Here is a 44,704-nt window from a genome sequence, read left to right as displayed (position 1 = left end):
ACACTAAAAGTAAAATGGCGGGTTGATTTTGATATGGATTTAATGGGGTATGCCATTAAGCCCTTCTTTGTAAATTCCCCATAAAGTATTTAGGAATATATTAATGAGCCACACCTTATACACAGCGTCAGTACAACGCGTGCAACGCTGTGAATTGGCGGTCCCAGGATCGAGCCCCGAGATGTTCGAGAAAGCGCTTAAAAGCGGCACGGATTTCATCTTCCTCGACCTGGAAGACGCCGTTGCCCCGGACGACAAACTCCAAGCTAGAAAAAATGTCATCCAGGCAATCAATGACATCGACTGGAAACGCCACGGCATTACGGTTTCCGTCCGTATCAATGGGCTGGATACGCAGTATATGGTGCGTGATGTCGTCGATTTGGTCGAACAGGCAGGTTCAAAAATAGACACTATACTTATCCCCAAAGTGGGGGTTTATGCCGATGTGTATATGGTGGAAGCCATGCTTAACCAATTGGAAATGCAGCAGGGCTTGAAGAATAAGATCGGTATCGAAGCCCTGATTGAAACTGCGCTGGGCATGGCGAATGTCGAGGACATCGCCCGCTTTGGCGCAGGTGGACGGTTGGAAGCATTGCACTTTGGGGTTGCCGATTACGCCGCGAGTAACCGTGCCAGGACGACCAACATTGGCGGGTTGAATCCCGATTATCCGGGCGACCAATGGCATTCGGCCATTAGCCGGATGACGGTCGCTTGCCGCGCATTCGGGTTGCGTCCTATCGATGGGCCATTTGGTGATTTCAAAGATCCCGAAGGTTTCAAGCAAGCTGCTCGACGGGCGGCGGCACTGGGCTGTGAAGGCAAGTGGGCGATCCATCCTTCGCAAATCGAATTGGCCAATGAAGTGTTTACGCCGCCGCCTGCCGAAATTGAAAAAGCCAAGCGTATCCTGAAAGCATTGCAAGAAGCTGCAGCCCAAGGCAAAGGTGCGGCAGCCTTGGATGGTCGATTGATTGATGCCGCATCCGAAAAAATGGCGAACAACGTCGTAAGGGCAGCCGAAGCCATCGCTGCAAAAACCCAATAACCCTAGAAACAAGGAGATGCCGTGGATATTCACGAGTATCAAGCAAAAGAAATATTAAGTGGCTACGGCGTTAAGATTGCCGAAGGCGGTTTGGCTTATAGCCCGGAAGATGCTGTGCAACGGGCGCGGGACATTGGAGGTCACCTCTGGGCGGTGAAAGCGCAAATCCACTCGGGTGCGCGCGGCAAGGCGGGTGGTATCAAAATCTGCAAAACCCATGACGAAGTGGCGGCGGCGGCGGAATATTTATTGGGCAAGCGCCTCGTGACCCACCAGACGGGTTCAGCAGGTAAAATTTGTTCAAGGTTGTATGTCGAAGCCGGGACGGAAATCGCAAAAGAATTGTACTTCTGCTTTTTGGTTGATCGCGCCTCAGAACGTATCGTCATGATTGGCTCCGCTCAAGGGGGTACGGAAATTGAAGAGTTGGCGGTAACAAATCCCGAAGCCATCACCCGAATCTATATTGAMCCCGCCGTTGGATTGCAAGACTATCAAGCGCGCCAAATGGCATTTGCCTTGGGCTTGGATGCAGAAATCATGAGCCATGCGGTCAAAACCATCCGAGGCTGCTACCGTGCCTTAAGGGAACTCGACGTCAGTATGCTGGAAATCAACCCGTTAGTGGTCACCAGCAACAACGATTTGATCGCCTTGGATGCAAAAATGGGTTTCGACGACAACGCGCTGTTCCGTCAACCCAAGATAGCCGAATTACGAGACAAAACCCAGGAAGACCCGCGTGAAATGGCGGCTGCCGATCGTGGGTTGAGCTATGTCGGCTTGGACGGCGACATCGGCTGCATGATTAACGGCGCAGGCTTGGCAATGGCGACGATGGACATGATTAAACTGGCAGGCGGTGAACCTGCCAACTTCCTGGATGTGGGCGGCGGCGCTTCGCCTGAACGTACCGAAAAAGCATTCCGTTTAGTCTTGGCCGATGACAATATCAAAGCCATGTTGGTCAACATTTTCGCGGGCATTAACCGGTGCGACTGGATAGCCGAAGGCGTTGTGCACGCCGTTCGTAAGATCGATATGAAAATCCCTCTCGTTGTCCGTTTGTCCGGTACTAATGTGGAAGAAGGGCGACGCATAATTGCCGAGAGCGGCTTGCCGATCATCACCGCAGATACCTTGGCAGAAGCGGCAGAAAAAGCCGTCCAAGCCAGAAATGCCGCTGTCTCAAGGGGAGGTTGCTGATGGCCATTCTAATTAACGAAAGCACCCGTATCCTCGTCCAAGGTTTTACCGGAAAAATCGGCACTTTCCATGCCGAAGACATGATTAAGTACGGCTCGAAAGTCGTCGGCGGCGTAACGCCGGGCAAGGGCGGCCAAAAGCATTTGGGGCTACCCGTATTCAATACGGTAAAAGAGGCCGTACAAGAAACGCAGGCTGATGCCAGCATCATCTTCGTACCGCCCGCGTTTGCGGCAGATTCCATCATGGAAGCCGCTGACGCCGGGATCAAATACTGCGTGGCGATTACCGACGGTATCCCAACGCAAGACATGATGAAGGTCAAAAACTTCCTGCGCCGTTTTTCTGACGACAAACGCATGATCCTGACCGGGCCCAATTGTGCAGGCACCATCAGTCCTGGAAAATCTATGTTGGGCATCATGCCTGGGCATATCTATATGCCAGGGAATGTCGGCATCGTAGGCCGTTCCGGAACATTGGGTTACGAAGCCGCTTCGCAAATGAAAGCCTTGGGCATTGGCGTCAGCACGTCCGTTGGCATCGGTGGTGACCCCATCAACGGCAGTGCGCACCAAGTCATCCTGGCAAAATTCGAGAAAGATCCCGACACCAAAGTCATCATGATGATCGGCGAAATCGGTGGGCCGCAAGAAGTTGAAGCAGGGATTTATGCGAAAGCCAATATGACCAAGCCCGTTGTCGCTTATATTGCCGGCTTGACTGCACCCGAAGGCCGCCGCATGGGCCATGCCGGAGCGATCATTTCATCCGCCAGTGAAGGAGCAGCCGAAAAAGTTTCCAGGTTGAAAGACTTAGGCATCACCATCTGCCCTACGCCTGCGGCGATGGGGGAAACTGTCGCCAAAGTGTTGGCAGGGTTGTGAGGCAGGGCTATTAGACTTTTGGAGCTTAAGGGGCTGATCGTTAATGTTGCATAACGATCAGCATTTTGAGCGGATAGGCTGGGTCGGATTTGTCCTCATTGTCGCCGCTTATTTATGTGTGACAATCAAACTTGTGGAAGTCAGCTCTGCCGCTTATCACCTGATGAATTTCGTAGGCGCGTTGTGCATGGTCGTTAACGCCAGGTATAAAGGGGCGAGGCCGTTGTTTTGGCTTAATATTGTTTGGGCTTTAGTGGCAACTGTAGGTTTATTTCAGCTTGGGATGAATTGAATGTCGACAGTATTTCTAGCCAAGTACAATTACGTTATTTTCCTTAAGGATGCCCACGATGATCCGTTATTTCATTGACGATGATCAGAAACTCCGGCTGGAACAAGTAGAGAAGATGCCAACCGTGTACCTTGACCACTGGGCGTTACGACACATTTCCACGACAGAGGAGATTCGAACCCAGTTTATCAAACGTATGTTTGATTCGGGTGGAACACTAATGCTTTCGTGGCTTAACCTTGTTGAATTCACGAAAGTGACTGATCGCAGCCAAACAAAAGCTGCTGAGCAATTGGTCGATGAGCTTCTCCCGAATGTCTTCTTCATGGAGATAGAACCGTTTAAGGTGATTAAACGTGAAGACGAACTCTTAGCAGGTGGAGTGCCGAAGCCACCTCATGCAGATATAGATTTTTTGAAAACTTTTGACGAACTTAATCACAATTCGTTATATCCGTCATTTACCGCGCAATCTCTCTTTTCTGCTTTTCACGGGAGCAATATATTTAGCGAATTTGATAACCTTGCCGACATGATAATAGGTAGAATTGAGGCCATGCGAACAGAATTTGACACCGACCCTGGCCTTCAAAGCATTATTCGGCGAGCACCAAAAGGGCAATTTATACAACAGGGAACGCGTTACATACTTCGTGAGCTCACTCGTACTTTCCTGGTTGACCGTCCGCTAAAGATCAGCAGGAACAACGCCATAGACTTGCTTCACTCAGTCGTACCCGTAGCGTACTGCGACTTCGTACTTCTCGATGCACATTGGACTGGGCAAGTTGATAAGATGCGAACTCGACTTGCAAAAGCCAATTTAAACATTCCTGTGGCAAGAGTATTTTCGAAAAAGTCAAACGGCCTAAATGACCTTCTTTATGCCCTGAAGGAAAATCATAACTAATGGCCTTTAAGTTGGCAAAAAATATTTTATTCGGATTAATTCACATTGTCTGCAGTAAAAAAACCAGAAGACAATGTGATTAATCTTAAGCTAGCAACTAATTACAAACTTTCTTACGATTGGCGGCGTAACCTTTAGCCTGGGCATCGGCCTCGCTCATGTATTCGCCTTCTTTAGTCTTGCCATAAAACTTACTGCCTTCACAGTGATATATTTTGGAGTGGGTGTTTACCCAAACTTTGCCTGAACCTGCGGCTGGTGCGACTTGGGCAGGTGTTTCGACGGCGGGTTTGGCTTCTTTGGCGGGGGTGGTCGTTGGTGTTGTCGCTGCGGGTACTGCCGCAGCAGGTGTCGCCGTTGGGGCAGCGCTTTCGGCGGCGGGTTCTTTTTTGTCCGCATACCATTCTTTTACGCCTTTATGGCCACGGCAAGCGCCCCTCTTTGAAGCGCCGGTGTATTCGGTGCCATCTTTACATAAGCCAGTGGCTACGCCGTTAGTTGCCGCCGCCGCTGCAACGGGTGCCGCCGTAGCAGCGGGTGTTGCAGCGACAGGTGCGGCCTCACTTGCGGCTGGTGCTTTTTTGTCGGCATACCATTCTTTAATGCCTTTATGCCCCCTGCAAGCGCCTTTCTTGGATGCGCCCGTATAAGGTGTGCCATCCTTGCATAAGCCAGTTGCAGCGCCATCGGCGCTTGCTGCTGGCGCTGCTTTTTCAGCGGCCGGTGCGGCGGTGGGGGTGCTTGGCGCAGTGGCGGCTTTATCGCCGTACCATTCCTTTACGCCTTTATGTCCACGGCATGCGCCTTTCTTTGATGCGCCTGTGTAAGAAGAACCATCCTTGCACAAACCCGTGACGGCGGCACTTGGCTCGGCAGTTGCAGCCTGTTCTGCAAAAGCGCCAGTACAGAAAAAACAGATTATACTAACCATTAACAGCGATTGAATTTTCATAGTGTTTTCCTTCGTAGTGGGTAACGGTTTGGTGTTTCAATACTTGCAGGATGAAAAGGCCCATCGCGCAAAGAAGAATGTTTTAATTGTATTTTTTGCCGACTCGATTATAACCTGCATGTACAATTTTAATCCAATCCAAACAAAAATGCCTCGTAGCGGGATAAAAACTGTACATTAGCGCCTAAATATTAAGGGATTATTTTGTTTGAACCTGTTTTTCTGCTTCTTTTTGTGGGGAGCAAGCCTTCCTAAATGACCCTTACAGCTAATTCCTTATATGGTATCCCTTTGTTTAACCTGAATATTGCTTATGTTTTTTTATTCCTTGTCCATTTTGTTTAATGATATCCAATTAGTTAGCCCAATTGAATGCTTATTTATGGCTGCTGCAATCTTGGCGGTACTTTATTTGAGTGCACCGATGCCCGAACAAAATTGGCAACAACAACCGTTTGATAGTTTCCTTCTGACATCATGGCTGGGTGGCATGTCGCTGCACTGGGTATTTTGGCCTTATTTTCTGTTTTTAAATGCCAGTTTGCTGATGGTTGACGGGCTCGCTAAGTCTGGAAAGTTAACCGTTTCCAGTTGGGATGAAATACACTTTGCCCTCCTCTTGACCGTTATTTGGTGGACAACCAGCATATGGCGTTGTTCGGGCAATAGCAAAGCGCGGATTTGGGCGGCTTTAGCCCGTTTCACCACACTTGCAGTATTTATTGAATACGCCCTTAAAATGTTAATACGCATAGATTATCCGCGCATATTTTTTAATTGCGAGGATATACTGTTGGATTATGGCAGTTGTTTTTGACTTTGCCGCTTAACGCTGGAATCATAAAAATTCTACTTTCCCGGTTTCAATATCATACATGCCGCCAATGATGGCAATGTCTCCAGCCGCTTCCAGGCCTGCGAGCACTGCACTTTGTTTCCTGATATTTTCCACGGACAACTGAACATTTTTGTCCGCTACTTTTTGCACTAACTCCTCGTTATCAAGCGTTTTATTTCCGCCGACTTCCGATTGAACGCAATCAATAGCAGGTTTGATCTTTGCCAGCAACCCTGTCAAATGATCCAGATGTGCATCTGTGCAAGCCCCATTTATCGCTCCGCAATGGCTATGCCCAAGCACCACAATGAGCTTTGACCCCGCCAATTTACATGCATATTCCATGCTGCCCAAAATATCGTCATTAATGATATTGCCCGCTATCCTGGCACTGAAGACATCGCCTAAACCCAAGTCAAAAATAAGCTCAACGGAAGTCCGTGAGTCCATGCAGCTTAAAATAATCGCAATGGGAAATTGCCCGTCGCGGGTATCGTTCACTTGTTCCAGCAAATTACGGTTGGATTTCAAGTTGTAAACAAACCGTTCGTTACCTTCCTTCAATAAAGCCAACACTTTATCCGGTGTCAACAATTGCTGCGATTTATAAGTTTGAGCGCGGGCGTTTTCAATCGGCGGTAATGAGCCATATCCGCGCATGTTCTCAAGAATGAGTTTGATGTGCTTATGATGGGCATCGCTTTTAAAATTTTGGATAATTTCATAGACATCGTAATCGATATATTTCGAACGCGTCGCATCGATTACCACCTCGCTGTGTGCAGGGAGTGATTCCAAGGTCGTTTGGACGTTCGCCCTGTTCAGGAACGAGACATGCTCGGATAAGCGAAAAATTATTTTATTGCCAATATGCGTTTCCTTAAAATACGCTGCGCTTTTGTGGTTTTCCAACAGGACCGAAAACAACGCGGTTACCAATCCTATTAAAATGCCGAACAAGATGTTGGTGAACACCAAACCTAACACTGTCGCGCAAAACGGGATAAAACGATACCAACCCGATTGGTAAATAGTCTTGATCGTATCCGGTTTAATCAGTTTAACGCCGACCACAATCAAAATTGCCGCCAAACTTGCTAGTGGTATTTTGTTAAGGACTGTTGGCATCATTAAAACGGTCAGTAATAAGAGCAGGCCGTTTACTACGGCTGCAAAGTGAGTTTTTGCTCCCGATAAGGCGTTAATTGAACTTCGAACGACTACCTGCGTTAACGGCAAGCCACCGATTAAACCGCAACTAATATTGCCGATGCCTTGGGCAATTAATTCCCGGTTTGATGCCGTGATCCTTTTGTAAGTATCCAGTTTATCAACCGCATCCAAGGTCAATAAGGTTTCCAAGCTGGCAACAACGGCTAGCATTAGCCCAAAATAATAGATATCGGGATTGGTCAATTGGTTAAAATCAGGAAAATGTAATTGCAGCAATAAACTTGAAAAATTCTGCACTTCAGGAATCGTGACCAAATGGGCTTCGGATAATGCTATCCTCGGATATAAATTCTGTAAAAGTGTATTGAGTAATATTCCTGCTATCACTGCCATTAACGGGGCCGGTATGAGACGAAAAAGCGGCAGCTTTTTTATGATCGGCGATTCCCAAAGCAAGATAACGCCCAGTGAAACGATAGCTATTAACAACGCGCCTGGTTGGGCTTCGCCCAGCATGCGAAATAACTCCGTGAATGATGAGTAATGGTCGGGTTGCGTGTAGGTAAAATTGCCTTCATAGTCCAGGTCGTCTCCAATGGCATGTGGGATTTGTTTTAAAAGGATAATCAACCCTATGCCCATCAACATGCCGTTGACGATAGATGAAGGAAAATAATAGGCAATAACACCCGCTTTTAATAGGCCCATTAAAATCTGCACCGATCCGGCAAAAATAACGGCGAGCAAATATCCGTTGAATCCGAATTTTGCTATCGCGGGTGCGACGATAAGCGCCAGGCCCGCCGCTGTTCCGCTGATGCCTAACGCTGAGTTACTGATCGGAGCGACCACCAATCCGCCGACTATACCGGTAATTAAGCCGGCAAATAGGGGGGCTCCGGAAGTCAATGCAATCCCCAAGGACAATGGGATAGACACCAGGAATACCGCAATGCCTGCGGGTATGTCGGACTTTAGGTGCGCAAAAAGCGCAAAGTCATTTTTGGGTTGATTGGGGTTTACGGTTCCGCTCATTGGCTGCCTTATTGGATTATTTGTTGCGAATCAGTTTTGGGATATTCCTATAAAACATTAGGCTTACAAAAAAGTTCAAGCGCATTGTGGGTATAACTTTTTTTAAAAAAATGTAGAATGTATCCCGCTAAGGCGATTTATTTGCCATTAGTTTTAAGCATAACCATTTCAACCATTGGCAGGGCATTATGGAATTCGGATTAATATTCAAAGTCGTTTTTTTTATGCTCTGGCCGATCCTGTTGATGCTGATTTTTTATGTGTTCAACAAAAAAAAGTTTCTGGACTTATGGGAAAAGTTTAAGCAAGACGGTTTTTTTGAGAAAAAAGATTAACCGGTTCAGGGACATTTTAATGCTAAGTAACGCCTTAAATCGTCCTCCGTATCCAAATCCCATTGTGTTGGTAATTCCTTGTGGTTGAGATTTAGCGAGTGCAGCCGTTTTCTGGTCATTTCTAAGACTTTATCCGTACCCCAAGGCATCTTATCAAACAAGGCGGGTTGAGGGTGCCTTAACCCGACCAAGACATAACCGCCGTCTTCCGCAGGTGCCAAAACACATTCTTCACCTCGCCCTAATTGGCTTAAGGCTTGGTCGAGATCGTCATTCGTTATGGACGGGCAATCGCAACCGATAATGATGGCGCTGCCAAAGCGGGCTAAGGCCTGACCGAAAGCATGGTGCATCCGTTCGCCCAAATCCGCGCCGTGTTGCGCGAACAAGTCGACGGAATATTTTTGCAATAACGCGGTAAAAAACGGATGCCCGATAGTCGGCGCACACCAGACCCAGACTTTACAAAGGTGGTTTTGTGTGGCTGTTTGCAGTGTCTTTTCGGTCAGTTCGCAATGGAGTTGCGCTGCTTCCTCTCCCGTTAATGGCGGAATCAAGCGGGTTTTGACCAGGCCAGGTATCGGTGCTTTGGAGAACACCATAATGACTGCCCCAGGGTATTTGTACATTATCCTTAGCGTTTGGCTGGCGCTTTAAAGGGGATAAGCATGCATTGTATAAAGTCCAATTCATCCTGCTTTCGATAAGCATTTAAACCAATGACCATCGTGGTTTGGGGTTGCTTCGGTTCCGCCGTGTAAGTTTTGCATAGCCTGTCCCAGCAAGAAACTGAAAAGCCGTAATTGCTGTCCGTTTCGGCAGGGTCTGCGGAGTGGTGGATACGGTGCATATCGGGCGTAATAATCAGCCAACGCACTATCTTGTCGATCTTTCCGGGAATCCTGACATTGCTGTGGTTAAACGTTGCCGCGCCGTTAAGGATAATTTCAAAGGCAATAATAGCGTCTGGATTGCCGCCGATCAGTACGATGCACATCGCCTTATAGAGCATCGAGATAACGATTTCGATGGGGTGGAAACGCACGGCCGTGGTCGCGTCGAATTCCAGGTCGGTATGGTGTACTTTATGCAGTCGCCACAACAGCGGCCATTTATGCATGAGAATGTGTTGGGCGTAAATGGCAAAGTCAAGGATCACCAAAGTCGCCATTATCGACACATAATTGGGTAGCTGCACTATATTAAGTACGCCGTACCCGTGTTCCATCGCCATGCCCGCGCTTACGTAAGCCAAGCCGCCAATGGTAAGGCGCATCAAAACCATGTTTGACAGCGCAAGCCCCAGGTTTACGGGCCAGCGTTGCTTACGGTTAACAGGCTGGATGCGCCTGGGTTTGGCGATTTCCCAGCACACCATGATGCTAAAAATCGAACAGGCTATCGCCAACCGGATCAGGTTTTCCAAAATTTCCCCCTGCCATATAACTCTGTGAGCGTTTGCGGATCTTCCCCCAGGAAATAACGCAACCGCAAACTCCACATGAGCAAAATAGTCTTAAACACACCGTAATCCTCCCAACGTCGGCCTGAAGTCGTAACCTTGGCTTTCAGGCAGGCGGGTGGGGCAATTTTCTTTAGTTTCTTACTGAGGGCAATATCTTCCATCAATGCAATCGTTGGGTAGCGGCCTACAGAGTCAAACAACTGTTTATAGATAAAAATGACTTGATCGCCCGTAGCAATCCCCGTAAGGCGGGAGCGCCAATTCATAAAGAAGGCAATCACCTTTAGCATGGGATGGCTGCCTCCCAATACCACATCAAACCGTCCCCACTGCTGCTGGCTATGGATTGCCTGGGCTATATCGCTCAGTGCATTTTGCGGCAAAAAAGTATCTGCGTGCAGAAATATCAACATCTCTCCCTTTGCGCTTTCAGCTCCGGCATTCATTTGGATTGCACGGCCTTTTCCTGTTGAAATGAGCTTATCGACCAAAGGCTGGGCGAGTTTTTGGGTATCGTCCGTGCTGCCGCCGTCAACCAAGATAATCTCGCAATTTGACCGTAGCGGCTGCAATGCGTTGAGGCAGTTTACGATGGTTCGTCCTTCGTTTAGCGTGGGTATGATGATGGAATAATTCATCGTAGCAATGCTAAACCAACCTCGTCCAGCTTTATAGGTAGCACATTATTTCTGTTTGAGGGCACCCCTTTTGGGATGGATAATGTCAACCGTCATATCGCCATTTCTTACGCAGTTAGCATAAGCATCATTGGCATTCTCCTCACCCTTAGCTTGGTCGAGACAACGCCTGGAAATCTCTAAGTAGGCTGTCGGGTCGGCATCGACTTTAGCCTCTTTGTGACCGGCATAAATCATGCAATTCTTAAAAGCCCCCGCATCATAAGTAATGGGGATGTCAATCGTAATGGGGAAAGCAAAACTATGCTGGGTATTGCCCGACATCATGACGTTTACCTTCTCTTTCCTTTGTGCCGTTTGATAGCATTCCGTCGCATCTGCAAAATAATGGTTGTTATCTTTGTCCTTGTCGGCCTCGGACAAAAAACGATCCGAACAAGCCTGGAGGGTTAATAGGGACAGCAAAAAAACGCTAAACTTGACCACATTCATCTCCTCGCATAACTGGATCGTTTGGTTGTTTGGTTGCATGATACGGTCAGACAAATCGAGGGCCGAACTAATTCCATGCCAGCAAAAATTGCCCAGGCACCAGGAGTGTTTGGTCGCTTACAGAACATATCGAATGTGTATGATAGCATCAGGACAGTCCTAAATAACCCAATTCTCCAGCTTTAACCCTTTCACCCGTGCAAATTCGCGGGTGTTATTTGTCAATAAGCTCATATTTGATCAGTGATTTGGTTTTCCCTCTACCGTCATGAGCTAACATATAAGTTGAAGTTGAAATTCTCTTTGCTTCCCAAAGTTTGCCGAAGTCGTATCCATCTACAGAAGCCATTAACGCTTGTCGCTGCTCTTCAAGCGCCTCCAAAAGGCTAATAAGCCCTATCCGAAATTATACGTCTAATTTTTCAATTTAACCCATGCTAAACGCACTAGATCAAGTCTTACAATGCAATAAAGACCTCTGCAAATATCACGAATTCAGCCCACACGTGCGTGCAGACTTTCAATTTGGAATATTAGTTGGTTACAACGGCTCAAACAAAGCCGTCAGGTCGTCCGCTGTCAGTTGTAGGGCTTCCTCTTTCGCACCCTCGGTATAAATGCTTTCCGCCAGGGCGCGTTTGCGGTCTTGCATGGCAATCATTTTTTCTTCGACGGTGTTTTCTGTGATGAGCTTGTAGACGAAGACGGGTTTGTCTTGGCCTATGCGGTGGGCGCGGTCGGCGGCTTGGGTTTCTACGGCGGGATTCCACCAGGGATCATAGAGGATGACGGTGTCTGCTTCGGTCAGGTTCAGGCCGATACCGCCTGCTTTCAGGCTAATCAGGAACACATCGACCTCGCCGCTTTTGAATAGTTGGATGGCGGCATCGCGGTCTTTGGTTTGTCCGGTCAGCTTGCTGTAAGCGATCATCCGCTTGTTAAGCTCATCCTCGATTAAGGCAATCATGCGGGTAAATTGGGAAAATACGAGGATGCGGCGACCTTCCTCCAATTGCTCAGGCAATAGTTCCATAAGCAAGTCGAGTTTGGCGGATTGGTTGATCTTTTGCGCTTCCTGGATAGGCAATGTCCGTGGATCGCAGCAGGTTTGGCGCAGCTTTAACAGCGCATCCAGGATGGTGATATGGCTGCGCGAAAGCCCGCGTTCGGCAATGGCATCGCGGACTTTCTTTTCCATCGTCAGGCGGATGCTTTCGTACAGTGCGGCCTGCTTTTCATAAAGCGGGACGGAGCGGATGATCTCGGTTTTGGGTGGTAGCTCGGATGCCACTTCCAGTTTGGTACGCCGTAACATGAAAGGCGCAATGCGGCGCGAAAGCCGCGTTTTTTGTTCGGCATTACCGAAGGTTTCGATGGGCGTACGGTAGAGTTTTTTAAATGCCGCGTTATCGCCCAGAAAGCCCGGCATGAGGAAATCGAATTGCGCCCATAATTCACCTAAATGATTTTCCATCGGCGTACCCGTCAGGCAAAGTCGATGGCTGGACTTGATCTGGCGTACAATTTGCGCACCTTTAGATAAGGGGTTTTTGATGATTTGGGCTTCGTCCAGGATCAAGTAATGGTACTGGTGTTCGAGCAAAGTTTCTTCGTCCCTGGGCAACAAGGGATAAGTGGTCATAATCAGGTCGTAATCGCGGATTTTATAGAACAGTTGCTTCCGTTCCGTACCTTGTAAAATCAGCATATTCAGGTCGGGCGTGAAACGTTCTGCTTCCCGTCGCCAATTGCTGAGCAGGCTGGTTGGGGCAATAATCAAACTGGGATTTTTCATCCGACCATTTTGTTTTTCCAGTAACAAGTGCGCGAGGGTTTGCACGGTTTTCCCCAGCCCCATGTCGTCGGCGAGTATCCCGGCGAATGCATATTCCCGGAGGAATTGCAGCCAGTTCAGTCCGATCTTTTGGTAGGGTCGCAGTTCGGTTTGTAGGTTTGGCGGCACTGGCACATCGGTAATCCCCTTAAAATCGCTTAATTTTTGCGCGAGTTTCCTTAATTCGTCGCCGCCCTTGATGGAAAACAGGCCATAGCTGTGCGCGTCCATTTCGGCAAGGCTGGCGGCGTTAAATCGGGATATTTTTAGCGAGCCGTTTTTGTCTAGCCTGCTGCCGCTAAATAACTCCAATAAAACCGCCAGAAACGGCTTGATTTTTTCGCTGGGGATAGTGAGATAGCGGTAATCGCTAACCGGAATATTGAGCGTTTCCGGTAAGTTGTGCAGGTCATAATTTTCCAGCACGGGCATAATAAGGGGCAGTAAAGGGATAGATTGCCCTGCAACTTCAATATTAAAGCGCATCTCAAACCAGTCGTTCTGGCTGTCGCTGATTTCCGCATCCCAGTTGTCTACGGCTTGAAAGTCCAGCAAAAAACTGTCGCGGAATTCAATAGACCAGCCTTCCTGTTCCAGCTCCGGCAAAACGGTCTCCAAAAAATGTCCCCAGCGTGTCGCGCTTTCTACGGACGACTTTGCGTAACTACCCAGGATGAGCTCTTTCTCTGAAGGTTGCGTCGTGGGTGCTGGTGCAAAACCCAGTTGCGTCAGCCGTGAAATAGCCGCTTTCTCAACTTTCTGGTCGCGTTTGATCCGTAACAAACCCTGCCCGGTTTTAATGACGCTGTAATCCTTCGACTCATGGCCTGGTAAAATCGAATTCCCGTACTTGAAATTCAACGCCATAAAATGGGCGTATTGCTTGGGATTGGACTGTTCCCCGTATAAGGTAAGTAGGGGAATAGGGGTGACATCCAGCAATTCAGCCAGGGCGACTTTTTTCGGTGGCGGCAAGGGCAGTTCGGGATGCTCGACCATCAGACGATAGCTGAATTCATCGGCAATTTTTTCCGGTACGGGCGGCGCGTCAAGAATCGTCCTGAGTTGCCGATGGTTAAGGGTGGTCGTTGTCAACCCACCTACTGTACATTCTTCAGCATCGAGATAATGGGGTGGGTCAACCAGTATTGGCATTGCCGCGGGTTCGATAGCGGTGTGCAACTGATAATCACCCTGATCGGTAAGCAGCCAGTCATATCGCAAATCACGAGCAGCACCTGATTTGAGTGCGGGGGTGCCTACGTCTTGCCAAAACAAGCGACCGGTTTGCAATAGCTTTGACAAGGCGATAGCTCCCATAGAACCCGACAATAAAGGTTCGCCGCCAATAGAATTATCTAACGCGGCGATAATATTGGCGAGTTCGCTGTCTTCTGGTGTTACGTAAGAGTAATAGGAGAAACTGTAGCGCAGGTTATGCAAGTTGGTCTTGCGGCCTTTGCTGAGGCCGCCGAATTTTTTTTCCTTGGTGATGATCAGGTCAACGGTCAATTCATTATTGGCACGGGCCGGCTTGAGAATATATGCAATGAATTCTTGGGTATCGTCATTTTTCGGCGCGTGTGCCGGCTGGCTTAAGCTGTCCAACCATTGAAGGCAGCCGGATTCTGATCTTTTGCGTTCCCCGGCAAGGTTATTATCCTGGTAGGCCAAGCAAGCTGCGACGATATGCTTACAGTTATAGCCAATCGGACAAGAGCAACTGCCTTCGATTTCGGCAGACCGATAATCGGGTCGCCAGACGATACGGATATTCTGTTTGTAAGGACTGTTGGCACTGCCTTCGACGGTTGCATTCAATTGGGTGAATAGCGCGCCTTCACTGGTGACTTTACACCGCTCCACCAATCCCGATTCGTAATACGCTTTGCCGCGTTCATAAAAACTTGCGCCACATTCCTTAACGATGTCGGAGCGGAGAAGTTTTTTTTCGTTGGCCATAGGGGAGAATAAATTTGTAATAACCGATTATTGTACAATAGATGGCGTTGTGATACTTGCATGAAAACTATTGTTTGCTGGACTTTATGTGGGGGTAAGGGATTGTTGAAAGCTTATATGTTTCTTTTGATGGCATTCGCCGTCCCTGTAGCCAATGCAGAGATTAAGCAAGCCGTGCAACCGCAACCGCTTGCGCCAGGCTATAGCGACCTTAAATTTGCCGCGCCTATCCCCGGCGCTTATAAGTTACCTGCCTTAGGGCAAGCCGGTGACGGGAATGTGTTGGATAGCGAAGGCCGTAGCACAACCTTACACAAGTTGATGGGCGATACAGGAACGCCGGCCAAGGTCGTATTGCTTAGTTTTATATATACCACATGCAGCGATGTTAACGGTTGCCCGTTGGCAACGGCAGTTTTTCATAAAATAAAAAACAGGCTGGAAAAAGAACCTGAATTGGCAAGTCGGTTACGGTTAATCACCTTGAGTTTTAACCCTGAACACGATACGCCGCAACGAATGAAAGAATACGGCGCAACCTTGCAAGGCAAGGGTGTGGAATGGCATTTCCTAACGACCCGATCGGAAAAAGAATTGCAGCCGATACTGAAAAACTACAAACAAAACACCGAAAAAGTCTATGATTCCAGGGGAAAGTTCACTAACACGTTCAGCCATAACTTGCGCGTTTTCTTGATCGACCCACATAAACAGCTACGCAATATCTACAATACGGAATTGCTGCATCCCGATACGCTCATTAGCGATATCAAGACCTTGCTGCAACCGGTAAAGCAGCCCCTTACAGAACCCAGTCTACATGACCGGGATAAAGCCGCCTTGTTTAGCGCAGGCGACAATAAACAACGTTACGAAACCAAGAATTACCAAACCCATTCCGTTGCGCTTACCCAACGCTCAGGTCGACCCGCCGACTTGATCCTTACCATAAAACGACCGCCGCTAGGATTGCCTTCCGTCCCCGTTCCTGAAAATAATCCAATTACCACAGAAAAAATCAACTTGGGACGCAAGTTGTTTTACGACCGCCGCCTGTCGCTCAACAACACTTTTTCCTGTGCCATGTGCCACATCCCGGAACAAGGCTTCACCAGCAACGAGATGGCAACTGCAGTTGGCGTTGAAGGCCGCACGGTAAGGCGTAACAGCCCGACTTTGTATAACGTCGCTTATATGAAATCTTTATTCCATGACGGCCGTGAAAACACCTTGGAGCAGCAAGTCTGGGCACCCTTCTTGGCGCATAATGAAATGGCGAACCCTTCTATCGGTTACGTCATTGATAAAATAAAAAGCGACACCGATTACGCGGGCTTGTTTGAAAAATCTTTCGACAAACCGCCCGGCATGGAAATTATCGGCATGGCGATAGCCAGTTACGAACGCACGTTAAATTCGGCGAATTCACCGTTTGACAGATGGTATTACGGTAAAGACAGCAAAGCCTTGACTGCCAAAGCCCAGCGCGGCTTTCAGCTATTTGTCGGCAAAGCACAATGCAGCCAATGCCACACGATCGACAAGGAATATGCCTTATTTACCGATAACAGCCTGCACAACACGGGTATCGGCTATGCGGATGCGATGGCCGACAAAACAACCAGTCCCTCGCGACGCGTACAGGTTTCTCCAGGAGTCTATGTCGATGTTGCGCCTGAAATAATAAATTCGGTTGCCGAGCCCAAAGCCAACGATTTAGGGCGCTACGAAGTCACCCAAAATCCGCAGGACAGGTGGCGTTACAAAACGCCGTCTTTGCGAAACGTACAATTGACCGCACCCTACATGCACAACGGCAGTATTGCCAACTTGCGCGAAGTCGTGGAATTTTACAATCGCGGAGGAATTGCCAATGAAAACCTTGATCCTTTAATTAAACCCTTACGCTTTTCGGATGCCGAAATAGACGACCTCACTACATTTTTGGAATCGTTAACGGGTGACAATACCGAAGAATTGGTTTCAGATGCTTTTGCTGCGCCAGTTGGGGATAGCGAATAATAGGAAGGCCTCCTCCCAGGCCCGGTTAGCGATTCCGATATGTTTGCTTGATGAATCATTCGCTAACCATGGCTTTTAGGCTTAGTCATGCCTTCTTCATTCAATTATTGAAGGATTTCCTTATCCAGATCAATCGGTAATTGGATGTCTTATGGAGGAGACTTAATACTGACTTTGTCGGCATCGGAAAAAATCGTATGGGTCAGTATTGGCAACTCAAAGTCCGGGCCCTCAAATTTTTGCTCGATAACCGCCTGGACATTGCATTGCCTATATTTAGGCGGTGAGCTTAAACGGCCCAAGCGTTCACTTTTTTGAATTCAAGTGGTCCAAATACTTTGGAATACCTTGCTTCACATTCAGAAAGTCTTTGCTATAGCCTGCTTGTCTTAACCCAGAAATATCGGCCTGCGTATAACTTTGGTAGGCACCCTGCAAATGTTCTGGGAAGGGAATATATTCGATGCTTCCTTCCTGATGCCAAGCGATGACTGCTTGGGCCATCGTATTAAAAGTTTCAGCCTTACCCGTCCCTACGTTATAAATACCGCGTTGTCCCGGATTATCCATAAACCACAAATTGACATCAACTACGTCATCAACGTAAACGAAATCGCGCTTTTGTTCGCCATCGGCGTAGCCGTCACAACCTGCAAACAACTTGGCTTTTTTGTGCTCGATTATTTGTCGGTTAAAATGAAATGCGGTGCTGCTCATGCTGCCTTTATGCTGTTCGTTTGGGCCGTAGACATTAAAATAACGCAGTCCGACAATCGTACTTTTTATTTCCGGTAAGACTTGTCTGACGTATTGGTCAAACTGGAATTTTGAATAGGCGTACATATTGATGGGGTGTTCGCAGCTTCGGTCTACGCGAAAACCGTGTTCACCAGTCCCGTACACGGAAGCGGATGAGGCGTAGATAAAGGGTATATTTTTTTCGGCGCAGCACTGCAACAGGCGTTTTGAGTAATCATAATTGTTCATCATGACATATTGCCCATCCCATTCGGTGGTTGCAGAACAGGCGCCTTGGTGAAATACCGCTTGTATGCCATTTAGAAAATTCGGCGATGCTGTTTTCTCTAAAAAATGGGCTTTATCCATATAGTCGGCAATATCGAGGTCGGCGATATTGTGCATTTTTCGGCCATTTGCCAGATGGTCAACCAGCAGTATATTTTTTTCGCCACGCCCGTTTAATGTACGGATTAAATTACTGCCAATAAAGCCGGCACCGCCTGTAACGATAATCATTCCATTCTCCTTGCCTTGTTTATCATTGCCGTTGTCGATTGCCCTTCGACAAACTCTAATATTTTTACCTCGCCACCCGCTTTGGTGACACAATCGCCACCAGCGACTTCTCCGGCAGTGTAATCCCCCCCTTTGACGATGACATCCGGCAACAGCCTGCAATATAATCGCTCAGGCGTCTCTTCCTTGAACGAAATCACCCAATCTACACAAGCCAAGGCAGCCAGGACTTCCATGCGCTCTTGCAGGCCGTTGATAGGGCGTGTGTCGCCTTTGAGTTGCCTAACGGAAGCATCTGAATTGACCGCCACAATCAAGCGGTTGCCCAAGGCTTTCGCTTGCTGCAAATAAGTGACGTGCCCGGCATGCAATAGGTCAAAGCAACCATTGGTCATGATGATGCGTTCGCCATTGGCTTTTGCGCTGTCAATTAATTGTGCCAGTTCATTTTCCGAAACTATGCCGTATTGCGAACCGCGTTCCCCGTGCATGGCACGGGACAATTCCACAATAGAAAGGGTCGATGTGCCCAATTTACCCACCACAATACCGCCTGCTAAATTTGCCAAAAACATAGACTCCGATAAGGGCATATCGAGAGCGACGCCTAAAGCCATGACGGCAATCACGGTATCTCCTGCACCGGTCACATCGAAGACATCCTTGGCTTGGGCAGGCAGCGAATGTGTTTGGTTCTCTTGAATTAATGTCATGCCCGCTTCGCCACGGGTCAATAAAAGTGTGGGGATGTTATGATGACTTAAAAAACCCCGTCCTTTTTCAAGCAAGTCTTGTTCGTTTATGCAAACGCCAACCACGGCTTGCAATTCTGCCAAATTGGGCGTGATAACATCAGCGCCTGCGTAACGCTGGTAATCCACGCCTTTTGGGTCAACCAAAACCTTGAGCCCGGCCAGCTTTGCTTCCTGGATATGTGCCGAAACATTAGCCAATGTCCCTTTGCCGTAATCCGAAAACACCAGCACTTTATTTTCAGGCAAATGACGGCGCAACTGTGTTGAAAACGCATCCTCATTAAACTTAAGCGGCGATTCTTCAAAATCAATCCGTATAAGTTGCTGATGTTGGGCCATAACACGCAATTTGCAGATACTGCGGGCGGATTTTTCAACGACAAACTCGCAGTCTACGCCTTCTGCTTCCAATAATCGTTTGATCGCCCGGCCTTCGTCATCATCGCCGATAACACCCAATAAAGTTACTTTAGCGCCTAGCTTGGCGATATTGAGTGCAACGTTGCCGGCACCGCCGATACGGTCTTCAATGTTCTTGACATGCACGACCGGCACGGGCGCTTCGGGTGAAATCCGAGCTGCCTTGCCTGACCAATAGCGGTCAAGCATCACGTCGCCAACGACGAGGACGCGGGCTTTGGTAAAATCAGGGATTGTCGACAGCATTAACCGCCTCCTCGCTGAATGCATCTTCAACGATAGCACACCACCAATGGCCGATTAATATGTGCGCCTCTTGAATCCGCGCAGTGACAGTTGAAGGGATTTTAACCGTTATGGATGCTAAACGGCTAAGTTCGCTCTCGTTGTGGCCAGTCAGGGCGATGACATTCATTCCCTTAGCTTTTGCAGCTTTTACGGCGGCAATGACATTGCCGCTACGTCCGGATGTGGAGATGGCTATCAAACAATCATGGGCATTGCCCAATGCCTCAACCTGCCTGGAAAAAACGGAATTGAAATCGAAATCGTTGGCAGAGGCGGTTAGAATTGAAGTGTCCGTGGTTAATGCGATAGCGGGTAATGCCTTGCGGTCCTTTTCGTATCGAACGACAAATTCCGCCGCAATATGCTGGCAATCTGCGGCACTGCCGCCATTACCGCATAGCAACACTTTCCCCTCTTGTTTTAAAGTGTCAATCAATAACGCGCCTGCCGCTTCTATGGTATCGTTATTATTTGCAAGCTGTTCGAACACGGCTTGATGCTGGGCAAGTATAGACAAAAATGTCCTCACATTAAATTCCTTGGCTTCATAGAGTGTTTATATCATTACCTGGGCGGCATCAAAGGTTTTTGGGGTATTTTCGGTATCTTTTTCAAATTGTATATGATGCAACCGCGCATAAGCGCCATTTTTTTCTATCAACTCTTTATGGGTACCCCTTTCCACAATACGGCCAAGTTCCATCACCAAAATAAGGTCGGCTTTTTCGATGGTCGACAATCGGTGGGCAATGACCAGGGTTGTCCGGTTGCTCATCACTTTTTGCAAGGCTTTCTGGATATAACGCTCCGACGCAGTATCCAATGCCGATGTTGCCTCGTCCAATATAAGGACAGGCGCATCCTTAAGCAAGGCTCTAGCCAATGCTAGGCGTTGTCGTTGCCCGCCCGACAATTTGACGCCATTTTCACCAATTTCCGTGTCCAGCCCGTGCTCCAGTTTAGTGATGAATTCCATGGCGTAGGCATCGGTTGCTGCAGCTATGATCTGCTCTCTGCTCGCGCTGGCTAATGCCCCATAAGCGATATTGTTGGCAATCGTGTCGTTGAACAAGGTGACATTCTGGGTAACCAGCGCTAACTGCTTCCGTAAATTCACCAATTGGTAGGTATTGACTTCAACGCCATCCAGCAATATTTCACCTGCTTTGTGTTGGTAAAAACGCGGCACCAAATTCACCAACGTACTTTTACCTCCCCCTGAAGCGCCGACCAAGGCGATAGTTTGTCCCGGTTCAACTTTGAAGCTGATATCTATGAGCGCAGGCTCTTTTGTGCCTTCATAGTAGAAAGAAAGGCTTTTAAATTCTAATGCACCCTTTGCTTTATCAACGGTATAACTTCCTTCATCGTGCTCACCGGGCTCATCCAAAATATCAAACAATGACTGCGCAGCGGCTATGCCCTTTTGGATGTCGCTGTTAGCATCGCTTAATTGCCTAATGGGACGTTGTATGAGAATTGCCGCCATCAAATAGGCAATAAATTCACCGACACTGGCTTGTTTCATGAAAATCAGCGCCATATACATCAGAAATGATAAGGCAATGGCAATAATAAATTGCATGATGGGATTGTGTATGGCCGTTGTGGTGGCCAGTTTTAATGATTGGCCTCGGTTGTAATAACTGCTTTCCAAAAACCGCTGACGTTCGTAATCTTCGCCGCCATAACCGCGCACGATCCGGTGTCCCGTAACCAATTCCGAGGTGATATGGGTAATATCGCCAATGGATTCCTGTATTTTTTTGCTGATCATCCTGAGCCGTTTACTGACGTATTTGACCAGCAATACGATAACGGGAGTGATGCCAACAAAAACGAGCGATAACATCCAGTTAGAATAAAACAGGTAAAATAACAGACCTAAGACAGTCAAGCCTTCCCGCGCAAATGTTCGCACGGCATCCGTGCTTGCCTTAGTGACTTCCCCGACATTGTTGGTAATCCTGGAAATTAGATGGCCGCTGTTATTGGAGTCGAAGAACGCTGTCGGCAATTCCGTATATTTGTTGAAGATTTCGCACCGTAAGGCATGGACGACGCTGGTTGAGACTTTCGCCAGATAATAATTCCCTAAATAAGTGCCAAACCCTTGCACGACAAATAAGCCGCTAAAAAATAAGGGTAAGTAAAACATGCCTTCGCGCGTCTCAGTCTGCAAGGTATTGACGATTTGTTTGGTTAATACCACCAATAGGAACTGGCCTGCGGAATACAATAAGAAACCAATGATGCTGATCAGAAAAAGGCCACGATAGGGCTTTACGTAGATCAATAACCGCTTATAGATTTGAATGCTAGATTTGGGTGATTTTTGCATAGGTGTGAAGAGTACATGAAGCGCGGCCAGCTATCCAGTTTTTGGCGTAAGAAATTATTCCAAATACTGGGAAATCCCTTGTTTTGCGGAAATAAAATCGGGTTGATCCAGTCGTTCCTGTAAGCGTTGGAAATTTTTGTCGTGCTGTTGCCGGTCATTCTGTGGATGCCACAGATGCAATACAGGCACAGCAAATCGGCCTTCTTTACGTTTAACGCCGGCATGTATCAGGCGGATAACCAGATCAGAATCTTCATAACCCCAGCCTTCAAACAGTTCGTCAAAACCATTGACCGCAAGGAAGTCATTTTTCCATACGCCTAGGTTGCAAGTCATGGCTTTTTGCCATTTTTTAGGCTGTAGTTGTCTTAAAAAACCTAAAGGCAATTGCAAAAATGCGGATACACGATTAATTTTGTTTTGTAACCGTAGGAATAGGAAGTAGTAAAAAGGTTGGTAATGTAATGATAGCTGCTGCCCAATGACTTCCTGCGTAAATTTTGGGCTTAATAAAACACGATTTCCTGGGACAAAATAACCCATTGCGGCAAGGCGGCGGTGCTTGGCGATAAAATCAGGCAATAACACACAATCCCCATCGATGAACAATAGATACTCACCTCTGCTCAAGGCAACCGCTTTATTCCTGATGGTACCCGCCCTAAAGCCTGAATCTTCATGATAGGCGTAGTGGATATCGACAGGGCTGTTTTCGCAACACGCTTTGTTCAATGCCAAGTTGTTTGCATTGGAGCCGTCGTCGGCAATAATAATTTCAAAACGGGAATCTTGTTGGACATATAAACTGCCTAAACAAAGCGTCAGTGCTTCTGGCCAGTTGTACGTCGTTACTATGACGGAAATCACAATCTCGCCATTAGGCATGGCGCGACGAATTATTTGGTGACGCAGCAAAGCACAAGGCGATCATGGTCGCAAACCAGTGCCCTTCGGTGTGGTCCAGAAAAGGCGTGTTAAAAAAGCTGGTAATGAGCAAAGACAGTAAAAGGCCTTGCGCCAGCCATTTTTCAGGGTTGGGTAATGTCCTTGCATAGTAATACTGACTGCCAAGAAACCCTAAGTAGACCAGTAAACCTAATAACCCCAATTGTATTGTTATCATGAGAAATTCATTGTGCGGGTTACGGGTCAGGATTCTTTCGCCGTTAGCAATGCGTTGATATTCTTTATTAAAACTGCCTGTACCATAACCCAATAAAGGTTTTTCGGCGATTAATTTTACTGAATTTTCCCAAAAAGAATATCGCTGCCCCATCGATGACCCGCCCTGATCAGTCTCAGAATCTAAATAGCTTTGTGTATCATTGACGGCTTCAAAAATTCGACTGGCCTTGTCGGAGAAGTTAACAAAAAGTGTCAATAACAGTGCAACCACGAGGACGATAAATAAACGCTTTTTTTTGCTTAACCGTTGCAAGGCAAACAACAAAATCAATGCAATGGTGATCATTTGCCCTGTACGGCCTTGCACGATAAAAAAAAGATCAACCACACATAAACTAAACAAAACGAGATAAAGTTTGTTGGGTCGCATAGCATCGTAAAATTTGTGCAGGCAGAAAAAGGCAAAAAAAGCGATGAAAATACTGTGTGTGATGCGGCTTTTGAAGGAAGGGTCAAGCTGGTTGTCGGCGCCAAGCAAGCCCATACCCATTAAAAATGAACCTAATAACGTCAATACTGATGCCAGTATAAAAACCTTCCAGGTCCAATCGCGATACTGACCAATTTGTAAAAACGCGATTAACACGGGGATAAAAAACAGTTCCCTATATTTTTTTATGAGCGAAAACGCTTCGTTTGGGGCAGCGGAGCCGTAACTGGCGCCAATAATAAAACAGACAAATAACGCTAGCGACCATGCCGATACGGGATAGTGTTTTAATGTGTTGGGCAAGCCCTTAAATTGAGCCGAAAGCAACCACGACACGGCTAGGATAACGGACACAATAACGGACACGCTGGTGGAAAAATAAATGGCGAAGATAAATAACGCAGAAAAGGCGCCACCCGCTTTAATCGCCGCCTGTTGTATTTTTCCGAAAGTTTCAATAGCCATCTAATGCAAAAAGCTAAAATGATTCATATAACTCGATAGTTCTTTTCATCATGGTATCAAACGATAAAGAGCGTTCCGCCAATTCAAAGGCATTATTTTCGAGCTTTTGTCTTAGTTGTTTATCCTCCAGTATCCTTGAAATAGCTGTTGCCATGGCAGCCGCATTTCTAGGAGGGATAACAAGGCCGGTAAGCCCATCTTTAACAAGTTCAGTTAATCCGCCTATGTCGGTCGATACGACCGTCCTGCGTGTGGCAAAGGCTTGGGGTACAACTCTCGACTGCGCTTCAGTACTGATTGAAGCAACGACGATGACATTCGCCAAATGAGTAAAAGCGGCTATATCTTCCCTATAACCTGTGATGAAAACATTTTTTTCGATGCCGTATTGTTTAATCAATGCGCGAAGTTGTTGTTCTAGCTTTTTATTGCCCGTGCCTTCGCCAACTATAAAAAATTTAATGGATTTCTTATGCGCCAAAATAATCCGGGCGGCTTCTAAAAAATAGATTTGTCCTTTATCTTCCCGAATCATGCCGATGTTTACAACAACGCCGTCATCATCCGCAATGCCAAATTCTGCCTTTAAATAAGTCGAATCGACAGCGGGGTTAAACTGATTTAAATCGACACCTTCCCCGATGACAGTGATTTTATTTTCATTGATCCCCGCCTTTAACAGGCTGTTTTTGATCGCGTGAGCGGCCACCATGATATGTGTACAGCCATGCATGTATGAGAAGAATTTCCTTATGGGATTGGTAATCTGTCGGCTTCTTATTAGCGGTATCCCCAGAAAATAGCTCATTAGGCAAAGGGAGGAATCTTTCGAACCGTGCGAGTTAATAAGGCTGATGCTATTTTTTTTGCAAAAAAAGAATATTCTCATTGCTGTGTCGATCCGCCATGAACAGGTTAAGTCCATAGCCACAACATTCGCTCCCAGTAATTTTCCTTTTTTGTATATTTGGCTATCCGAATGGCATAATAGCCACGATTGGTATCCATGTTGATTGAGATAAAGGTTTTCTAAAACCGTCCTGAATTCTTGCCCTCCCCAATTCATGCTGGACTCTGTATGAAGGATATTCATGCTTGGGCTTCGCTTTGTAATATCGACAGGGCAATAGCTTTTATTTTTTCAGGCAATAAGTCATCTAGGCATTCGCTACGACTCAGGCGATTCCTATCACAGCCTTCTTGATGGCAAGGAACGCAATCACCCTCACCTTGCACCAAAAATACATTATTGACTTGCTGGGTGCCTACCCTTTCAAAAGGATTTTTGTTGTGCTGGTAACCGTTAGGCCAGGGAGACCATTTTACCGGGTTGGTCGGCCCAAAGAGTGCAATAACCGGGATTCCAGTCGCAGCGGCCAAGTGGGTTATCCCCGTATCAGGACCTATGAATAATCTTGCTTGTGCAATAATGTGGGTAAGCTCTGCGATTGTAACTTGACCTGCCAAATTGACTACGCCGTCCGGTAGCTTACTTGCCAAATTGGCGACGTAATCTATTTCTTCCTGAATGGGCCCGCCGGAAAGCACCAACTTGAATCCTAGGTTGTTAAGGTATTCGGCTGTTTCTTGCCAAGCGTCCAGCGTCCAGCGTTTGTAAGTCCATTGGGGCAGGGGGTGGATAACTACATAAGGTGCAGTATCCAATAGGAAAGCAAAGCGATTCTGCAGTTGTTGGATGTTGTTGGATCGTGGCGGAATGACCAAAAAATAAGGCGGGATATTTAGCAAATCCAGTAATTTTAAATTTTGTAAGACGGTATGGGTATTATCGTTATCAAACTCAGTCCAGCGATATGCGAAAAAGCGCTTCCACCATCCGGTGGATTTTTTTGGCGGTACGACATTTACGCGTATCGGCGAGGCGAATAGAGTGTAAAAAAATGGTCGGTCGCCGGTTTGGATTGCCATCGCCAAGTCGTATCGCCTAAATATTTGTTTGAACAATAGCCATTTTTCAGTGTGTGTGGGGCGATTGGGCGTAGTAATTACTCGATTAATGTCGGGATTGCCTTCGAGCATGACTGCACAATTGCGAAACACCAAAACATCCAATTGGGCATTTGGGAAAGCCCGTTTTAAGGAATGAAATAAAGGCGTGGCAAGAAGCACATCGCCCAAATAAGGCATGGCGATAACCAAGATTTTATTGGGCACTTTTATAGGTAACATGCAGTCAGCGTTAATCAATGAGGCCGTTTGCCAAATTATTCTGTTGACTCTGCCCGAAGATCTCGACGATTGCTTGAATTGACAACGCGTTTTTCATCATTATGGTTGACGCATTAAACTAAATGCATACAGTCGTATTCGGGTGATAGCCGCTTATTTTGTCGTTATGGCTAACAAGAGAAACCCCAACCCATGCGATCCGTATCATACGTTTGCCGAATTCAGCCACAAGTCATGCTTATTGCACATACTCAGCGCATAGACCGGGCCGTTATAATTGTCTAGCGTAAAGGTTGATACGGCTGCCTTGTCTTTGTCCGGATTAAACAGGTGTTCGTCGATGAACTTGTAGTTTTGGTCCAATAAGACATGCTTGACGATGTAATGCTCGAAACCTCTCATTTCGTGTGATGTGACGACCCTAATGGAGATTTTAGAGCCTGACTTCTCTATGCCGATACTGGGCAAATGTCCGGCAACCTTGTCTTTCCATCGTCCAGGAGACTCTTTGGTGTAATAAATATCGCTCACTGGAGAAGTCGATTGTACGCTTTTCGCGAGGACTAATTCCGGTGCAAGGATGGATGAACCTAAGCCGGCCATCCCCAATCTGATAAAATCACGACGTTCCATAGGTTTTCCTCATGCTTGATGGTTTCATCTCGGTTATGGCAGAGACGGGTTGCCGTATAAAGGGCCTATCTTAAAGCACTTAGCTTCATAGTGCCTAGGTGCGTTAAATTGGACGAATGTGTCCAATTTTAAACCAGATACAAATTTTATTCAGGGTTTGGTCGAATGTTTTTGCTTCGATTATCCCTGTTTTTACGATAACAGCTTGATTTCTTATTGGCTGGGATTATTAAAGGAAACCCCGATGATGTCCCTACAAACCCAATAGGAAAGGTAAGCGGTTGGTTCCGTTTGTCTTGAACTTGCCGATTCATGAACGAAACCGTCTTATTCAGGGCCAGCACCTTGATAAGCACTTTTCCTTAGTAGCCCTAGCTTTGTCCACATATTGGCGTTTTTCATTAAATTCAAGACGGTAGCGGAGCCGCCTAGGGCGACTGCATCGACCAGGCAATACCATGCCGCCACTCCGCTGGGTGGATTGCCTTGAGCCCAACCCAAGACGGGGTCAATGGCCGCCCATTTCCAAGTGCCAACGGCAGTCCCGATGAGCTCTAACCAAGTGGTAATGAAGAAGGCGGCGAGATAAACCATGGGTGAACGGCCTTTGAACAAATAAGCCAAAAAAACGCAAAACAGCATGGCACCAACGGCATCGCCTTGGTCGGGTATGCCACTAATTCCCCATAGCGACCATACGCCGCACACAGCTATCACTAATTTAGCAATTTCCCTTGCGTAGCGTTGAAACAGTCCAGACCGCGCCAAGGCAACTGCCGTCAGGTAAACCATGCCATGACCAGGCGGCACATAAGCCGGCACATTATGAAACCGATAGGTATAGCCGCCCATATAGGGCGAAGCAAAATGCTCGCCAATCGTGGCAAAAATCACGGCTATGGCGACCTGTACCCTGATCTCTAGGGATTCCCCTAAAAGCAAGCCAATTAAGAATACCCATCCACATACGCCCAGGGCGTTTTGTTTTTCAATCGCAGCATCCGCATCGCTTATCAAGCACACGGCGACGCAAAAAAAAGTGAACGCGGCGATGAAATAATCCCGTTTTTTATGGGGATAAGCTACATTAAGTTGTGGAAAATGGCGCAACATTATGAACTTAAACCACAGGCTGGAAAGCCTTCCACACTATTTTGTGGGCTGTTGAATTTTATATAAATAACCATGCAATGACTAAATACCGGCAAAGCTTACCGAACATAATAATTAAAAAAGCCGAAAATAAAGGCAACCTTAGCCAGCCTCCGGCAAAACACAGGGCATCACCGACGACAGGCAACCATGAAAAAAACAGCGTCCAAAGCCCTCTTGTTTTAACGGTTACCAGTGCTTTTTGTTTCTCTGCCGATAACAACGTCGCAACCGGATATTTTCTTGCCGCTAACATCCCTAATCCCCAAGTGGTCATTGCGCCTAGGGTATTGCCCACAGTTGCGGCAACAATCAGGTTCTCGATACGATAACTCCCCGTCGATGCCATATAAGCTAACACCGCTTCAGAACCGCCTGGAGCAATGGTCGAAGAGATAAAAGCGCTCAAAAACAGTTCCCAAAGATCAACGGTAGCCTGTTGCACTTACTCATTCCCGCAAAAAAACATTATCCAAAAAAAAGCCCCGCAATGGTTTGCAGGGCCTTTTTTATGTAGATTAACTCTATTTACTAGGCAAGACTTTGTTTTTAGAAGAAAAAACGAGTCCAATTAACCTTAAAACCAAACCTTTGATAAAACCCAAAAATACGCCCAATAAATTGAAACACTCTACTGTGGCTTCAGCAATTGTTTTGCCTTTAAATCGTCTGCCCATTACGGCAGACAGTATCAAACCCAGTGCCAAACCGATAACCGTAATGCCTGAAACAAAAGAGTCAGGTTGTGCTGCAGCGATTTTGCTGGCCTTTTTTGCGGCTTCATCTTGTACCAATTTTTCGTTTGCGGCAGCAATATCCGCTTCTGTTACTTTTGCCGCAGCGAAGATTTCCGTAGGTCCGGCATTGTAGTCATCAGGTACCACAAAAGCGGTAACCCCAGGAATGCTGGGTAAGTCGCCGTCACCGTCACCGACTTTCAATTGCGCCTTCATGCCTTTCTCCATGTGCTGGGCAATGTCGCAATGAACCAGATAGGTTTTGTCGCCGGGCGGGAGGATCAGCGTACCCGAAATCTTTGCCGGACCGGACACTTCCAAATGGAACATGCCTTTGGGGTACAGGTATTTCGGCAAACCGTGCATCATCCACTGATGGCGGATCTTATCTTCGTTGATGAAATGGATCGTCAACTTAGTGCAAGGCTTGAAATTGAATTCCTGGGTATCAAAGGCAAACATCCTGCCAGGAAATTTCTCCGCATATTTATGTCCGGCATGTACGGTTACTTCCTTGGTTTCAGAAATACTGTCGCAACCGCCAGGCAACTTATCCGTATTTTGCCCCATCACCATACCGCCAGACATTTCCATCAAATGTCCGTCGCCGTGATCCATCAACATCTTGGTATGATCTTCTATTTCTTCTGCTACGATAGATGCAGAGAAGAAAACGGCTATCAGACCAAGCGATAAAAACTTCACCATTACCTTGTAACCTCTAGTGCATCTTGTTTGGATTGGCGCAATCCATCCGTATCAAATAACAAATTCAAGACAGATTAAGCCAACCCTTGAAAAAATTACGCCTTAGCCTTTCCTATTATGCCATCCACTATGCCCTTAAATGTGGCGTTGTACAAATACAACACATACAATGCGGCAAAACCGAGCAGCAGGTAGATAAACTTTGTGCTGTTTGAAGCGGATGGGCCACCACCGGCCTTGAATGCCATGTGGACATCCTTGCGTTCGCCTTGATCGGGAACTAAGGTGATATGAATGAGGTATTTGCCTGGTTCAGGCACACCGTTGGGCAGCTTTAGCTCAACAGTCCCCTTTTTATGTTTGGCACCTTGGAGAAAAAATACCCGTGTGCCTTCAGGTTCTTTTGTCACTTCAAACTCAACGGTATCGTCTTTGTATTTTTGGTCTTGGTAATCGAACACGAGTATCAGGGCTTCTTTATCCCTGGGAATATCGGCGCAAAACTCTTCGGCAGGGAAAGCATTCGGTTGGTAAGCGGTGTAATGAATCCAATGGTCAGGCTCTAGCTCAAACTTACATTGGTCAGTGTCGGTTCCCTTGGCACCGCCATGCGCCCATACCGACGCGGAAAAAAGCACTGCAACGGCCCCAAGTAAAATCTTTTTAAATAATTGTGACGTGTTCATAATCCTCGCACCTTCCAGTCTTATTATAATGAGTATGTTTTTTTCAAAAAACATCATCCTGTGTGAAAACATAAAGTTTACAAACATAAAATAACTGACATTTTTTGTTCGTCAATAGCGAGGTTGCACTCTAGCACATCGACCCTGACAAATAAAGAACCCCCGATAAAGATTAACTCCCCGCTTGATCTAAATCAATAAGCCATACACCATCTTGCTATCCTTCTTTCCTTCTCGTAGACTTAACGCCAAGACCATCAAACGGAGCTGCAAAAACATGTCATCCCTGACAACTGCAAAGGCCTGGATTGCGCTACAAGAACATTACCGCCAAATCCAAAACTATTCGATGCGAGAAGCTTTCGAGCAAGATCCAGATCGTTTCAATAAGTATTCGCTGCATTTGAATGACATCTTGTTCGATTACTCTAAAAACAGGATAAACGAAAAAACGCTGCCATTGCTCGTAGAACTGGGGAAGCATTGCCAGTTAGAAACAAAAATTCAGGCCATGTTTTCAGGTGCAAAGATCAACACCACCGAACACCGTGCCGTTTTGCACACCGCTTTAAGGAACCGAAGTAACCGTCCCGTTTTTGTGGACGGGCAAGACGTTATGCCCGGAATCAATAAGGTTTTGGCTAAAATGCGTTCGTTTTGCCAGCGAGTCCGATCTGGCGAATGGAAAGGTTATACCGATAAGGCCATCACGGATGTCGTCAATATAGGCATAGGAGGCTCTAGCCTTGGCCCCAAGATGGTCTCTGCTGCGCTTGCTCCTTATAGTTTGCCAACTTTAAATGTCCATTACGTGTCAAACATCGACGAGGCTGACCTGGTTAGTACACTAAAGGCCTTGTCTCCTGAAACTACGCTGTTTGTCATTGCCTCGAAATCTTTCGGTACGCAAGAGGCCATGGTCAACGCAAAGTCAGCAAGAAAGTGGTTTCTTGATCTTGTCAACAATGACAGGTTAGCGATTGCCAAACATTTTGTGGCTATTTCAACTAACACTGAACTCGTGCAGGAATTCGGCATTGATACGGACAATATGTTCGAACTATGGGATTGGGTCGGTGGCCGATACTCGCTTTGGTCAGCGGTTGGCCTATCGATAGCCTTGCATGTGGGCATGGATCATTTTGAAGAACTGTTGCAAGGCGCTTACGATGCCGACGAACATTTCAGAAGCCAGCCTTTTGAGCAAAACATCCCGGTTATCATGGGCTTGCTGGGCATCTGGTACAATAATTTTTTCGGTGCGCAATCGTACGCGCTGCTGCCTTATGACTATTCCATGCGTTATTTTGCCGATTACCTGCAACAAGGCGATATGGAAAGTAACGGCAAAAGTGTCGATATGGAGGGCGAAAAAATCGATTACGACACCGGACAGATCATCTGGGGACAGCAAGGCACCAACGGCCAACACGCTTTTTACCAACTGATACACCAAGGCACTAAGCTGATCCCTTGCGACTTTCATGCGGCAGCGAATAGTTTTTACGACCTGCGCGAACACCATGAAATCCTTGTTTCCAACTTTCTTGCCCAGCCTGAAGCATTGATGCGTGGCAAAACTGTCGAAGAAGTGCTGCGCGAACTGCCACCTGAACAACGGACCGATTCCGTGTTGGTCGCCGCTAAAGTATTTGATGGCAATAAGCCTTCCAACTCTTTTTTATATAAGCAGTTAACGCCGGAGACATTAGGTTCATTGCTGGCTTTTTATGAACATAAAATATTCGTACAAGGCGTAATTTGGAACATCAATTCCTTCGACCAAATGGGCGTGGAATTAGGAAAAGTGTTAGCCAAAGTTATCCAACCTGAACTAAGCAGCAATGAAGTTATCAAGAGCCACGACTGCTCCACCAATGGACTTATCAACGCCTATAAGAAATTACGGCAAACTTGACCGGAAAACGCCGGCTGATAATCGGGTGTATCGCTTTTTCATCGCTATTTGCTTGTTCTCACCCGTGTTGATCCCATCGCCTGTTTCAAGCCCGATAGGCTTTCCGGGCTTGAATACGATCTGGTCGAACTGTGAGCCGGTCAGGTCGGCGTTGAAGCCAAGTTTGAAGAGCGCGGTACTTTTGGCAAAATCTTAGGCGACATAAAGGCGGGCAAGGCCGATATTGCAGCCGCAGGGCTTACCATTGTGCAGCAACGCAAGCAACAAATGCGGTTTGCTCCGGCTTATCACGAAATCCGCGAGCAACTTGTTTACCATTCCGATCATCGTCGTCCTAAGTCTTCAATGATCTAGATAAGAACAGCCGATCCTCGCGTTTCAACATAATATTCCAGTTATAACTTAATTTTCTGTATCATAAACACGAGACACATCCAAACTCCGGACACTAAACAACCAAAATATTACTATCCATTTGTTTCGTAGCCCATTGTATTTATTTAATAATCCCGTCCTAATATAGTAAGGCCAAATGAATCTGCCCAAATGTTTCCGCTAGTCCCTATTGAAAAGCACACTAAAAAACAAAAAACCTTGAAGCAATTTATTTGGCTAGTCCCCCTTATCGCGAGCTTTTTGTCAGGGTGTTTTGCTAAACTTGATGAGAGTTATCCCCTAACGAAAAGGGCTGAGTTTATGCTCAGTTTTGATGACGGTCCACTGCCTGTATCAACAGAGCGTGTACTGGACATCTTGACAACGCTTAAGGCCATTGATGGCACACCGGTAAAAGCCGGATTTTTCCTACTGGCCGATGCTCCGGATGAGTTTTGGCAGCGTCGTGTATATTACGCTCCATACGAACTCTGGATCAGCAAAGGCAGCATTGCCAAATACCCCAATGTCGCCAGACGAATCAAGCGGGCTGGACACACTATTGGGAATCATACGACTCATCACTCATGGTTCCGAGGGCCTTGGCTAGATACGAAAGAGTCTGTGGTGAACGAAATCACTGAGTGGGAAGCCATTTCCAAAAGGGTTTTGGGTGAATCGAATACGCGATTGTTCCGGCCACCCTATTTTATTCTTACCCAAAACGTGCTTGAAGCCACTAATCGATTAGGTTATCAGGTCGTCATGGGCGAATCGGTAGGCGATACAATACCGTTTATGACGTTGGATGAGATTAAGGAAAAGACTGAATCTATCTTGGCAGAATGGGACAAGCCGTATCCTTGCGTATTGACATTCCACGATAATCGTCCGATCACCTATGGGCATCTCAACGAAATTGTCAGCAATCTGCAGAGGCAGGGTTTTCGCCTTGTCCATTTTGACCCGCAACGGTTGTGAAATAACCGGGATATCGACCGACCGTGTAAATCAATACCGACTTATTTCCAACTATCAATGCATTCTTACTAGATGAAAACCGTAACGCATTGATTGTTTGGTTATAAAAGTTAATGTGCAGGCAATATTCGTCGGCACATAGCCAATGTTTGTTAATGCTTAAGGGTTCTGAACAAGCCCTGGCATGCAATAGATAACGCCATTCACCTATGTCATTTGGCTTCATTTTCCAGGCGAATGGTCGAAGGCCTACCATAGTGTCAATACGCGAACCCACTTGCCCGTCGCTTACCTGATCTCAATCTCCACCCGCCGGTTAAGCGGCTCTGCAACGTCGTCCAAAGTAGGGATAACTGGATAGCTCTCGCCGTAATACCGTATATCCATACAATTCAGGGGGATACCCAAATCTACCAAGGCCTTAGCTACGTTAGCGGCCCGAACCATAGAAAGAAGGTAATTTAAATCATCGTTTTCGACTCGGTCGGTATGCCCTATAACGCTTAAATCGCAGGACTTTCTTTCCTCAATTCTTGCTTTGCTTTTAAGTAGCATCTCTTGCGCTTCCGCCTGTAAATCCGCTTTGCCAGTTTTAAAATAAAACTTAAAATGTTCTGGAATCAAGGGTTCTTTTGCCAGGATATCGCCATATTTGTCGCGAACTATTTCTTTAGATAACAGGACATTTGGGGTCGACGACAGTTTTTGCTTTTCCGCTTCAGAACTTTCATAGGCTTTATTTAGCACGGTTGTTCCGCTATCTGTAATCATTTCAACTTGGCCGACGTTGCCATCCGAATCGGGAAGCAAAACGACAGTTGTGCTGGTGCAAGCCGCCAAGAAGCTGATAAATGGAATTATCATGAATCGTTGCGAATTCATAATGGCTTCCAGGAACCGAATCGAATCACCACCATCAATCCACTTCAATAATAATTTTCGTCCCACGCAAACCCAATGTAGCCGTCGGGGTTTTAAAACGTACAGAACCAGGCGCAAGCTTATTAATAGCACCGGACATAAACGTAACGGAACCCTTGAGGACTTGAGATAAAAAGGTCAGCTTTTTTTCAGTAAGATTGAATAGATAATTGTCAATGATCACTTTGCTGCTTGAACCCGCCGTAAGCATGGAGCCGTCACTAAAGGTTATGCCAATCGTCCCATCTGAATCGGTTAATATCGTGTCGCCTTCATAAATTTCTGATCCAACCTTAAGGCTAACCTCAACCCCTTTCCTGACGATAGTCGCCGATGGTTCCAAGGTTTTTACTAAACCTATGCGCTCGGTGGATGAAAATCCTTCGGAAGAGAATAACAATAGCGTAAGAAGGATAATCCTTCCTGCGCCTTGCCTCACAGTCAATGTGCCCCATCTGATCATGATCCACCACGCAATCGTCAAGATTTTTGGAATATACTTACGAAGTATAGATTAAAATTTTCCGGACGATTGAATGCTGTTTTTTGATTTGCCCGCCACATCGGATAAATGAAGGACAAGGCCATCGACAAAAAATACCGACCAGGATAAACGCCAAATTACGCGATGCCGCCAAAACATTGACATGGCATCTAATGTCAGACTGTGTACGCAACTTCTTTTAGTGTCAGGGAAGCCGAATATGCCGCTTAAAACGTCTAAAGGCTGGGTCAATGATCTCACTTCCCCTGTGACAGGGGCTGAAAACTCACAACTGACGCTTAAGCCTAAAAAAGTCCTTCAGCAATTCAGAACAATCAGCTTCTAGTACGCCGCCTTGCCATTGAACTTTATGGTTCAAGAACGCCGCATCGGCAAGGCTTAGTGCGTGGCAAACCGCGCCGCGTTTAGGGTCGTAAGCGCCAAAAACCAGCCGTTTAACGCGTGCATGGCTGATCGCACCCATGCACATGACGCAAGGTTCCAAGGTGACATAAAGGCAAGTATCGACAAGCCTGTAGTTTTCGATGCGTTTGCCCGCTTCTCGCAAGGCGTTGATTTCGGCATGTGCCGTTGCATCGTTGCTGGCGATGGGCGAATTCCAACCTTCGGCGAGGTATTGGTTGTCTTTGACCAGCACCGCACCAACCGGGACTTCGCCCAGTGATTCGGCACGTTGCGCCAATCGTAACGCATGCCGCATCCAGGCTTCATCCTGTTCGGTTATTCCCATTCAATCGTTACCATGCATGCAACTATATGAAAATACATTAAAGTTTAATAAATCAGAGCGTTATGATTTGTCTTCAAATGGTTGTCAGGTTTCTTGATTACGCATTGTGCGATATTTTTCTAAACAGAGCAGCAAAAATCCCTGCCAGATAAGATTTAATAGCAGGAATATTACTATTTAATGCTATCTCAGTACTTATTGTTACAATGCCCTATTATTAACTTTACGACGCAAGCAATGGATGTAGTACAACGTATCGCTCAAGAATTATCGGTTAACGCCAGGCAGGTGCAAGCAACAGTGCTTCTGCTCGATGAAGGCGCTACCGTCCCGTTTATTGCCCGCTACCGGAAAGAAATGACGGGGGGACTTGATGACACACAATTGCGGCTGCTTGAAGAACGCTTAGGTTACTTGCGTGAGTTGAATGACCGTCGGGACTCGATCCTTTCCAGCATCCGTTCCCAAGACAAGCTTACACCGGATCTGGAACAAGCCATCCTTGCCGCCGATACCAAAACTTTGCTGGAAGACTTGTATTTGCCCTACAAACCTAAACGTCGCACCAAGGCCCAGATCGCCAGGGAAGCGGGCCTAGAGCCTTTAGCCGATGCCATTTTGACGGATCGCAGCGCTATCCCAGAACAACTTGCCAACAATTATATCGATATAGAAAAAGGCATTACCACCACCGCAGAAGCATTGGAAGGTGCGCGTCAGATTATTATGGAACGCCTTTCCGAAGATGCGCGGTTACTGGCGGAACTTCGGGAACATATCTGGCAAAAAGGTTTAATTCATGCCACTGTCGCAACCGGCAAAGAAGAAGAAGGCAAAAAATTTAAAGATTATTTCGATTACCAGGAAGCGATCAATAAAATTCCTTCGCACCGTGCCTTGGCCTTATTCAGGGGTAGAAATGAAAGCATATTATCGCTTAATCTTCTTCCAGAAAAAGATGAGCAACTGGGGCATGATTTCTGCATTCAAGTTATCGTCAAGCATTTGGATGTAGCAGGCACGAATAAACCAGCAGATGCTTGGCTAGCTGAAACAGCCCGTTACGCTTGGAGAATCAAATTGTTCATGCGGATTGACTTGGATTTGAAGCAGCGTTTGCGCGAAGCAGCCGAATTAGAAGCCATCAAGGTATTTTCCAGCAATTTAAAGGATTTATTACTGGCGGCGCCTGCTGGGCCGAAAGCGACAATGGGGCTTGATCCCGGTATCCGCACCGGCGTAAAAATCGCTATTGTAGACCTGACCGGTAGATTATTGGCGACGGACACCATTTACCCTCATCAGCCACGTAATCAATGGGACGAATCCATTGCAACGCTGGCGAAGTTAATCAAACTACACAAGGTGGAATTGGTCAGCATCGGCAATGGCACGGCATCCAGGGAAACTGACCAGCTTGTCGATGATGTGATAAAGCGGCACAAAGAATTAAATTTCAGGAAAATAACTGTTTCGGAAGCCGGTGCGTCGGTTTATTCCGCATCGGAACTTGCGGCAAAAGAATTCCCCGGTTTGGATGTTTCGCTACGAGGCGCGGTTTCTATCGCCAGGCGTTTACAAGACCCGTTAGCTGAACTCGTTAAAATAGAACCGAAAGCGATCGGTGTCGGGCAATATCAGCATGATGTCAACCAAGTCCACTTAGCCAGAGGCTTGGATAATGTGGTTGAGGACTGTGTAAACGGTGTTGGCGTGGATGTCAATACGGCTTCGGTGGCCTTGCTTAAGCGAGTTTCGGGATTGTCTCCCACCATCAGTGAGAATATCGTTGCGTTTCGCAATGAAAATGGCTTGTTTACCAACCGCAAACAATTCAAAAAAATACCGCGCTTAGGCGATAAAGCTTATGAACAAGCAGCGGGGTTCTTGCGTATCATGAATGGTGAGAATCCTTTGGATGCTTCGGCAGTCCATCCAGAAGCTTACTCGGTAGTCGAGGAGATCTTGAAAGACACCGGCAAATCAATCCGGGATGTAATCGGCCAATCCCAGGTAATACGCAACCTGGATCCTGCCAAATACACCAATGAACACTTTGGTTTGCCGACAGTGACCGATATTTTACGGGAGTTGGAAAAACCGGGCCGCGATCCCAGGCCGGAATTCAAAAGCCTGGAATACACCGCCGGTGTAGAGAAGATCAATGACCTTGAACCCGGTATGAGGCTGAATGGCGTGATTACCAATGTCGCCAATTTTGGCGCGTTTGTTGACATTGGCGTACATCAAGACGGCTTAGTGCATATCTCCCAGCTATCCGATACGTTTATCAAAGATCCCAGGGATGCCGTCAAAACAGGGGATTTTGTCACTGTGCGTGTATTGGAAGTGGATGTGGCAAGGCAACGCATTTCCTTGTCGATGAAATCGAGTATCGACCCTGGGCAACAGAAAGCCGTACAGGAGAGGATACCAMAAAAAAGGCCCGCCGTTATTAAGCCGCCGCAACAATCGCCAGCACAAAACTCCATGGCCAGTGCGTTTGCTAAAGCGAAAAACCTGTCGTCACTTACCGATAAATAACGCCTTGCATAAGAAACCTGAGCCACATCTAACCTGACAGATATCCGAAAAATGCGGTAACTGTCGGGTTGTTTCGATAGTACAAATCAATAATTTTTATAGCGCATCCAAATGGGCATAACTCAACATTAACCACTTTACCCCAGCTTGCTTGAAATTGATTTGCGCCCGTTCTTGTGCGCCTTCGCCTTCAAGCTGCAAAACCACGCCTTCGCCAAATTTGGCATGGCCTACGCGCTGACCGAGATTAAAACGCCTTTCCTGTTTGATTGAATGCGTAGGCTTTTCCGCCGCCAACGGACGGCTGACATGCGCCCGCATCCTGACTTCCTGGATAAGTTCAGCAGGAATTTCCCGCAAGAACCGTGACGGCCTGGAGTAATTCTCCTTTCCGTAAATTCGCCTGGACTCCGCGTAAGTCAAATACAATTGTTGCATGGCGCGGGTCATGCCCACGTAGCAAAGCCGCCGTTCTTCTTCCAATCGGGCAATATCATCCGACGATTGTTGGGAAGGGAATAAACCTTCTTCCATGCCGACCAGGAACACCAGCTTGAACTCCAAGCCTTTTGCGGAATGCAAGGTCATCAGTTGTACGCAATCCTCAAACTCATCGCCCTGCATATCACCCGCTTCCAAGGCGGCATGAGATAAAAACAAGTCCAGTTCACTGAGGCTTTCTTCATTGTCCTGCTCGGCATCGAAAAGTCGGGCGGCATTGACCAATTCTTCCAAATTTTCCAGCTTTTCTTCACCACGATCGCCTTTTTCATTTTTATATAAATAAATAAGGCCGCTTTGTTCATTGACCAGTTGGACTTTTTCATACAATTCCAGTTCTGCTGCCAGCCCTTCCAATCGGTCTATCAATTCCAAAAATCCGACCAAAGCATTTTTTGCGCGGGGACTCATGGCTTTTTGGTTAAGCAAGGCTATCGCCGCCGCCCATAGCGAAATCCCCTGGTCTTTGGCTATTAACCGTATGTCCTCGATGGCTTTCGCCCCCAATCCTCGCGTTGGAGTATTAATAACCCGCTCAAAAGACGCATCATCATCACGATTAGACATCAACCGCAAATAAGCCAAGGCATTCTTGATTTCCGCCCGTTCGAAAAACCGCAATCCACCATACACACGGTAAGGGGTAGCCGTTGCCATCAGTTTTTCTTCAAATTGGCGTGACTGGGCATTGGATCGGTACAAGATGGCGGCATCTTTTCGTAAGCCGCCTTCGTTCACCCAAGCCTTGATCCGATCAACTACAAAATAAGCTTCATCCAGTTCATTGAATGCAGCATACAAGGAAATCAGGTCGCCCTTGCCTGCATCCGTCCATAGCTCCTTGCCCATACGGGCTTCGTTCTTACTGATGACTTTGTTGGCGGCATTCAGGATATTGCCCGTCGAACGGTAATTTTGCTCGAGTTTAATGACTTGATGGTTAGGGTAATGTTTTTGGAAATTGAAAATATTTTCCACCCTTGCCCCACGCCATCCATAGATAGATTGATCGTCATCGCCGACAAGGAAAAGGTTGTCTTTGCCTTCGGTCAGCAACCGTAACCAAGCATATTGGATGGTGTTGGTGTCTTGAAATTCATCGACATGGATTTGTAAAAAGCGCTGTTGGTAGAACGCGAGCAAATCGCGGTTATCCCGCAACAACTCGTGTGCCCGCAACAACAATTCGGCAAAATCCACTAAGCCGGAACGGTCGCACAGTTCTTCATAAGCCTTATAAACCGCCAGCATTTGGCGTTGGAACAGGTCGCCGGAATCTATCTGATGCCGCGCCCTTTTGCCCTCATCTTTCTGGGCATTGATAAACCATTGGATTTGCTTGGGCGGCCATTTGGTTTCATCCAATCCAAGCGCAGCCACCAAGCGTTTAATCACCCGCAATTGGTCGGAAGAATCCATGACCTGAAACGTATCCGGCAACTTTGCTTGCTTGGCGTGTCGCCTTAGCAATCGGTGTGCGAGACCATGAAAGGTACCTATCCACATCGTTTGGGTAGATAAGTCCAGTAAATCTTCAATACGGTTACGCATTTCCCGTGCGGCCTTATTGGTAAACGTCACGGCCAGAATACTGTGTGCGGACACGCCTTCCACCCGTATTTGCCAAGCAATACGATGCACCAAAACCCGAGTCTTGCCGCTGCCCGCGCCCGCCAAAACCAAGACAGCTCGATTAGGTGCAGTCACCGCCGCACGTTGGGCATCATTTAAGGGATCGATGATATTGGTAATATCCATGTTATCGCTTGCACTTTTTTAGGGGTTGTGTATATTGCGAGTGATTCTGGCGACAGAATGGCGGTCACCCTACAGCATAATAAAAATTAAACCCAGAGGAGATTAAGATGAGCTTTGATTATAAACGCATGATGAAATTTGAACATAACGKGGGTGGAAAAGAAAAAAAATACCGCCTCTACGGTGGTGTTGCATTGTTGGTCATTTCCCTATTCACGGCGGAGATATTTTTGTTGCTAGTTGGTTTAATCCTGGTTGCAACAGGTTATGTGGGCTGGTGTCCGGTTTACTCGGGCATGGGCAAAAACACTTGCACGGCAGAAGATCTAGCCGCACCCAAATAAATCCGGTTACGCCTTACCCATCCGAATCCAAAAAACTACACGGACGTAGTTTTTAGCCGCATCGCCTAATCCTCTTTACGAAACTCCCCTTCCAACACATCTCGTTCTTTGGGCTTACCCCATTGGAAATGCCCTTCGCCCTGAACCAGATGATTTTCAATGACATACTGGGCGATCTTTCTGCGTAGCTGCGGAATCAGGCAAGCAAAACCCAATATATCGGTAATAAAACCCGGGGTTAACAGCAAGATGCCTCCGACCAGGATGATCGGGCCTTCGATCATTTCATAAGCGGGGACGATGCCTTGGGCGAGGTTGGCCTGCAACCTCTGGAATGTTGCAAAACCTTGTTGCCTGAGCAACCCAGCGCCCAAGGCTGCGGTAAAAACGACTAGGAAGATAGTTGGGAATGCACCTATGATGCCGCCTACTTTCAATAACAAGTAAATTTCAATAAATGGGACAAGCAAAACCAATAAAAAAATACTGCGGAAACTTTTCATCGCTCTCATACACGGTCAGTTATTGGTACAATATAAGGCTAATCGGCTGCAATACCTAGCATATTACAGGTCAACACCGCTTTTACCCTATATACACCATAAATAATGGCTCAAGTTATCGTCACGTTTTGTACCTGCCCAGATAAGGCAACAGCCGAAAAAATAGCCCAGTTGCTGGTGGAAGCTAAGTTAGCTGCTTGCGTCAATATTTTACCCTCTATTACGTCAATTTATTCTTGGAAAGGCCAGGTTGAATCAGCGGAAGAACACCTACTGATGATTAAATCGCCACAAGCCAGCTATAACGCCATTGAAACGGCCATCCGCGACCATCATCCTTATGAACTGCCAGAGATTATTGCTGTCACTGTAGGGCAAGGATTACCTGAGTACATTAACTGGATCCATTCATGTCACGTTTCGGTATAATTTTCATTTTTTTACTTTCACTGGCTAGCCAAACGCTATTTGCTTTAGAAAGCAGCGCGCTTTTGCCCCCTGAACAGGCTTTCCAAGCCTCGGCAAAGGCAGTCAGGCCAGATCAAATCGAGATTACCTGGACGATATCCAAAAACTACAGCCTGTACCGCAAAAACATGCGATTTGAAGCAAAATCGCCGGACATTCAACTGGGCGATGCGGCATTCCCCAGGGGAAAGGTCAAACATGATGAAACACTGGGCGATATTGAACATTACCGGGAGCAACTGAAAGTCCAGCTACCCATAACGGCCACTAAAGCATCGTCATCCTTCCAGTTGCTTGTCCGTTACCAAGGCTGTGCGGACATTGGCGTATGTTATCCGCCACAGGAAAAAACGCTGGATGTCGCACGTCCTGCTTCTTTTGTCGCCGCCGCTATGTCGCCGGTAGACAGTTTGGTAAAAGGCCTTTCAGGCTTGGGTCCCAACAGTTCCCAAGCCGAATTATTGCCGCCTGAACAAGCCTTCCAGTTCACCGCCGCCACAAAAGACCCCAACACGATCCACGTCAGTTGGCTACCCGCAGAAGGTTATTATCTTTACCGTGAAAAATTCAAATTAGCGCTAATCGGCTCGGATAAGGTGAAATTAGGGGATTATGTCATCCCGCATGGTGAACCCAAGGAAGATGAAGCCTTTGGTCATGTTGAAATCTTTCATGGTGAAGTCTCGGTTGATATTCCGTTAATCCGAAGCGATACTGCACCGCAGCACTTATCATTGAAAGCCGATTACCAAGGCTGCGCGGATCGGGGGGTATGCTATCCGCCGATGGATAAGACCGTTGAACTGGATTTGCCAGCGGCAACAGCAACCTCATTGCCCAACAATCCAAGCCAACAAACCGCACCGCTTTCCGAGCAAGACCAGATTACGCAATCCCTGCACAACGATAGCCTATGGGTAACGCTAGTCAGTTTTTTTGGTTTTGGTTTGTTGTTGTCGCTTACGCCATGCGTCTTTCCGATGATCCCGATTTTGTCCGGCATAATCGTCGGCAAAGGCCATAGCATCAACACGGCACGGGCATTCTTGTTGTCGTTGAGTTATGTCGTTGCCTCGGCGTTCACCTACACAATTTTTGGCGTCTTGGCGGCGCTGTTCGGCGGCAATCTGCAGGCCGTATTCCAAGAACCTTGGATTATCGCCTTGTTCAGCGGCATTTTTGTCCTGCTTTCGCTCTCCATGTTCGGCTTTTACAGCCTGGAATTGCCCGATTTCATCCGCGCAAAACTGCATAATTCCAGCGAAAAACACCGGGACGGCTCTATACTGGGCGCAGCCATCATGGGCGCACTGTCCTCCTTGATCGTCGGCCCTTGCGTTGCGGCACCGCTGGCGGGAGCGTTAATCTACATCGGACAAACGGGCGATGTCGCACTGGGCGGCAGCGCCTTATTCGTGATGGGCATGGGTATGGGTGTTCCGTTGTTGGCTATGGGCGCATCTGCCGGAAAACTCTTGCCCAAGGCCGGCACTTGGTTGAATGCCACTAACGCTGTATTTGGCGTATTGATGCTAGGCGTTGCCGTGTGGATGTTGTCGCGTATCCTGCCGCCAGAGATCACCATGTTGCTGTGGGCGTTGTTGCTCATTCTTCCGGCTATCTACCTGAATGCCGTCGATTCCTTGCCTGAACACAGTTCCGGTTGGCGTAAACTTTGGAAAGGCGTGGGAATAACCATGCTGGCTTACGGCTTGTTGTTGCTGATTGGCTTCAGCATAGGCAACAGTAACCCCTTGAAACCCCTGCAGGGTTTTGGGATAACTGCCAAAAACGCCCAAAATGCTAACGACGAAGGCATCCGGTTTGAGCGGGTGGCTTCCCTTGCCGAACTGGAAAACCGCATCAAACAAGCCAATGCCAACAACCAGCCCGTCATGTTGGATTTCTATGCCGACTGGTGCATTTCCTGTAAGGAGATGGAAGCCTACACTTTTACCGATGCCAAGGTGAAACAAGCCCTGGTTGGCTTTGTCCTATTACAAGCGGACGTAACTAAACAATCGGAAGAAGACAAGGCATTATTGACGAAATTTAACCTGATCGGCCCTCCTGCTATCCTCTTTTTTGCCGGCGCACAACAAGAAAAGCAAGCATTACGGGTTATCGGTTACCAGGATGCACTGACCTTTATCAAGACGTTAAAGCAGGTAAAATCATGAAAAAATCAGTCCTCATTGTTACCGTTGCCGCCATTGCTTTCATCAGCGGGTTGAGCGTTCGGGGGCTGTTATCCTCACCACAAGCAAAATCCAACCAGGAAAGTCAAAACCAGTTGCCGGAATTTTCCTTACCGGACCTTGGCGGTAAACAACATAACATCAAGGAATGGCAAGGCAAAGTCCTGGTCATCAATTTTTGGGCGACCTGGTGTCCGCCTTGCCTTAAAGAAATGCCGGAATTTGAAGCTATCCATGCCGAATACGCCAAGAAAGGCCTGCAAGTTATTGGCATCGCCTTAGATGATGCCGAACCCGTCAAGGAATTTATTGCCAGCAAGCTTATCACCTACCCTATCCTGCTGGGCGAAGACCAAGGCACAAAGATTGCGCATGATTTAGGCAACATCGTGAATACCGTGCCATTTACGGTAATCGTCAACAAAAATGGGCAGGTTATAAAAAGGCAGATGGGGGTGTTTACCAAAGAACAACTTCTGGAACTAGTTACACCCTACTTTAGGGTAAATAACTGAACACTGCGAGTTATCATTAAATAGAACTGGCTAAAATTATTGGACAAAACCACCCAGAATTACCCTAAGATGCCAATCGAAATTTTTAAGCTGGTTTGGTA

40 protein-coding genes are annotated in these 44,704 nt (G+C 47.1%); 15 read left to right on the top strand and 25 right to left on the bottom strand.

Annotation, left to right across the window (positions count from 1 at the left end):
• Nucleotides 1-103: 103 nt before the first annotated feature.
• Genes MGMO_RS15945 through MGMO_RS15925 form a run of 5 tightly spaced genes read left to right on the top strand, consistent with a single transcriptional unit; the run spans nucleotide 104 to nucleotide 4,349 of the window.
• Complete coding sequence (locus MGMO_RS15945) at nucleotides 104-1,054, top strand: HpcH/HpaI aldolase/citrate lyase family protein (protein WP_023496103.1); 951 nt, start codon at nucleotides 104-106, stop codon at nucleotides 1,052-1,054.
• A 21-nt stretch (nucleotides 1,055-1,075) separates the two neighbouring features.
• A complete protein-coding gene (locus MGMO_RS15940) occupies nucleotides 1,076-2,260 on the top strand; it encodes a malate--CoA ligase subunit beta (protein ID WP_023496102.1) in 1,185 nt (394 codons plus the stop codon).
• The gene (gene sucD, locus MGMO_RS15935) at nucleotides 2,260-3,147 is read left to right on the top strand and encodes a succinate--CoA ligase subunit alpha (protein WP_023496101.1); all 888 of its coding nucleotides are present in this window, start codon (nucleotides 2,260-2,262) and stop codon (nucleotides 3,145-3,147) included. The genes MGMO_RS15940 and sucD overlap by 1 nt, the downstream gene beginning before the upstream one ends.
• 43 nt (nucleotides 3,148-3,190) lie before the next feature.
• Complete coding sequence (locus MGMO_RS15930) at nucleotides 3,191-3,439, top strand: CBU_0592 family membrane protein (RefSeq protein WP_023496100.1); 249 nt, start codon at nucleotides 3,191-3,193, stop codon at nucleotides 3,437-3,439.
• 58 nt (nucleotides 3,440-3,497) lie between these two features.
• Nucleotides 3,498-4,349, top strand: coding sequence for a hypothetical protein (locus tag MGMO_RS15925; protein WP_023496099.1), 852 nt, complete (start codon nucleotides 3,498-3,500; stop codon nucleotides 4,347-4,349).
• Between the two features lie 97 nt (nucleotides 4,350-4,446).
• On the opposite strand, the gene MGMO_RS19725 is transcribed toward MGMO_RS15925, so the two are convergent.
• Nucleotides 4,447-5,301 carry a hypothetical protein gene (locus tag MGMO_RS19725; protein ID WP_023496098.1) on the bottom strand — a complete coding sequence of 285 codons (855 nt, stop codon included), beginning with the start codon at nucleotides 5,299-5,301 and terminating at the stop codon, nucleotides 4,447-4,449.
• 382 nt (nucleotides 5,302-5,683) lie between these two features.
• Here MGMO_RS19725 and MGMO_RS15915 point away from each other — a divergent pair, with 382 nt between their 5' ends.
• The gene (locus MGMO_RS15915; RefSeq protein ID WP_235557310.1) at nucleotides 5,684-6,118 is read left to right on the top strand and encodes a hypothetical protein; all 435 of its coding nucleotides are present in this window, start codon (nucleotides 5,684-5,686) and stop codon (nucleotides 6,116-6,118) included.
• A gap of 21 nt (nucleotides 6,119-6,139) precedes the next feature.
• On the opposite strand, the gene MGMO_RS15910 is transcribed toward MGMO_RS15915, so the two are convergent.
• The 6 genes from MGMO_RS15910 to MGMO_RS15885 all read right to left on the bottom strand — a co-directional run bounded on the left by MGMO_RS15910 (nucleotide 6,140) and on the right by MGMO_RS15885 (nucleotide 15,073).
• Complete coding sequence (locus MGMO_RS15910; protein WP_023496096.1) at nucleotides 6,140-8,347, bottom strand: bifunctional SulP family inorganic anion transporter/carbonic anhydrase; 2,208 nt, start codon at nucleotides 8,345-8,347, stop codon at nucleotides 6,140-6,142.
• 340 nt (nucleotides 8,348-8,687) lie between these two features.
• On the bottom strand, nucleotides 8,688-9,311 hold the full coding sequence (locus tag MGMO_RS15905; RefSeq protein WP_023496094.1) for a TIGR04282 family arsenosugar biosynthesis glycosyltransferase: 624 nt from the start codon (nucleotides 9,309-9,311) through the stop codon (nucleotides 8,688-8,690).
• Nucleotides 9,312-9,316: 5 nt separating this feature from the next.
• Nucleotides 9,317-10,108 carry a sterol desaturase family protein gene (locus tag MGMO_RS15900; protein ID WP_023496093.1) on the bottom strand — a complete coding sequence of 264 codons (792 nt, stop codon included), beginning with the start codon at nucleotides 10,106-10,108 and terminating at the stop codon, nucleotides 9,317-9,319.
• Nucleotides 10,096-10,785 (bottom strand): TIGR04283 family arsenosugar biosynthesis glycosyltransferase, encoded by a 690-nt coding sequence (locus tag MGMO_RS15895; protein WP_023496092.1) that lies wholly within the window; start codon nucleotides 10,783-10,785, stop codon nucleotides 10,096-10,098. The genes MGMO_RS15900 and MGMO_RS15895 overlap by 13 nt, the downstream gene beginning before the upstream one ends.
• Before the next feature lie 45 nt (nucleotides 10,786-10,830).
• Nucleotides 10,831-11,316: a hypothetical protein gene (locus MGMO_RS15890; RefSeq protein ID WP_036308378.1), complete on the bottom strand. Its 486-nt coding sequence runs from the start codon at nucleotides 11,314-11,316 to the stop codon at nucleotides 10,831-10,833.
• Between the two features lie 502 nt (nucleotides 11,317-11,818).
• On the bottom strand, nucleotides 11,819-15,073 hold the full coding sequence (locus MGMO_RS15885) for a DEAD/DEAH box helicase (protein ID WP_023496090.1): 3,255 nt from the start codon (nucleotides 15,071-15,073) through the stop codon (nucleotides 11,819-11,821).
• Nucleotides 15,074-15,202: 129 nt separating this feature from the next.
• Between MGMO_RS15885 and MGMO_RS15880 the strand changes: the two genes are divergently transcribed.
• Nucleotides 15,203-17,095, top strand: a complete 1,893-nt coding sequence (locus tag MGMO_RS15880; protein ID WP_235557311.1) for a cytochrome c peroxidase — start codon at nucleotides 15,203-15,205, stop codon at nucleotides 17,093-17,095.
• Nucleotides 17,096-17,401: 306 nt separating this feature from the next.
• Here MGMO_RS15880 and rfaD read toward each other — a convergent pair whose 3' ends face one another.
• The 13 genes from rfaD to MGMO_RS15815 form a co-directional block, all read right to left on the bottom strand.
• Nucleotides 17,402-18,352, bottom strand: a complete 951-nt coding sequence (rfaD, locus tag MGMO_RS15875) for an ADP-glyceromanno-heptose 6-epimerase (protein WP_023496088.1) — start codon at nucleotides 18,350-18,352, stop codon at nucleotides 17,402-17,404.
• Complete coding sequence (gene hldE / locus MGMO_RS15870; protein ID WP_023496087.1) at nucleotides 18,349-19,773, bottom strand: bifunctional D-glycero-beta-D-manno-heptose-7-phosphate kinase/D-glycero-beta-D-manno-heptose 1-phosphate adenylyltransferase HldE; 1,425 nt, start codon at nucleotides 19,771-19,773, stop codon at nucleotides 18,349-18,351. Before hldE ends, rfaD begins: the two co-directional genes overlap by 4 nt.
• Nucleotides 19,754-20,344 carry a D-sedoheptulose-7-phosphate isomerase gene (locus MGMO_RS15865; protein WP_023496086.1) on the bottom strand — a complete coding sequence of 197 codons (591 nt, stop codon included), beginning with the start codon at nucleotides 20,342-20,344 and terminating at the stop codon, nucleotides 19,754-19,756. The genes hldE and MGMO_RS15865 overlap by 20 nt, the downstream gene beginning before the upstream one ends.
• Before the next feature lie 27 nt (nucleotides 20,345-20,371).
• Complete coding sequence (gene msbA / locus MGMO_RS15860) at nucleotides 20,372-22,156, bottom strand: lipid A export permease/ATP-binding protein MsbA (protein ID WP_023496085.1); 1,785 nt, start codon at nucleotides 22,154-22,156, stop codon at nucleotides 20,372-20,374.
• Nucleotides 22,157-22,210: 54 nt separating this feature from the next.
• A complete protein-coding gene (locus tag MGMO_RS15855; RefSeq protein ID WP_321163128.1) occupies nucleotides 22,211-23,023 on the bottom strand; it encodes a glycosyltransferase family 2 protein in 813 nt (270 codons plus the stop codon).
• A gap of 10 nt (nucleotides 23,024-23,033) precedes the next feature.
• The gene (locus MGMO_RS15850) at nucleotides 23,034-24,236 is read right to left on the bottom strand and encodes an O-antigen ligase family protein (protein ID WP_023496083.1); all 1,203 of its coding nucleotides are present in this window, start codon (nucleotides 24,234-24,236) and stop codon (nucleotides 23,034-23,036) included.
• A 13-nt stretch (nucleotides 24,237-24,249) separates the two neighbouring features.
• A complete protein-coding gene (locus MGMO_RS19145; RefSeq protein WP_407656538.1) occupies nucleotides 24,250-25,302 on the bottom strand; it encodes a glycosyltransferase family 4 protein in 1,053 nt (350 codons plus the stop codon).
• A 23-nt stretch (nucleotides 25,303-25,325) separates the two neighbouring features.
• Nucleotides 25,326-26,426: a putative lipopolysaccharide heptosyltransferase III gene (gene rfaQ / locus MGMO_RS15840; RefSeq protein ID WP_023496081.1), complete on the bottom strand. Its 1,101-nt coding sequence runs from the start codon at nucleotides 26,424-26,426 to the stop codon at nucleotides 25,326-25,328.
• 204 nt (nucleotides 26,427-26,630) lie between these two features.
• Complete coding sequence (locus MGMO_RS15835) at nucleotides 26,631-27,059, bottom strand: desulfoferrodoxin family protein (protein ID WP_023496080.1); 429 nt, start codon at nucleotides 27,057-27,059, stop codon at nucleotides 26,631-26,633.
• 327 nt (nucleotides 27,060-27,386) lie between these two features.
• A complete protein-coding gene (locus MGMO_RS15830) occupies nucleotides 27,387-28,172 on the bottom strand; it encodes a hypothetical protein (protein ID WP_023496079.1) in 786 nt (261 codons plus the stop codon).
• A 58-nt stretch (nucleotides 28,173-28,230) separates the two neighbouring features.
• Nucleotides 28,231-28,656 carry a YqaA family protein gene (locus MGMO_RS15825; RefSeq protein ID WP_023496078.1) on the bottom strand — a complete coding sequence of 142 codons (426 nt, stop codon included), beginning with the start codon at nucleotides 28,654-28,656 and terminating at the stop codon, nucleotides 28,231-28,233.
• A gap of 79 nt (nucleotides 28,657-28,735) precedes the next feature.
• Nucleotides 28,736-29,656, bottom strand: coding sequence for a cupredoxin domain-containing protein (locus MGMO_RS15820; protein ID WP_023496077.1), 921 nt, complete (start codon nucleotides 29,654-29,656; stop codon nucleotides 28,736-28,738).
• A 95-nt stretch (nucleotides 29,657-29,751) separates the two neighbouring features.
• A complete protein-coding gene (locus tag MGMO_RS15815; RefSeq protein ID WP_036308380.1) occupies nucleotides 29,752-30,342 on the bottom strand; it encodes a hypothetical protein in 591 nt (196 codons plus the stop codon).
• A gap of 277 nt (nucleotides 30,343-30,619) precedes the next feature.
• Here MGMO_RS15815 and pgi point away from each other — a divergent pair, with 277 nt between their 5' ends.
• The 3 genes from pgi (at nucleotide 30,620) to MGMO_RS15805 (ending at nucleotide 33,616) form a co-directional block, all read left to right on the top strand.
• Nucleotides 30,620-32,260 carry a glucose-6-phosphate isomerase gene (pgi, locus tag MGMO_RS15810; protein ID WP_023496075.1) on the top strand — a complete coding sequence of 547 codons (1,641 nt, stop codon included), beginning with the start codon at nucleotides 30,620-30,622 and terminating at the stop codon, nucleotides 32,258-32,260.
• 189 nt (nucleotides 32,261-32,449) lie between these two features.
• Nucleotides 32,450-32,614, top strand: a complete 165-nt coding sequence (locus tag MGMO_RS21170) for a transporter substrate-binding domain-containing protein (protein WP_082458404.1) — start codon at nucleotides 32,450-32,452, stop codon at nucleotides 32,612-32,614.
• 342 nt (nucleotides 32,615-32,956) lie between these two features.
• On the top strand, nucleotides 32,957-33,616 hold the full coding sequence (locus MGMO_RS15805; protein WP_161808511.1) for a polysaccharide deacetylase family protein: 660 nt from the start codon (nucleotides 32,957-32,959) through the stop codon (nucleotides 33,614-33,616).
• A 288-nt stretch (nucleotides 33,617-33,904) separates the two neighbouring features.
• Here the strand turns inward: MGMO_RS15805 and MGMO_RS15800 are convergent, their stop codons facing one another.
• The 3 genes from MGMO_RS15800 to tadA form a co-directional block, all read right to left on the bottom strand.
• Nucleotides 33,905-34,498: an OmpA family protein gene (locus MGMO_RS15800; RefSeq protein WP_023496071.1), complete on the bottom strand. Its 594-nt coding sequence runs from the start codon at nucleotides 34,496-34,498 to the stop codon at nucleotides 33,905-33,907.
• Nucleotides 34,499-34,532: 34 nt separating this feature from the next.
• Nucleotides 34,533-35,000: a FecR family protein gene (locus tag MGMO_RS15795; protein ID WP_023496070.1), complete on the bottom strand. Its 468-nt coding sequence runs from the start codon at nucleotides 34,998-35,000 to the stop codon at nucleotides 34,533-34,535.
• A gap of 307 nt (nucleotides 35,001-35,307) precedes the next feature.
• The gene (gene tadA / locus MGMO_RS15790; protein WP_023496068.1) at nucleotides 35,308-35,772 is read right to left on the bottom strand and encodes a tRNA adenosine(34) deaminase TadA; all 465 of its coding nucleotides are present in this window, start codon (nucleotides 35,770-35,772) and stop codon (nucleotides 35,308-35,310) included.
• A 237-nt stretch (nucleotides 35,773-36,009) separates the two neighbouring features.
• Between tadA and MGMO_RS15785 the strand changes: the two genes are divergently transcribed.
• Entirely contained in the window at nucleotides 36,010-38,316 is a 2,307-nt protein-coding gene (locus tag MGMO_RS15785) for a Tex family protein (RefSeq protein WP_036308376.1), read from the top strand.
• Nucleotides 38,317-38,412: 96 nt separating this feature from the next.
• Here MGMO_RS15785 and uvrD read toward each other — a convergent pair whose 3' ends face one another.
• The gene (gene uvrD, locus MGMO_RS15780) at nucleotides 38,413-40,575 is read right to left on the bottom strand and encodes a DNA helicase II (RefSeq protein WP_023496066.1); all 2,163 of its coding nucleotides are present in this window, start codon (nucleotides 40,573-40,575) and stop codon (nucleotides 38,413-38,415) included.
• A gap of 107 nt (nucleotides 40,576-40,682) precedes the next feature.
• On the opposite strand from uvrD, the gene MGMO_RS15775 reads away from it, so the two are divergent.
• Nucleotides 40,683-40,919: a YgaP family membrane protein gene (locus MGMO_RS15775; RefSeq protein ID WP_023496065.1), complete on the top strand. Its 237-nt coding sequence runs from the start codon at nucleotides 40,683-40,685 to the stop codon at nucleotides 40,917-40,919.
• Between the two features lie 65 nt (nucleotides 40,920-40,984).
• Here MGMO_RS15775 and MGMO_RS15770 read toward each other — a convergent pair whose 3' ends face one another.
• A complete protein-coding gene (locus MGMO_RS15770; protein WP_023496064.1) occupies nucleotides 40,985-41,422 on the bottom strand; it encodes an FxsA family protein in 438 nt (145 codons plus the stop codon).
• Between the two features lie 105 nt (nucleotides 41,423-41,527).
• Here MGMO_RS15770 and cutA point away from each other — a divergent pair, with 105 nt between their 5' ends.
• From cutA to MGMO_RS15755, 3 genes are read left to right on the top strand one after another with little or no spacing between them, the layout of a single operon-like run.
• Nucleotides 41,528-41,851 carry a divalent-cation tolerance protein CutA gene (gene cutA / locus MGMO_RS15765; protein ID WP_023496063.1) on the top strand — a complete coding sequence of 108 codons (324 nt, stop codon included), beginning with the start codon at nucleotides 41,528-41,530 and terminating at the stop codon, nucleotides 41,849-41,851.
• Entirely contained in the window at nucleotides 41,833-44,070 is a 2,238-nt protein-coding gene (gene dsbD, locus MGMO_RS15760) for a protein-disulfide reductase DsbD (protein ID WP_023496062.1), read from the top strand. The genes cutA and dsbD overlap by 19 nt, the downstream gene beginning before the upstream one ends.
• A complete protein-coding gene (locus tag MGMO_RS15755; RefSeq protein ID WP_023496061.1) occupies nucleotides 44,067-44,603 on the top strand; it encodes a TlpA family protein disulfide reductase in 537 nt (178 codons plus the stop codon). Before dsbD ends, MGMO_RS15755 begins: the two co-directional genes overlap by 4 nt.
• The last annotated feature ends 101 nt before the right edge of the window (nucleotides 44,604-44,704 follow it).

It is taken from the genome of Methyloglobulus morosus KoM1 (assembly GCF_000496735.2).
GTDB classification, from domain to species: domain Bacteria; phylum Pseudomonadota; class Gammaproteobacteria; order Methylococcales; family Methylomonadaceae; genus Methyloglobulus; species Methyloglobulus morosus.
Note: the sequence above shows the minus strand (reverse complement) of the source record. Positions and strands in the feature narration are given on the sequence as shown.

Bases quoted from the DNA above. Each gene is read 5' to 3' on its own strand.
- MGMO_RS15820 (WP_023496077.1), bottom strand. From the start codon at position 29,656: ATGGTGAAGTTTTTATCGCTTGGTCTGATAGCCGTTTTCTTCTCTGCA.
- rfaQ (WP_023496081.1), bottom strand. From the start codon at position 26,426: ATGTTACCTATAAAAGTGCCCAATAAAATCTTGGTTATCGCCATGCCT.
- MGMO_RS19145 (WP_407656538.1), bottom strand. From the start codon at position 25,302: ATGAATTGGGGAGGGCAAGAATTCAGGACGGTTTTAGAAAACCTTTAT.
- msbA (WP_023496085.1), bottom strand. From the start codon at position 22,156: ATGCAAAAATCACCCAAATCTAGCATTCAAATCTATAAGCGGTTATTG.
- rfaD (WP_023496088.1), bottom strand. From the start codon at position 18,352: ATGATTATCGTTACAGGCGGTGCCGGCTTTATTGGCAGTAATTTAATC.
- MGMO_RS15915 (WP_235557310.1), top strand. From the start codon at position 5,684: ATGGCTGCTGCAATCTTGGCGGTACTTTATTTGAGTGCACCGATGCCC.
- MGMO_RS15880 (WP_235557311.1), top strand. From the start codon at position 15,203: ATGGCATTCGCCGTCCCTGTAGCCAATGCAGAGATTAAGCAAGCCGTG.
- MGMO_RS15890 (WP_036308378.1), bottom strand. From the start codon at position 11,316: ATGCAACCAAACAACCAAACGATCCAGTTATGCGAGGAGATGAATGTG.
- MGMO_RS15925 (WP_023496099.1), top strand. From the start codon at position 3,498: ATGATCCGTTATTTCATTGACGATGATCAGAAACTCCGGCTGGAACAA.
- tadA (WP_023496068.1), bottom strand. From the start codon at position 35,772: ATGGGAATAACCGAACAGGATGAAGCCTGGATGCGGCATGCGTTACGA.
- MGMO_RS15805 (WP_161808511.1), top strand. From the start codon at position 32,957: ATGCTCAGTTTTGATGACGGTCCACTGCCTGTATCAACAGAGCGTGTA.
- MGMO_RS15945 (WP_023496103.1), top strand. From the start codon at position 104: ATGAGCCACACCTTATACACAGCGTCAGTACAACGCGTGCAACGCTGT.
- MGMO_RS19725 (WP_023496098.1), bottom strand. From the start codon at position 5,301: ATGAAAATTCAATCGCTGTTAATGGTTAGTATAATCTGTTTTTTCTGT.
- MGMO_RS15895 (WP_023496092.1), bottom strand. From the start codon at position 10,785: ATGAATTATTCCATCATCATACCCACGCTAAACGAAGGACGAACCATC.
- pgi (WP_023496075.1), top strand. From the start codon at position 30,620: ATGTCATCCCTGACAACTGCAAAGGCCTGGATTGCGCTACAAGAACAT.
- MGMO_RS15835 (WP_023496080.1), bottom strand. From the start codon at position 27,059: ATGGAACGTCGTGATTTTATCAGATTGGGGATGGCCGGCTTAGGTTCA.
- sucD (WP_023496101.1), top strand. From the start codon at position 2,260: ATGGCCATTCTAATTAACGAAAGCACCCGTATCCTCGTCCAAGGTTTT.
- MGMO_RS15800 (WP_023496071.1), bottom strand. From the start codon at position 34,498: ATGAATTCGCAACGATTCATGATAATTCCATTTATCAGCTTCTTGGCG.
- MGMO_RS15755 (WP_023496061.1), top strand. From the start codon at position 44,067: ATGAAAAAATCAGTCCTCATTGTTACCGTTGCCGCCATTGCTTTCATC.
- MGMO_RS15930 (WP_023496100.1), top strand. From the start codon at position 3,191: ATGTTGCATAACGATCAGCATTTTGAGCGGATAGGCTGGGTCGGATTT.
- MGMO_RS15905 (WP_023496094.1), bottom strand. From the start codon at position 9,311: ATGTACAAATACCCTGGGGCAGTCATTATGGTGTTCTCCAAAGCACCG.
- MGMO_RS15885 (WP_023496090.1), bottom strand. From the start codon at position 15,073: ATGGCCAACGAAAAAAAACTTCTCCGCTCCGACATCGTTAAGGAATGT.
- MGMO_RS15830 (WP_023496079.1), bottom strand. From the start codon at position 28,172: ATGTTGCGCCATTTTCCACAACTTAATGTAGCTTATCCCCATAAAAAA.
- cutA (WP_023496063.1), top strand. From the start codon at position 41,528: ATGGCTCAAGTTATCGTCACGTTTTGTACCTGCCCAGATAAGGCAACA.
- MGMO_RS15795 (WP_023496070.1), bottom strand. From the start codon at position 35,000: ATGATCAGATGGGGCACATTGACTGTGAGGCAAGGCGCAGGAAGGATT.
- hldE (WP_023496087.1), bottom strand. From the start codon at position 19,773: ATGCTGTCGACAATCCCTGATTTTACCAAAGCCCGCGTCCTCGTCGTT.
- MGMO_RS15815 (WP_036308380.1), bottom strand. From the start codon at position 30,342: ATGAACACGTCACAATTATTTAAAAAGATTTTACTTGGGGCCGTTGCA.
- MGMO_RS15850 (WP_023496083.1), bottom strand. From the start codon at position 24,236: ATGGCTATTGAAACTTTCGGAAAAATACAACAGGCGGCGATTAAAGCG.
- dsbD (WP_023496062.1), top strand. From the start codon at position 41,833: ATGTCACGTTTCGGTATAATTTTCATTTTTTTACTTTCACTGGCTAGC.
- uvrD (WP_023496066.1), bottom strand. From the start codon at position 40,575: ATGGATATTACCAATATCATCGATCCCTTAAATGATGCCCAACGTGCG.
- MGMO_RS15910 (WP_023496096.1), bottom strand. From the start codon at position 8,347: ATGAGCGGAACCGTAAACCCCAATCAACCCAAAAATGACTTTGCGCTT.
- MGMO_RS15770 (WP_023496064.1), bottom strand. From the start codon at position 41,422: ATGAAAAGTTTCCGCAGTATTTTTTTATTGGTTTTGCTTGTCCCATTT.